48 protein-coding genes (1 of these 48 running past the window's edge) are annotated in these 57671 nt (G+C 65.2%); 29 read left to right on the top strand and 19 right to left on the bottom strand.

The features are described from left to right. The first annotated feature begins 383 nt into the window (after positions 1–383). The 18 genes from AC07XB_RS29900 (at position 384) to AC07XB_RS29985 (ending at position 20364) form a co-directional block, all read left to right on the top strand. Entirely contained in the window at positions 384–1280 is an 897-nt protein-coding gene (locus AC07XB_RS29900) for a VOC family protein (protein WP_492831093.1), read from the top strand. Between the two features lie 4 nt (positions 1281–1284). Next, positions 1285–2175, top strand: coding sequence for a CoA transferase subunit A (locus AC07XB_RS29905; protein WP_492831094.1), 891 nt, complete (start codon positions 1285–1287; stop codon positions 2173–2175). Positions 2176–2201: 26 nt separating this feature from the next. Further along, complete coding sequence (locus AC07XB_RS29910; protein ID WP_492831095.1) at positions 2202–3005, top strand: CoA-transferase subunit beta; 804 nt, start codon at positions 2202–2204, stop codon at positions 3003–3005. Between the two features lie 8 nt (positions 3006–3013). Continuing rightward, positions 3014–3904, top strand: a complete 891-nt coding sequence (locus AC07XB_RS29915) for an enoyl-CoA hydratase (RefSeq protein WP_492376423.1) — start codon at positions 3014–3016, stop codon at positions 3902–3904. Next, a complete protein-coding gene (locus tag AC07XB_RS29920) occupies positions 3901–5010 on the top strand; it encodes an NAD(P)H-dependent flavin oxidoreductase (protein ID WP_492831096.1) in 1110 nt (369 codons plus the stop codon). The genes AC07XB_RS29915 and AC07XB_RS29920 overlap by 4 nt, the downstream gene beginning before the upstream one ends. Before the next feature lie 19 nt (positions 5011–5029). Further along, a complete protein-coding gene (locus AC07XB_RS29925) occupies positions 5030–5848 on the top strand; it encodes an enoyl-CoA hydratase family protein (protein WP_492831097.1) in 819 nt (272 codons plus the stop codon). A gap of 9 nt (positions 5849–5857) precedes the next feature. After that, positions 5858–7027: an acyl-CoA dehydrogenase family protein gene (locus tag AC07XB_RS29930; protein ID WP_492831098.1), complete on the top strand. Its 1170-nt coding sequence runs from the start codon at positions 5858–5860 to the stop codon at positions 7025–7027. A 52-nt stretch (positions 7028–7079) separates the two neighbouring features. Then, complete coding sequence (locus AC07XB_RS29935) at positions 7080–8180, top strand: acyl-CoA dehydrogenase family protein (protein WP_492831099.1); 1101 nt, start codon at positions 7080–7082, stop codon at positions 8178–8180. Between the two features lie 14 nt (positions 8181–8194). Beyond that, positions 8195–9346, top strand: a complete 1152-nt coding sequence (locus AC07XB_RS29940) for an acetyl-CoA C-acetyltransferase (RefSeq protein ID WP_492831100.1) — start codon at positions 8195–8197, stop codon at positions 9344–9346. A gap of 50 nt (positions 9347–9396) precedes the next feature. After that, on the top strand, positions 9397–10272 hold the full coding sequence (locus AC07XB_RS29945; RefSeq protein WP_492831101.1) for an SDR family oxidoreductase: 876 nt from the start codon (positions 9397–9399) through the stop codon (positions 10270–10272). A 14-nt stretch (positions 10273–10286) separates the two neighbouring features. Beyond that, positions 10287–11495: an acyl-CoA dehydrogenase family protein gene (locus AC07XB_RS29950; protein ID WP_493688129.1), complete on the top strand. Its 1209-nt coding sequence runs from the start codon at positions 10287–10289 to the stop codon at positions 11493–11495. 35 nt (positions 11496–11530) lie between these two features. Beyond that, positions 11531–12745: an acyl-CoA dehydrogenase family protein gene (locus tag AC07XB_RS29955; RefSeq protein ID WP_492831102.1), complete on the top strand. Its 1215-nt coding sequence runs from the start codon at positions 11531–11533 to the stop codon at positions 12743–12745. 5 nt (positions 12746–12750) lie between these two features. Beyond that, a complete protein-coding gene (locus AC07XB_RS29960; RefSeq protein ID WP_492376435.1) occupies positions 12751–13569 on the top strand; it encodes an SDR family oxidoreductase in 819 nt (272 codons plus the stop codon). A gap of 34 nt (positions 13570–13603) precedes the next feature. After that, a complete protein-coding gene (locus AC07XB_RS29965) occupies positions 13604–14059 on the top strand; it encodes a MaoC family dehydratase (protein ID WP_492831103.1) in 456 nt (151 codons plus the stop codon). Positions 14060–14078: 19 nt separating this feature from the next. After that, complete coding sequence (locus tag AC07XB_RS29970) at positions 14079–15281, top strand: acetyl-CoA C-acyltransferase (protein WP_492376433.1); 1203 nt, start codon at positions 14079–14081, stop codon at positions 15279–15281. Positions 15282–15352: 71 nt separating this feature from the next. Continuing rightward, entirely contained in the window at positions 15353–16333 is a 981-nt protein-coding gene (locus AC07XB_RS29975) for a WD40/YVTN/BNR-like repeat-containing protein (protein WP_492813910.1), read from the top strand. A 63-nt stretch (positions 16334–16396) separates the two neighbouring features. After that, positions 16397–18859, top strand: a complete 2463-nt coding sequence (locus tag AC07XB_RS29980) for an efflux RND transporter permease subunit (RefSeq protein ID WP_492831104.1) — start codon at positions 16397–16399, stop codon at positions 18857–18859. A gap of 254 nt (positions 18860–19113) precedes the next feature. Beyond that, on the top strand, positions 19114–20364 hold the full coding sequence (locus AC07XB_RS29985; protein WP_492831105.1) for an NADH:flavin oxidoreductase: 1251 nt from the start codon (positions 19114–19116) through the stop codon (positions 20362–20364). A gap of 78 nt (positions 20365–20442) precedes the next feature. Here the strand turns inward: AC07XB_RS29985 and AC07XB_RS29990 are convergent, their stop codons facing one another. Beyond that, positions 20443–21576, bottom strand: a complete 1134-nt coding sequence (locus tag AC07XB_RS29990; protein ID WP_492831106.1) for a formylglycine-generating enzyme family protein — start codon at positions 21574–21576, stop codon at positions 20443–20445. Positions 21577–21901: 325 nt separating this feature from the next. On the opposite strand from AC07XB_RS29990, the gene AC07XB_RS29995 reads away from it, so the two are divergent. Next, positions 21902–22978, top strand: a complete 1077-nt coding sequence (locus tag AC07XB_RS29995) for a 3-ketosteroid-9-alpha-monooxygenase, oxygenase component (RefSeq protein WP_492831107.1) — start codon at positions 21902–21904, stop codon at positions 22976–22978. A 62-nt stretch (positions 22979–23040) separates the two neighbouring features. On the opposite strand, the gene AC07XB_RS30000 is transcribed toward AC07XB_RS29995, so the two are convergent. The 3 genes from AC07XB_RS30000 to AC07XB_RS30010 form a co-directional block, all read right to left on the bottom strand. Further along, positions 23041–24147: a porin gene (locus AC07XB_RS30000; RefSeq protein ID WP_492374312.1), complete on the bottom strand. Its 1107-nt coding sequence runs from the start codon at positions 24145–24147 to the stop codon at positions 23041–23043. Positions 24148–24313: 166 nt separating this feature from the next. Next, positions 24314–26017 (bottom strand): hypothetical protein, encoded by a 1704-nt coding sequence (locus AC07XB_RS30005; RefSeq protein WP_492831108.1) that lies wholly within the window; start codon positions 26015–26017, stop codon positions 24314–24316. 729 nt (positions 26018–26746) lie between these two features. After that, positions 26747–28492 carry an FAD-binding protein gene (locus AC07XB_RS30010; RefSeq protein ID WP_492831109.1) on the bottom strand — a complete coding sequence of 582 codons (1746 nt, stop codon included), beginning with the start codon at positions 28490–28492 and terminating at the stop codon, positions 26747–26749. A gap of 274 nt (positions 28493–28766) precedes the next feature. Between AC07XB_RS30010 and AC07XB_RS30015 the strand changes: the two genes are divergently transcribed. The 3 genes from AC07XB_RS30015 to AC07XB_RS30025 all read left to right on the top strand — a co-directional run bounded on the left by AC07XB_RS30015 (position 28767) and on the right by AC07XB_RS30025 (position 32662). Beyond that, complete coding sequence (locus tag AC07XB_RS30015) at positions 28767–29369, top strand: TetR/AcrR family transcriptional regulator (protein WP_492374315.1); 603 nt, start codon at positions 28767–28769, stop codon at positions 29367–29369. A gap of 189 nt (positions 29370–29558) precedes the next feature. After that, positions 29559–31688, top strand: a complete 2130-nt coding sequence (locus AC07XB_RS30020; protein WP_492813900.1) for an oxidoreductase — start codon at positions 29559–29561, stop codon at positions 31686–31688. A gap of 179 nt (positions 31689–31867) precedes the next feature. Next, on the top strand, positions 31868–32662 hold the full coding sequence (locus AC07XB_RS30025; protein ID WP_492374317.1) for an SDR family oxidoreductase: 795 nt from the start codon (positions 31868–31870) through the stop codon (positions 32660–32662). A gap of 431 nt (positions 32663–33093) precedes the next feature. On the opposite strand, the gene AC07XB_RS30030 is transcribed toward AC07XB_RS30025, so the two are convergent. Together AC07XB_RS30030 and AC07XB_RS30035 are read right to left on the bottom strand one after the other, a co-directional pair. After that, positions 33094–33912, bottom strand: coding sequence for a hypothetical protein (locus tag AC07XB_RS30030; protein ID WP_492831110.1), 819 nt, complete (start codon positions 33910–33912; stop codon positions 33094–33096). Positions 33913–34405: 493 nt separating this feature from the next. Further along, on the bottom strand, positions 34406–36697 hold the full coding sequence (locus AC07XB_RS30035; RefSeq protein ID WP_492831111.1) for an arylsulfatase: 2292 nt from the start codon (positions 36695–36697) through the stop codon (positions 34406–34408). A gap of 256 nt (positions 36698–36953) precedes the next feature. Here AC07XB_RS30035 and AC07XB_RS30040 point away from each other — a divergent pair, with 256 nt between their 5' ends. Together AC07XB_RS30040 and AC07XB_RS30045 are read left to right on the top strand one after the other, a co-directional pair. Then, complete coding sequence (locus AC07XB_RS30040; RefSeq protein ID WP_492374320.1) at positions 36954–37724, top strand: SDR family NAD(P)-dependent oxidoreductase; 771 nt, start codon at positions 36954–36956, stop codon at positions 37722–37724. A gap of 139 nt (positions 37725–37863) precedes the next feature. Then, on the top strand, positions 37864–38520 hold the full coding sequence (locus tag AC07XB_RS30045) for a TetR/AcrR family transcriptional regulator (RefSeq protein WP_492374321.1): 657 nt from the start codon (positions 37864–37866) through the stop codon (positions 38518–38520). A gap of 235 nt (positions 38521–38755) precedes the next feature. On the opposite strand, the gene AC07XB_RS30050 is transcribed toward AC07XB_RS30045, so the two are convergent. From AC07XB_RS30050 to AC07XB_RS30080, 7 genes are all read right to left on the bottom strand, one after another. Continuing rightward, positions 38756–39151 carry a type II toxin-antitoxin system VapC family toxin gene (locus AC07XB_RS30050; RefSeq protein ID WP_150992284.1) on the bottom strand — a complete coding sequence of 132 codons (396 nt, stop codon included), beginning with the start codon at positions 39149–39151 and terminating at the stop codon, positions 38756–38758. Then, a complete protein-coding gene (locus AC07XB_RS30055) occupies positions 39148–39381 on the bottom strand; it encodes a type II toxin-antitoxin system Phd/YefM family antitoxin (RefSeq protein ID WP_150992282.1) in 234 nt (77 codons plus the stop codon). Before AC07XB_RS30055 ends, AC07XB_RS30050 begins: the two co-directional genes overlap by 4 nt. A 149-nt stretch (positions 39382–39530) precedes the next feature. Continuing rightward, complete coding sequence (gene dmpG, locus AC07XB_RS30060; protein WP_416052985.1) at positions 39531–40553, bottom strand: 4-hydroxy-2-oxovalerate aldolase; 1023 nt, start codon at positions 40551–40553, stop codon at positions 39531–39533. A gap of 10 nt (positions 40554–40563) precedes the next feature. Then, positions 40564–41475: an acetaldehyde dehydrogenase (acetylating) gene (locus AC07XB_RS30065; RefSeq protein ID WP_492831112.1), complete on the bottom strand. Its 912-nt coding sequence runs from the start codon at positions 41473–41475 to the stop codon at positions 40564–40566. Positions 41476–41510: 35 nt separating this feature from the next. Next, a complete protein-coding gene (gene dmpE / locus AC07XB_RS30070; protein WP_492374323.1) occupies positions 41511–42293 on the bottom strand; it encodes a 2-oxopent-4-enoate hydratase in 783 nt (260 codons plus the stop codon). Positions 42294–42375: 82 nt separating this feature from the next. Then, positions 42376–43746 carry a DUF1329 domain-containing protein gene (locus tag AC07XB_RS30075; RefSeq protein WP_492374350.1) on the bottom strand — a complete coding sequence of 457 codons (1371 nt, stop codon included), beginning with the start codon at positions 43744–43746 and terminating at the stop codon, positions 42376–42378. 55 nt (positions 43747–43801) lie between these two features. Next, the gene (locus AC07XB_RS30080; protein WP_492374324.1) at positions 43802–45364 is read right to left on the bottom strand and encodes a DUF1302 domain-containing protein; all 1563 of its coding nucleotides are present in this window, start codon (positions 45362–45364) and stop codon (positions 43802–43804) included. 264 nt (positions 45365–45628) lie between these two features. Between AC07XB_RS30080 and AC07XB_RS30085 the strand changes: the two genes are divergently transcribed. Further along, on the top strand, positions 45629–46495 hold the full coding sequence (locus AC07XB_RS30085; RefSeq protein WP_492813886.1) for an SDR family NAD(P)-dependent oxidoreductase: 867 nt from the start codon (positions 45629–45631) through the stop codon (positions 46493–46495). Between the two features lie 16 nt (positions 46496–46511). Here AC07XB_RS30085 and AC07XB_RS30090 read toward each other — a convergent pair whose 3' ends face one another. Continuing rightward, entirely contained in the window at positions 46512–47288 is a 777-nt protein-coding gene (locus AC07XB_RS30090) for an SDR family oxidoreductase (RefSeq protein WP_492813884.1), read from the bottom strand. 150 nt (positions 47289–47438) lie between these two features. Between AC07XB_RS30090 and AC07XB_RS30095 the strand changes: the two genes are divergently transcribed. The 4 genes from AC07XB_RS30095 (at position 47439) to AC07XB_RS30110 (ending at position 49803) form a co-directional block, all read left to right on the top strand. After that, the gene (locus tag AC07XB_RS30095) at positions 47439–48287 is read left to right on the top strand and encodes an alpha/beta fold hydrolase (protein WP_492831113.1); all 849 of its coding nucleotides are present in this window, start codon (positions 47439–47441) and stop codon (positions 48285–48287) included. Between the two features lie 102 nt (positions 48288–48389). Then, positions 48390–48791: a nuclear transport factor 2 family protein gene (locus tag AC07XB_RS30100; RefSeq protein ID WP_492374328.1), complete on the top strand. Its 402-nt coding sequence runs from the start codon at positions 48390–48392 to the stop codon at positions 48789–48791. Between the two features lie 18 nt (positions 48792–48809). After that, the gene (locus AC07XB_RS30105; RefSeq protein ID WP_492374329.1) at positions 48810–49373 is read left to right on the top strand and encodes a TetR/AcrR family transcriptional regulator; all 564 of its coding nucleotides are present in this window, start codon (positions 48810–48812) and stop codon (positions 49371–49373) included. A gap of 184 nt (positions 49374–49557) precedes the next feature. Next, a complete protein-coding gene (locus AC07XB_RS30110) occupies positions 49558–49803 on the top strand; it encodes a hypothetical protein (protein ID WP_492374330.1) in 246 nt (81 codons plus the stop codon). Between the two features lie 20 nt (positions 49804–49823). Here the strand turns inward: AC07XB_RS30110 and AC07XB_RS30115 are convergent, their stop codons facing one another. The 5 genes from AC07XB_RS30115 to AC07XB_RS30135 all read right to left on the bottom strand — a co-directional run. After that, a complete protein-coding gene (locus tag AC07XB_RS30115) occupies positions 49824–52616 on the bottom strand; it encodes a molybdopterin-dependent oxidoreductase (RefSeq protein ID WP_492831114.1) in 2793 nt (930 codons plus the stop codon). A 73-nt stretch (positions 52617–52689) separates the two neighbouring features. Further along, a complete protein-coding gene (locus AC07XB_RS30120; protein ID WP_492831115.1) occupies positions 52690–53919 on the bottom strand; it encodes an NAD(P)/FAD-dependent oxidoreductase in 1230 nt (409 codons plus the stop codon). Next, entirely contained in the window at positions 53916–54287 is a 372-nt protein-coding gene (gene nirD, locus AC07XB_RS30125) for a nitrite reductase small subunit NirD (protein ID WP_492374333.1), read from the bottom strand. Before nirD ends, AC07XB_RS30120 begins: the two co-directional genes overlap by 4 nt. A gap of 45 nt (positions 54288–54332) precedes the next feature. Beyond that, a complete protein-coding gene (nirB, locus tag AC07XB_RS30130; RefSeq protein WP_492831116.1) occupies positions 54333–56882 on the bottom strand; it encodes a nitrite reductase large subunit NirB in 2550 nt (849 codons plus the stop codon). Positions 56883–56949: 67 nt separating this feature from the next. Further along, positions 56950–57671: the 3' portion of an MFS transporter gene (locus AC07XB_RS30135; RefSeq protein WP_492374351.1), read on the bottom strand. The gene runs 595 nt beyond the window's last position; 722 of the gene's 1317 nt are visible here — the last part of the coding sequence; the start codon falls outside the window, past its right edge; its stop codon occupies positions 56950–56952.

Raw genomic sequence — 57671 nt, forward strand, 5'->3', positions numbered from 1 at the left:
AACCGCCTGGGTCTGGCTATCTCAGGCACGTTTGCTCGTACGCCGATTGTCCAATGCCTGAATTTGTCCTCACCCTCTTTACGAGTAAAGAAAAGTGACATCTCACACGTTCTAAAACGGTCAGCCCCGTACAGCCGCGACAGCAGCTAGAAGCCCCAAAACACCGCCCACTCACGCTAATCTGCATCAGCAGCTAGAAGCAGGAAAACCCCACCCCAAAAACGCCAAAACCCGCGCCAGTGGAGCTAGAAACAGCAAACCAATCCCACAAGGCTAGTCCCAACAGACGATGTACACATCCCACTTCCGCTGAACAATGGCTTCACCAACCTGCCGCACCCAACCCGGCAGCAAATGAATTCCAAGAACAGCGAGGAGGCAGCATGATGGACATCCGAGCACTCGGCTATATCGTCGTCGAGTCCACCGACACCGAACGCTGGCGCCACTACGGCGAGCAAGTGCTCGGCATGGCGTGCACCAACGCCCCCCACGGCGCGCTCTACCTCAAGATGGACGAGCGCGACTACCGCTACCTGATCGTACCCGGCAAGCGGGACCGCTACCTGGCATCGGGCTGGGAGCTGGCCGGCGAGGCGGCTTTCGACCACGCGCTCGCAACGTTGCGCGCGGCCAACGTGGAAGTCACCCATGCCAGCGAGACCGAGCGCATCCAGCGGCGCACCCAGGCCATGGCCTGGTTCACCGATCCTTCCGGCAACCGGCACGAGATTTTCTGGGGCATGCGTTCGGACTTCCTGCGCTTTGTCTCGCCCATCGGCGTGTCGTGCTTCGTCACCGATCCGCTGGGCGCGGGGCACTCCGTGCTGCCGGCTCCGGCCTTCGACGAAACCTATGCCTTCCTGCGCGATGTGATGGGTTTCGGCCTGTCGGATATCTTCCGCGCGCGCTTCACCACGGATCCGGCCGAGCCGGAGAAGCGCATCCACTTCCTGCATTGCGGCAACGGGCGGCACCACAGCCTGGCCATCTTCGAGGCGAGCGCGCCCAGCGGCTGCATCCATGTGATGGCCGAGGTGCAGGACATGACGGAGGTGGGCCGCGCGCTCGACCGCGCGCAGCAGCATGGCGTGGCGCTCTCGGCCACGCTGGGCCAGCACTGCAACGATCGCGTTGTTTCCTTCTACATGAAGACGCCCGGCGGCTTCGACCTCGAGTACGGCTACGGCGGGCTGGTGGTCGACTGGAGCCAGCACGCCGCCTACGAGGCCACCCGGGTCAGCCTGTGGGGCCACGATTTCAGCATCGGATATCGCTAGAACTATGCTCAAGACACTGGACAAGACCATGACCGCGGCCGAAGTGGCCGCCCGCCTCGCCGATGGCATGACCATCGGCATCGGTGGATGGGGGCCCCGCCGCAAGCCGATGGCGCTGGTGCGGGAAATCCTGCGCTCGCCGCTGAAGGATCTCACCGTGGTGGCCTACGGCGGCCCGGAAGTCGGCATGCTGTGCGCAGCGGGCAAGGTGCGCAAGGTGGTGTTCGGCTTCGTCTCGCTTGACGTGATCCCGCTGGAGCCGCATTTTCGCGGGGCGCGCGAGCGCGGGGAAATCGACGTCTGGGAACTCGACGAGGGTATGTTGCAGCTCGGCCTGCGCGCCGCCGCCGCGCGCCTGCCGTTCCTGCCGACGCGCGCCGGGCTCGGGACCGACGTGCTGGCTTGCAACCCCGAACTCAAGACCGTCCGCTCGCCCTACGCCGATGGCGAAGTCCTGCTGGCGATGCCGGCCATCGCGCTGGACGCCGCGCTGCTGCACGTCAACGAAAGCGATGTGCTGGGCAATACCCGCATCGACGGCCCGGATCCCTTCTTCGACGAATGGTTCGCGCGGGCGGCCGGCCAGTGCTATGTGAGCTGCGAGGTCCTGCACGGCCGCCTGGAGGACGAAGACCTGGCGCGGGCGCGCAACAACCCGTTCGAGCGCGCGCTCGTCAGCGGCGTGGTGCACGCGCCGGGCGGTGCGCATCCCACTTCCTGCGGGCCTGTCTATGGTTTTGACCTGCCGCAGTTGAAGGCTTACTGCGCCAGCGCCGAGCAAGCGGCGGGCTTCGCCACCTACCGCAAGGACGTGATCGGCGACACCGAAGCCGGCTACCTGGACAAGATCGGTGGCATGGGCCACGTGCTGGACCTGCCGTTGCCGGTCCTTTGAACCCGTCACAAGGAGAAGGAGCCATCGTGAGCGCCACTCAACAATTCACTCTCGCCGAACTGATGATCGCCGCCGCGGCCCGCGCCTGGCGCGACGACGGCGAGGTCATGGCCACCGGCATCGGCACCGGCCCGCGCATCGCGGCCGGGCTGGCGCGGTGGCTGCACAACCCCGGCCTGATGCTGACCGACGGCGAAGCCTACCTGGTGGAAGAGCCGGTGCCGCTGGGGCGCCGCGAGGCGGGCTTCAAGGTGCGCGCCAGCGGCTGGATGGGCTATGCGCGCGTGTTCGACTGCCTGTGGGGCGGGCGCCGGCATGCGCTGGTGATGCCCACCCAGATCGACCGCTTCGGCCAGGCCAATATCTCCATGCTCGGCGGCACGCATGCGCGGCCAAAGAAGCAGCTGCTCGGCGCACGCGGCTTTCCCGGCAACAGCATCCACCACGCCAACTCCTTCTTTGTGCCGGCGCATAGCCCGCGCGCCTTTGTCGCCGGCGAGGTCGATATGGTGTGCAGCGTGGGCTATAACCCGGCGCGCCGGATCGAAGGCATGCGCAGCTTTGTCGACCTGCGGGTCATCGTGACCGACCTGTGCGTGATGGATTTCACCGGTCCCGATCACGCCATCCGCGTGTGTTCGCTGCATCCCGGCGTCAGCCTGGAGCAGGTGCGGGCAGCCACAGGCTTCGCACTGGCCAACGCATCCGGAGAAATACTGCCGGAAACGGCCGCGCCCACTGCGGAGGAGCTGGCCGTCATAGTCCGGCTCGATCCGCACAACCTGCGTGCCACCATCGTGCGCGACAACCCGGCCGTTCGCGGCGCGTGAGGAACACCATGTCATCGCAAGCCACCGAATCCCTCGGGCTGGGCCCCAACGCCGAGGTGCTCTATGCAGCGGCCGACGGCGTGGCCACCGTCACCATGAACCGGCCGCAGTACCACAACGCGCAGAACTCCAAGATGACCTACGCGCTGGACGAGGCCTTCCGGCGCGCGGCTGCGGACGACGCGGTCAAGGTCGTGATCCTGCGCGGCGCCGGCAAGCACTTCTCGGCCGGTCACGATATCGGCACGCCGGGGCGCGACATTGGCGAGTCGTTCGAGCGCGTCTCGCTCTGGCCCGACCATGTGGGCAAGCCCGGCGGCGAGATGCTTTACACCCGCGAGCAGGAGGTCTACCTCGGCATGTGCCGGCGCTGGCGCGACCTGCCCAAGCCGACCATCGCGATGGTGCACGGTGCCTGCATTGCCGGGGGCCTGATGCTGGCCTGGGTGTGCGACCTGATCGTCGCGTCGGACGATGCCTTCTTCGCCGATCCGGTGGTGCGCATGGGCATTCCGGGCGTCGAGTATTTCGCGCACGCCTACGAGCTCAACCCGCGCATCGCCAAGGAATTCCTCTTCATGGGCGAGCGCATGGATGCCCAGCGCGCCTACCAGATGGGCATGGTCAACCGCGTGGTGCCGCGCGAGGCGCTGGATGCCGCTGCGCAGGGCATGGCGGCCAAGATCGCGCAGATGCCACGGCTGGGCTTGAGCCTCACCAAGCAGGCCATCAATCACGTGGAAGAACTGCAGGGCAAGCGCGCCGCCATGGATGCCGCCTTTGCCTGGCACCACTTCGCCCACGCCCACAATGAGCTGGTCAGTGGCGACAAGCTGGGCGGCTTTGATGCACGCGCCATGGCGGCATCGCAACGCACCGGCGAGGAGAAGGCGGCATGAGCGGCGCGCCCCTGCATACCGTGCTGTGCGACTTGCTGGGTTGCCGCTATCCGATCGTGCAGACCGCGATGGGCTGGGTGGCCGATGCCCGCCTGGTGGCCGCCACCAGCAATGCCGGGGCCTTCGGCTTCCTGGCCGGCGCCACCATCGAGCCGGGCGAAGTCGAGCAAGAGATCCTGCGGGTGAAGGCGCTCACGGGCCAGCCCTTCGGCATCAACTTCCATATGTTCCAGCCCAACGCGGATGAGGTAGTCGAGATGGCCATCCGCCACCGGCTGCGCGCGGTCAGCTACGGGCGCGGGCCGGACGCCGCCATGATCGGCCGGCTCAAGGCCGCGGGCGTGGTGTGCATGCCCACCGTGGGCGCAGCCAAGCACGCCGCCAAGGCCGTGGAACTGGGCGCTGACGTGGTGACCGTGCAGGGCGGCGAGGGCGGCGGGCATACGGGTGGCACGCCCACCACGCTGCTGCTGCCGCAAGTGCTGGACAAGGTGGCGGTGCCGGTGGTGGCCGCGGGCGGCTTCTTCGACGGCCGCGGGCTGGCGGCGGCGCTGGCCTACGGCGCGGCGGGGATCGCCATGGGCACGCGCTTCCTGATGTCGAGTGAGTCGCCGGTGCCGGCGCAAACGCTGGCGCGCTACGTGGCGGTCCGGGACGCGGCGCAGATCCGCGTCTCGCTTGCCATCGACGGCTTGCCGCAGCGGATGATCGACAACCGCCTGCTGCTGGCGCTGGAGCAGGCCGGACCGCTGCGCCGCACGCTGATGGCGCTGGCCACCGCCCGCCAGTGGCGCCGGCACAGCGGCATGGGGCTTGTGCAGATGCTGGCGGTTGGCTGGCGCGCGCTGCGCCAGCACGATTACACCGCGGCGCAGACGCTGATGGCGGCCAACGCGCCCGTGCTGATCCAGCGCGCCATGGTAGAGGGCCACCCCGACGAAGGCGTGCTGCCGAGCGGACAGGCCGCGGCGGCCATTGGCGCCATTGAATCCTGCGAGCAGATCGTTGCCCGCATCGCTGCGCAGGCCCAGGCACGCCTGGCTGCCCTGGCGGGACCAGCCAGCGCCAGGCCGGAACGCAGCAACCCCATCCAAGCCATCTATTGAATATTGAAGGCAGACGTTCATGACAACGACGAGATCAAGCGAGCCTGTAGCACAGGACGGTACCCAGCCCTTCCACATCGAGGTGCGGGACGGCGTGGCGGAACTGGCGATCGCCCATCCCCCGGTCAACGCGCTGGACAGCGCGGGCTGGCATGCGCTGGCGGCGGCCATCGAGCGGCTCGGCGGGGATGACGCCGTGCGCGTGATCGTGCTGCGCGGCGAGGGGCGCGGCTTCTGCGCCGGGGTCGACATCAAGGAGCTGGCGGCGCACCCGCAGCGCATCGTGGCGGTCAACGCCGGCAACTACGCCACTTTCCGCGCGGTCCACCGCAATCCAAAGCCTGTTATCGCGGCGGTGCACGGCTTCGTGCTCGGCGGCGGCATCGGCATCTGCGGCGCGGCTGACATCCTGATCGCCGCCGAGTGCGCGCGCTTCGGCGTGCCGGAGATCGACCGTGGCGCCATGGGCGGCGGTGCCCACCTGCAGCGCATGTTTGGCGTGCAGAAGGTGCGGGCGATGTATTTCACCGGCGACATGATCGACGCCGCCGAGGCCTACCGCCTGGGGGCGGTGGAACGGGTGGTGCCGCGCACGGCACTACGCGATACCGCGCTGGAGATGGCGCGGCGGATCGCCCGGAAGAGCCCGGCCATGGTGCGCCTGGCCAAGGAGGCGCTCAACGGCGTGGAGGACGGCAATCTCGAGGACAAGTACCGCTGGGAGCAGGGCTTCACGCTGCAAGCCTATATGAGCGCGGATTCCGACGAGGCGCGCGCCGCCTTCGTGGAAGGGCGCGAGGCGCGCTTCGCGGCGCAGGCTCCCACCGTCAACGCGTGAGGCGGCCAGATGCATCTTGAATACACCGAACGCCAGCAGGCCTTCCGGGCCGAGATCCGCGCCTGGCTGGCCGAACGCGTGCCGCGCGCGCCGCTGGCCAGCTTCGACACCGCCGAAGGCTTCACGCAGCATCGCGCCTGGGAGCGCACCCTGTACGAGGGACGCTGGAGCATGGTCACCTGGCCCAAAGAGCTGGGCGGACGCGGCTGCGACCTGATCGAATGGCTGATTTTCGAGGAAGAGTACTGGCGGGCCGGCGCGCCGATGCGCGTCAACCAGAACGGCATCTTCCTGCTCGGGCCGACCTTGATGGAGTTCGGCACGCCGGAGCAGAAGGCGCGTTTCCTGCCGCGCATGGCCGCCGGCGAGCACGTATGGGCGCAGGGCTGGTCGGAGCCGAACGCGGGCTCCGACATGGCCGCGATCCGCTGCACCGCCATCCGGCAGGGCGACGAGTACGTGCTCAACGGGCAGAAGATCTGGTCGACCCGCGCGGTCTGGGCCGACTGGCTGTTCGGCCTGTTCCGCACCGATCCCGGCTCGTCGCGCCACCACGGCCTGACCTTCCTGCTGATGCCGCTGGATACGCCGGGCATCACGGTGCGGCCCATCCGCCAGCTCAACGGCCTGACCGGCTTTGCCGAGATTTTTTTCGACGATGTGCGGGTGCCGGCGGAGAACCGCCTGGCGGCGGAGGGCGCGGGCTGGCACGTGGCGATGGCCACCGCCGGTTTCGAGCGCGGGCTGATGCTGCGCTCGCCGGCGCGCTTCCAGGAGACCGCGCGGGCGCTGGTGCAACTCTATCTCGAGCATCGGGAGCAGGCCGACCGCGATCCCTCGCTGCGTGAAGCGGTCACGCGCGCCTGGATGGATGCCGAGGCCTATGCGCTGTCCACCTACGCCACCGCCAGCAGGCTGGTCAAGGGCGGACAGATCGGCGCGGAGTCCAGCACCAACAAGGTGTTCTGGTCCGAGCTGGATATCCGCATGCACGAAACCGCGCTGGCGATCCTTGGCCAGCGGGGCGAGCTGGTGCCCGCGCAAGACGCGACGCAAGGCACGCTCGGTGCCTGGCTCGACGGCTTCCTGTTCGCGCAGGCCGGGCCGATCTACGCAGGCACCAATGAGATCCAGCGCAACATCGTCGCCGAACGCATGCTGGGGATGCCGCGCGCCTGAGCGCGCGGCGGCAGACAGTCCGGCTTCGTCCTCGACTCAACCGTGAACCACCATGGAATTCGCATTTAACGAAGAGCAGCAACAGTTCGTCGATTCGATCAGGCGCTTCCTGATGATCGAAATGACGCCGGAACTGGCGCGGGAACAATGGAGCAGCGCAAGCGGCCGCTCCGACGCGCTTTGGCAGCGGCTGGCCGGGCAGGGCCTGACGGCCGTGCTGGTGCCGGAGGCTTGCGGCGGCCTGGGCCTGTCGGAAATAGAATGGGCGCCGCTGGCGCAGGAGTGCGGCTACTTCGCCCTGGCCGAGCCGCTGTTGGACACCGCGCTGGTGGCGGCCGGCATGCTGTCGGACTGCCACGCCGCCACGCGGGACACAGGCATCCGCGAACGCTGCGAAAGCTGGCTGCGCCGCATCGCGGACGGCAGCGCGCGCCTGGCGGTGGCGCATCCGGGGCAAGCCATGGTGGCCGACGCCCATGTCGCCGACGCCATCCTCTGCGAGCACGGCGGCGCGCTGCACCTGGTGCTGCCGGCGCAGGCCACGCTTGCCGCGCACGCGAGCCTTGATCCATCACGCCGGCTCTTCGCGCTTAGCTGGGCGCCGGACGACGGCAGCCTGCTGCTGCCCGCGACGGCCGCGAAGCCCATGTGGGAAGCCGCGCTCAACCGCGGGGCGCTCGGCGTCGCCGCGCAGATGCTCGGCCTGACGCAACGCATGCTGGATATCGCCATCGACTACAGCATCCAGCGCAAGCAGTTCGGCAAGGCCATCGGCGCCAACCAGGCGCTCAAGCACCTGCTGGCGGATGTCGCCATCCAGCACGAATTCGCCAAGCCGGTGGTGTACCGCGCGGCCTGCACGCTGGCGCAAGGCCATGGCACCGCCGGGCTGCATGTGTCGCACGCGCTGCTGGCCGCCACGCGCGCCGCGCTGCTCGCGGCACGCAACACCATGCAGGTGCACGGCGCCATGGGCTACACGTGGGAGCTGGACTTGCAGATCTTCATGAAGCGCGCGTGGGCCCTGGCCGACAGCTGGGGCGACCGGGCCTTGCACAAGGCGCGCGTGGACGCGCACATCCTCGGGGCGGCCGTGCCGATCGGCGCCGGCGCCACCTTTGCCACCACAGCCAACTCGGCATCAACACTTTGACAGGCGGAATGACCATGAGAGATGCATATATCGTCGACGCGCTGCGCACCCCGACCGGACGCCGCAAGGGCGGCCTGGCACACATGCACGGGGCCGACCTGGGCGGCTTCGTGCTGGCCGAGCTGGTGGGGCGCAACGCCATCCCGGCCGCGGAGTACGACGACGTGGTGTTCGGCTGCGTCGACACCATCGGGCCGCTGGCCGGCAATATCGCCCGCAGCGCCTGGCTGGCTGCCGGGCTGCCGCTTGCCGTGCCCGGCGTGACAGTGGACCGCCAGTGCGGTTCGTCGCAGCAGGCTGTGCACTTCGCCGCGCAGGCGGTGATGAGCGGCAACCAGGACGTGGTCGTCGCCGGCGGCGTGCAGACCATGACGCAGATCCCGATCTCGTCGGCCATGCTGGCCGGGCAGGCGCTTGGCTTCTCCGATCCGTTCTCCGGCAGCAAGGGCTGGCAGGCGCGCTTCGGTGACCAGCCGGTGTCGCAGTTCGACGCCGCGCAGCGCATCGCCGGGCACTGGAATCTGTCGCGCGAGGCAATGGAAGCCTACGCGCTGCAAAGCCACCAGCGCGCGGCCATGGCCATCGAGGGCGGCCGCTTCCAGCGCGAGATCGTGCCTTGCGCAGGCGTAGTCCATGACGAAACGCCGCGGCCCGATACCACGCTCGCCAAGATGGCATCGCTCGAACCACTGATGCCCGGCAGTGCACTGACCGCCGCCGTTTCCAGCCAGACCGCGGACGCGGCGGCGGCATTGCTGGTGGTCTCCGAAGACGCGCTCAAGCGCTACGGGCTGACGCCGCGCGCGCGTATCGCCCATATGAGCGTGATGGGTGACGACCCGCTGTGGATGCTGACCGCGCCCATTCCCGCCACGAAACGCGCGCTGGTGCGCAGCGGCCTGCGCTGGGAGGACATCGACGTGGTGGAGATCAACGAGGCGTTCGCTTCGGTGGCGATGGCCTGGCTGGCCGAGACCGGCTACCCGGCCGAGCGCACCAACCCGAACGGCGGCGCCATCGCGCTGGGGCATCCGCTCGGCGCCACCGGCGCGCGGCTGATGACCACGCTGTTGCACGAGCTGGAGCGCACGGGCGGCCGCTACGGCCTGCAGACCATGTGCGAGGGCGGCGGCCTGGCCAACGTCACCATCATCGAGCGCCTGTGAGCCGGGTTCCCGGGGCACTGGCGCAAGCAACGGACAAGGGGAGTAGCGACATGGGAATCTGCGACGGACGGACCGTCATCATCACCGGCGCCGGCGGCGGCCTGGGGCGCGCCTATGCGCTGGCCTTCGCAGCGGAAGGCGCCAGCGTGGTGGTCAACGATATTCGCCGCGAGGCGGCCGAGGCGGTATGCGCGCAGATCCGCGCGCAAGGCGGGCGGGCGCTCGCCAGCGATGACGACATCACGCAACTGGCCACGGCCCAGCGCATCGTCGATGCCGCGCTGGCGGCGTTCGGCGAGGTGCACGTGCTGGTCAACAACGCCGGCATCTGCCGCGACCGCATGTTCGTCAGCCTGAGCGAAGCCGACTGGGACGATGTGATGCGCGTGCACCTGCGCGGCCACTTCTGCCTGGCCAACCTGCTGGCCCGGCGCTGGCGCGACGCAGCCAAGGCCGGGCGGCCGGTCGATGCGCGCATCGTCAACACCAGCTCCGGCGCGGGGCTGCAAGGCTCGGTGGGCCAGTCCAACTATGCCGCCGCCAAGGCCGGTATTGCCGCGCTGACGCTCGTGCAGGCGGCGGAACTGGCGCGCTACGGCATCACCGCCAATGCGCTCGCGCCGGCGGCCCGCACCGGCATGACCGAAGGCGTGTTTGCGGAGATGATGAAGGCGCCGGCCGAAGGCTTCGACTACTACGACCCGGCCAATATCGCGCCGCTGGTGGTCTGGCTTGGCAGCGCGGCTTCGCGCCATGTCACCGGCCGCGTGTTCGAGGCGGCGGGCGGCATGGTGGCGGTGGCGCACGGCTGGCGCACCGGCGCGAGCACCGACAAGGGCACGCGCTGGCAAGCGGCCGAGCTGGGCGGCGCGATCGACGCGCTGCTCGCCCGCGCCGAGCCGGCGCAACGCGTCTACGGCACTTGAGGCGGGGACGGACGATGCGCTTCACGCTCTCCCTGGAACAACAAATGATCCGCGACACCGCGCGCGATTTCCTGGCCGTGCGCAGCGATTCGGCGGCGGTCCGGCGGGTGGTGGATGCGGTTGCGGGCACGGCGCAGGACGGCCATGACACCGCCCTGTGGCGGGAAATGGCCGGCGAGCTGGGCTGGTGCGGCATTGCCTTGCCGGAGGCGGCCGGCGGCGCCGGGCTGGGCGCCGTCGAGCTGGCGCTGCTAATGGAGCAGATGGGCCAGCGGCTGGCCTGCGTGCCGTACTGGTCGGCCATCTGCCTGGCGGCGCCGGCGCTGGCGGGCAGCCTCGCGCCCGAGGCCGCCGCGCCGTGGCTGGCGCGGCTGGCGCAGGGCGAGGCGCGTGCCGCGCTGGTCTTGCCCGGCTGGATGGCGCCCGGCGCGGATGGCTCGCTCGATGCCGATGCGCTGACCGTCACTGCCGCCGCGGCCGGGCATGGCTTCGTGCTGGACGGGCAGGTGGCGCAGGTGTTCGACGCCGCCGGCGCGGACTGGCTGCTGGTGCCCGCGCGCCTGTCCGGCGACGCGGCAGGGCAGCCGGCGCTGTTCCTGTTGCAAGCGGCGGCGCTGGCAGGCCAGCCAGGCTTCGGGCTGCGCCGGCTGGCGGTGCTGGACCGTACCCGAGCGCTGGCGGACCTCGTCTTCGACGGGCTGCGCGTGGAGGCTAACGCTTGCCTGGCGCAAGGCGCCGGAGTGGCGGCGGGCGTAGGCGCCGCCGTGTGGCACGGCAGCCTGATGCTCGCCGCCGAGCAGCTTGGCGGCGCCCAGCAATGCCTTGACCTCACCGTGGCCTATGCCGCCGAGCGCATCCAGTTTGGCCGGCCGATCGCCGCCTTCCAGGCGGTCAAGCACCGCTGCGCGCAGATGATGGTGGCGGTGGAAGCCGCGCGCTCCGCGGTGCACGGCGCCGCGCGGGCCTGGCAGGCGGGCGCGGCAGGCGGCGCGGCAAGTGACAGGATCGACGCAGCCAGGCTCGATGTTGCCGCCGCGCGCCTTGCCGCCGGCGACGCCTTCGGCTTCTGCGCCCAGGAAGCCATCCAGTTGCACGGCGGCGTGGGCTTTACCTGGGAGTACGACCCGCAGCTCTATTTCAAGCGCGCGCAGGCCGCCGGCGGCTGGCTGGGAGGTGCCGCCGCCGCGCTCGCCCGGATCGCCGACGGCCTGTTGGCCGCATGAGCCATATCAGCAGCGCAAGGACAAGCATGGATTCGATGGAAAACCAAAATGCCTCCGCTGGCCAAGCGCAACTGCGCGCGGAGGTGGCGGACTGGATGTCCGCCAACCTGAGCGGCGAATTCGACTGCCTGAAGCATCGCGGCGGCCCCGGCGACGAAGAGGCGCATCCGGGGCTGCGCAAGGCCTGGGAGCGCCGCCTGGCCGAAGGTGGCTGGACCTGCGTGGGCTGGCCGCAGGCGCACGGCGGGCGCGGCCTGCCGGTGATGTCGCAGGTGATCTTCCAGGAGGAGTACGCGCGTGCCGGCGGCCCCGGCCGCATGGGCCATATCGGCGAAGGGCTGATCGGCCCGACCCTGATCGCCTTTGGCAGCGAGGCGCAGCAGGCCCGCTTCCTGCCGGGCATCCGCAACGGCACGGAGTTCTGGTGCCAGGGCTACTCGGAGCCGGGCGCCGGCTCGGATCTCGCCAATGTGCGCACCCGCGCCGAGCGCGATCCCGTCACCGGGGACTGGCGCGTGAGCGGGCAGAAGGTGTGGACCTCGCTGGCCCACGAGTCGGACTGGATCTTCGTGCTGGCGCGCTGCGATGCGGCGTCGCGCGGCAACAAGGGCCTGGTTTTCCTGCTGATGCCGCTGGCGCAGCCGGGCGTGGAGATCCGCCCGATCCGCCAGATGGGTGGCGGTGTGGAGTTCAACGAGGTGTTCTTCGATGGCGCGCGCGCCGCCGCCGGCGATGTGCTGGGCGCGCCGGGCGACGGCTGGCGCATCGCCATGGCGCTGCTGGGCTTCGAGCGCGGCATCTCCACCCTGGGCCAGCAGATGCAGTTCACCCACGAGCTTGGCTGGATCGCCGAGGCCGCGCGCGCCAACGGTGCCTGGCAGGACGCTGCGCTGCGCCAGCGCATGGCGCGCGCCTGGGCCGGCTTGCGGGTGATGCGCTACAACGCGCTGCGCATGCTGGAAGGCGCCGAGGGCAGTGCCGGCGATGCCAGCGCGGCGCTGCAGCGCGAAACCCTGATCTACAAGTACTACTGGTCGAACTGGCACCGCGACCTGGGCCAGCTCGCGCTCGACGTGCTTGGCCCCAACGCCAACCGGATCGACGAAGCGGACGTGCGCCGCACGCGCCTGCAGCAGATGGCGCTGTTCTCGCGCGCCGACACCATTTACGCCGGTACCAACGAAATCCAGCTCAACATCATCGCCGAGCGCGGGCTGGGCATGCCCCGCGAGGCCAGAGGACAGTCATGACTGAAATGGCAGACAAGCAACCGGCCATGGCCGGCACCCCGATCCCTCCGCCGGCCTATGTGGCCGGCCACCAGTTGCTGGCCGGCAAGAGCGTGCTGATCACCGCCGCCGCCGGCGCGGGCATCGGTTTTGCCGCCGCCCGCCGCTGCGCGGAGGAGGGCTGCCGCGCGCTGATGATCTCCGATATCCACGAAAGGCGGCTCGACGAGGCTGTGGCGACCCTGCGCGCCGAGACCGGCCTGCAGGCGATCCACGGCCAGCTTTGTGACGTCTCCGACCAGGCCCAGGTGCGGTCCCTGGTCGCTGCCGCCGAGGAGGCCCTGGGCGGCACCGATGTGCTGATCAACAACGCCGGGCTGGGCGGCTCGCGCCGCATAGTCGAGATGGACGATGCCGAATGGTCGCGGGTGCTCGACATTACGCTTACCGGCACCTTCCGCATGACACGGGCGATGTTGCCGCATATGCAGGCGCGCCGGCGCGGGGCCATCGTCAACAACGCCTCGGTGCTGGGCTGGCGGGCGCAGAAGGAGCAGGCCCACTACGCCGCCGCCAAGGCCGGTGTCATGGCGCTGACACGCTGCAGCGCGGTGGAGGCCGCGGAGTTTGGCGTGCGCATCAATGCGGTGGCGCCGAGTATCGCCTTGCACGATTTCCTGCGGAAGTCGGCGCCAGCGGAACTGCTGCGGGAACTGGCCTCGCGCGAGGCGTTCGGGCGGGCGGCCGAGGTGTGGGAGGTGGCGAATGTGATGGTGTTTCTGGCTAGCGATTATGCGTCGTATATGACGGGCGAAGTGTTGCCAGTCAGCAGTCAGCGGGCTTAGCGGTTGTAGGGCAAGAAGCGAAGGAAGGAGAGCCATGACACGAGTATTCAATTCCGCCGAGGCGCTGATGAGCGCCGTGGGCGAGCCACTGGGCCACAGCGCCTGGACCGTCATCACGCAGGCGCGTATCGACGGCTTTGCCGAGGCCACGGGCGACCACCAATGGCTGCACGTGGATCCCGATCGCGCGGCGCAAGGCCCCTTTGGCGCCTGCATTGCGCACGGCTATCTCACCCTGTCGCTGGTCAACCAGTTCCTGCCGGAGATCCTGACGGTCGAAAACCTGCGCTGGGGCGTCAACTACGGCTGCGACAAGGTGCGCTTCCCAGCGCCGGTGCGGGTCGGGAAGCGCCTGCGTGGCGTGGGCGAACTGGTGCGCGCCGAGGCGCTGCCCGGCGGCGTGCAGTCGGTGGTGCGCGTCAGCGTGGAAATCGAGGGCGAGGATAAGCCGGCCTGCGTGGCCGACACCATCAGCCGCTATTACTTTTGATCCTTCCAAGGAAAGCAGCATGAGAGAAGCAGTCATTGTCGCCGTGGCGCGTACGCCCATCGGCAAGGCATTCCGCGGCGCCTTCAACGATACCGAGGCGCCGGCGCTGGGCGGGCACGTGGTGCGCGCCGTGGTCGAGCGGGCGGGGATCGACCCGGCCGAGGTCGACGATGTACTGATCGGCGCCGCCGCGCAGCAGGGCACGCAGGGCTACAACCTGGGCCGGTTGTGCGCGGTGGCGGCGGGCCTGCCCGATAGCGTGCCGGGCATGACCATGGACCGGATGTGTTCGTCGGGGCTGATGACCATCGCCACGGCCGCGAAAAGCATCATCTGCGGCGAGGCCGACATCGTGGTGGCCGGCGGCGCCGAGTCGATCTCGCTGACGCAGAACAAGCACAAGAACGCCTACCGCGCGCAATCCGAGGCGGTGCTGGCCCGGCAGCCGGACGCCTATATGGCAATGATCGAGACCGCCGAAGTGGTGGCGCAACGCTATGGCATAGCCCGGGAGGCGCAGGACGAGTACGCGCTGCGCAGCCAGCAGCGCACCGCCGAGGCGCAGCGCCAGGGCCTGTTCGACGACGAGATCGTGCCGCTGGAGACGCGCCGCGCGCTGTTCGACAAGGCGGGCGCACTTACCGGACATGAGACCGTGCGCCTCGCGCAGGACGAATGCAACCGGCCCGATACCAGCGCCGACAGCCTGGCCGCGCTCAAGCCGGTATGGAGTGGCGGGCGCGCGGTGCCGCAAGGGCTCCACATCACCGCGGGCAATGCCTCGCAACTGTCGGACGGTGCCGCCGCTGTGCTGCTGATGAGCCGCGAGCAGGCCGAGCGCCGCGGCTTGCGCCCGCTGGGCCGCTATCGCGGCATGGCCGTGGCCGGTTGCGCGGCGGACGAGATGGGCATCGGCCCGGTGTTCGCCGTGCCCAGGCTGCTGGCGCGCCACGGCCTGACGGTCAAGGATGTTGGGCTTTGGGAGCTGAATGAAGCCTTTGCGTGCCAGGTGCTGTACTGCCGGGACACGCTCGGCATTCCCGACGCGCGGCTGAACGTCAATGGCGGCGCCATCGCGATCGGCCATCCCTTCGGCATGTCGGGCGCGCGCATGACCGCGCACGCCTTGCTCGAAGCGCGCCGGCGCGGGGCTGCGCACGCGGTGGTGACAATGTGCGTCGGCGGCGGCATGGGCGCTGCCGCGCTGTTCGACGTGCTGTAGCGGCCATTGCCGGTGGCAGTGCGAACGGCCAGCACAAGGCCGGCCATGCCCCCGGCACGGAGGAGACGACAATGAAACAAGTGATTGGCATCACCATGTCGCTGACGGTATTGGCTGCCGCGGCATGGTCCTTCTCGCCGCGGCCCCTGCCTGCCTTCGCCGCCACCGCGCTGCGGGCGGATCGGCTGCAGCTCAATGGCATCGGCCGGTCCGGCGACCGCCTGGTGGCGGTCGGCGAGCGCGGCACGATCTTGCTCAGCGATGACGAAGGCGCGCACTGGCGGCTCGCCAGCGTGACGCCGGAGCACGGCGCCGCGCTCACGCAGCTTGTCTTTGCCGGCGGCAAGGACGATAAGGTCGGTGTGGCGGTCGGCCACAGCGGCTGGATCCTGCGCACCACCGACGGCGGCGAGCATTGGCAGCAGGTGGCCTTCGATGCGGCACAGTCGGACCCCCTGTTGGGGGTCTGGGGCCAGGCGACTAGCCCGTGGTTCGCCATCGGCAGCTTCGGGCGCTTCCTGGTGTCGCACGACCAGGGCGGGCACTGGCAGTCCGCAGCCACGCCGCTGATGCAGGACAAGCACCTGAACGGCATTGCCGGGGATCATCAGGGCCGCCTGATGCTGGTAGGCGAGAGCGGCCTGGTGCTGCGCTCCGCCGATGGCGGCGGCACCTGGGAAGCGGTCAAGATGCCCTACGCGGGCTCGCTCTACGGCGTGCTGCCGCTGCGTGACGGCGCCTGGCTGGTCTATGGCATGCGCGGCAACGTGCTGCGCAGCGCCGACTTCGGCGCGAGCTGGGAGGCCGCCGAGGTGGGGCTCAAGACCTCGTTCTTCGGTGGCGTGCAACTGGCCGACGGCCGCATCGCGGTGGCCGGCCAGGGCGGCATGCTGGCCGTCTCGGCGGACGGCGGGCGCCATTTCAAGCCGGTGGCGGGCGGCAGCGCGCAGACGCTGGCTGCGCTCATTCCGGCCGCAAGGGGGAATGCCCTGACGCTGGCCGGCAACGCGGGGATTGCCCGCTTCACCCTGGCCCCGGATGCCGCGCCCTGATCCTCTCCCCGCCACAGCAGCAGCGCTTAGCACCTCACCGCATTGCATAGAAGCGAGAACGCCATGACCCGCCCCGAAATCCCCGGCCCCCGGGCCCCCACCACCCGCCTGAGCCGCTTCGTCGCGCATTGCGCGGACCTGTTGATCCGGCGCCGCCGCCTGTTGCTGGTGCTGTGCCTGGCGATGACCATGGCGATGGGCTTGTCCGCCACGCGCCTGCGGCTCGATCCGGGCTTCAACAAGATGATCCCGCTGCAGCATCCCTATATGCAGGTGTTCACCAAGTACGCCGGCACGTTCTCCGGGGCCAATACCGTGCTGATCAGCCTGCGCTGGAAGGGCGAAGGCGATATCTACAACCCGGCCTTCATGGACAAGCTGCGTCGTGCTACCGACGATGTGTTCTTTATTCCAGGCGTGCGCCGCTCACATGTGTTCTCGCTGTTTACGCCGAATGTGCGCTACACCGAGGTGACCGAGGTGGGATTCCGGGGGGATGTGGTGGTACCGGGCCGATACTCGGGTACCCCGGAGCAGCTCGACCAGGTACGCCGCAACGCGGCGCGCTCAGGCCAGATCGGCCGGCTGGTAAGCAATGACCTGAAGTCCGCGCTGATCCGCGCCGATCTGAGCGATGTGGATCCCGCTACGGGCAAGGCGCTCGACTACGGGAAGGTGGCACGCCAGTTGGAGCAAATCCGCACCGGCCTGGGCGGCACGGATGTGGAGGTGAGCATTATCGGCTTTGCCAAGCTTGTCGGCGATGTGGAAGACGGCATTGCCGGGGTGATGGTGTTCTTCGCGCTGGCCTTTGCGGTGACGGCGCTGATGCTGTTCTTCTACACGCGTTCGCTGCGCATTACCCTGCTGGCGCTGGTGGTGGCGCTGCTGCCGGTGGGGTGGCTGCTAGGCTTGCTGCCGCTGCTGGGCTACGGCATCGACCCAATGTCCATCCTGGTGCCGTTCCTGATCTTTTCCATCGGCGTCTCGCACGCGGTGCAGATGACCAATGCCTGGAAACAGGAAGTGGTGCAGGGCAATGAACCGGTCGAGAGCGCGCGCGCGGCCTTCTGCAAGCTGTTTCTCCCCGGCACGGTGGCCTTGCTGACCAACGCACTGGGTTTCATGGTCATCATGCGTATCGAGATCGAGATCGTGCGTGAGCTGGGCATTACCGCATGCCTCGGCGTATTGCTGATGATTGTCACCAACAAGGTGTTCCTGCCGCTGCTGCTGTCGTACACGCGACTGGAGCCCCGCGTGGTGGCGGCCGCCAGGGCGCGTGCCGGGCGGCATGGCACCTTCTGGAACCGGTTCGGCCACTTTGCCCGCCCGGGGCCGGCACTGGTGGTGTTCGGCGTGTCGCTGGCGCTGTTGGCGTTCGGTGCGGTGCAGTCACGGGGACTAAGGGTCGGCGATATCGGCAACGGTGCCCCGGAACTGCGCGCCGACTCGCGCTATAACCGCGATAACGTGCAGATCGTCGGCCAGTACAACATCGGCGTGGACGTACTCACGGTGGTGGTGGAACCCAAAGGCTTTGACGACGCCTGCCTGCACTATCCGGTGATGAGCGCGGTGGAGCGCTTCGAGATGAACCTGCGCGGTGTGGCGGGTGTGCAATCGGTGGTGAGCGTGCCGTCGCTCGCCAAGGTGATGATCGGCGCCTTCAACGAAGGCAATCCACGCTGGGAGGCGCTGCCGCGCAATAGCGATGGCCTGACCCAGGGCGCCAAGGCCTTCGATCCGGAGAACGGCATGAACACCGCGAACTGCCAGGCCATCCAGGTGTTGATCTACACAGCCAATCACGAAGGCGCCACCATTGCCCATATCGTCAAGGAGATCCAGCACCTGATTGCCGCGGACAAGACGCCGAACGTGGCGTTCCGCCTCGCCGGCGGCAATATCGGCGTGATGGCAGCCACCAACGAAGCGGTGGACGAAGCCGAGGTAACCATGCTGCTGGCGATCTTCGGCGCCATCACGCTGCTGTGCCTGCTGACCTTCCGCTCCTGGCGGGCCGTGCTGTGCATCATCGTGCCGCTGACGCTGGTGTCCGTCCTTTGCAGTGCGCTGATGGCGTGGCTGGGGATCGGCCTGAAGGTCTCGACGCTGCCGGTGATCACGCTGGGCGTAGGGGTTGGCGTGGACTATGGCATCTATCTTTATGAGCGCATGCAGCACCAGTTGCGCCATGAAGGGCAGAGCCTGCCGCAGGCGTTTGCCGAGGCCATGCGCCAGCGTGGCAATGCCGCCTTGTTCACCGCCATGACAATGTGCATCGGGGTGGGTACGTGGGCCTTCGCGGCGCTCAAGTTCCAGGCAGACATGGGCATCCTGCTGGCCTTCATGTTCATGGTCAACCTGTTCGGCGCCGTCTTCCTGTTGCCGGCGCTGGCGAGCTGGCTGGGCGTGGAAGAGGAGGAACGCCGGCCGGCCGGCAACAAAGCCCGCGGCGCGCAGGCACGCGTGGGCAAGATGGCCGGTAGCGAAGGGCGCCCGTTCAAGTCCGACGCGGCCTGAACCGCCGGGCCTTCGCGCGGCCGGCCCGTCATCATTTGAAGAATCTGCTGCAATTCGGAGGGGGCGGACGCTTACAATTCACATCTCGATCTGGACATCGCGAGTGCACTCCTCGCGATTCGACATAGCGTCCCGCGGATGGCCGGGCCGGGCCGTGGGGCAGTCATCAAACGATAGTAGCCGGCGGCCCTGCTGCATGAGGCAGGGCGTGGCGTGCCAGGCGCGACATAGCATCGCGCAGGAAGGAGAATAAGATGTCGCAGCAGGCCCCCACTGATGGATCGCCGTTCTCAACGATCCGGATCGGCCCCCTTGCGTTGCGCAACCGCCTGATCAAGGCAGGTGCGAACGAGGGCATGACACCGCAAGGATTGCCGACACAGGCGCTGGTCAAGCATCACCGGGATATCGCTGCCGGTGGCATCGGCATGACGGTGGTCGCGTATGCTGCCGTCGCGCAGGAGGGGCTGACCTTCTCGCATCAGCTCGTCCTGACCCGCGAGGCCATACCGCATCTGCGGGTGCTGACCGACGCGGTGCATCGTGAGGGCGCTGCGGCTTGCCTGCAGATTACGCATGCCGGCTCGTTTACGATGATGCGGCATGGCGGGAGCCGCGCGCCGCTGACCGCATCGGCCGGCTTGAATGCCTTCGGCATGATGTATGGCGTGTATTTCCAGCGCGCCATGGGCGAGAGCGATATGTCCCGGGTCGCCATGCAGTTCGCCGATGCTGCGCGCCTCGCGCGGGAGGCGGGCTTTGACGCGGTCGAGATCCATATGGGGCACGGCTACCTGCTCAATCAGTTCCTGTCTCCGCTCAGCAACCGGCGGCGCGACCGTTTTGGCGGTGAAGTGGAAAACCGCACGCGCTTCCCGGCGATGGTGCTGCGCCACGTCAAGGACGCCGTCGGGGCGGAACTGGCGGTGTGCTGCAAACTGAGTGTGGTTGACGGTGTGCCCGGCGGCAACGAGGCAGCGGATTCCGCCATCACGGCGCGCATCCTGGAAAGGGAGGGGGCTGACCTGCTGACGCTGAGTGGCGGACGTAATGTCGAAAGCCCGTGGGTGTTGTTTGGCAGTGCGATGCCGACGGCCCAGATGAAAGCCACGGCGCCGCACGCGCTGGCCAGGCTCGGCATCTCGATTCTGGAGAAGCGTACCCCGCGCGAGCTGAAGTTCCGTGAACTGTATTTCCTTGAGGCTTCCCGGGTGATCCGCCAGGCGGTGCGGATGCCGCTGGCCTATATTGGCGGCGTGAAGTCGCTGGACAATGTGCGGCAGCTGTTGGGCGAGGGCTTCGACTGCGTTGCCCTGGCGCGGGCGCTGATCCATGATCCCGCCCTGGCCGATCACTGGCGAACCGGCGCGGTGACAAGTTCGGCATGCGACAGCTGTAATGCTTGCGTGGCAAAAATCTATGATCCCGCCGGCGTTTCCTGCATTTACGGGCCACCGGCGGATCCCAGGCTGACCACGATACTGGCTGCCGCGCAGGCTGATTGAGACTTGCGTGACTTCCGACCACCGATGCCGGGCCGATTTCGCCCGGCTTCCCGACGCCACGCCCGGACCGACGCGCTGTCAGCCGGTACTTGATTTCCTGGCAAGCCAGTCCTGTTGCGTCATGATCGTGCGAAAGCCCAGGTGCGACATGGCGCTGAACGGGTCCGACCCTCTCCTTGCGCTGACCCGGTAGCTGGTGCAATAAGTCTCGCTGCACAAAAAAGAGCCACCCCGTATGACTCGCTTGGGGGCGTCGACGGGTACCCCTGCATCGTCGGGGTCATAGGAGTCGACGGGGCCTTGGGGGTCCAAGGCTTGTCCCCCTTTGCGGGCCGCGATGGCGAACGCGTCGGAGCGATACCAGTCAGCCGTCCATTGCCAGACATTGCCGGCCATATCGTAGATGCCATAGCCGTTCGGCGCGAAATTGCCAACGGGCAATGTGCCGACCTGGACCTTTTCATTGCGGCTGACAACCGGAAACTGACGCCCCCGGTCGTCCCACGTATTGGCCATCTTCTTGCCATCGGGAGTGAGCTCGTCTCCCCAGGCGTAGTCCGCTTGTTCGAGGCCGCCACGCGCGGCGAATTCCCACTGCACTTCGGTCGGCAGGCGCCTTCCAGCCCAACGGGCGTAGTTCAGCGCGTCAACGTACGACACCTGCACCACAGGATGATTCTCCCTATCGGCCAGATTGCTATGGGGGCCGAGCGGATGCTGCCAATTTGCCCCAGGCACATACCTCCACCAGCGCGACCAATCGCCCAGGTCGACGGGTTCGCTCGTGCCGACAAATACCATGCTGCCGGGGACAAGCGTCCCGGGATCGGGCTCTGGCGTGCCGGGCGGCAGTTGCGGGCGTATGTCTTCCCACTTTGGTTTCTGCTCAGCTGTCGTGACGTACCAAGTGGCTTCGGTGAAGCGTCTGAAATCGGCGTTTGTCACATCGAAACTGTCCATCCAGAACCCGCTGACTTGCACGCGGTGGGCCGGTCCTTCGCTGGGAAGGGCCCGCTTGGATGAACTGCCCATCAAGAATGTCCCCCCAGGGACCCAGACCATGCCTTTGGGGCCTGTCACCCCATCGCCGATCACGGGCCCCTTGAACTGGCCTGTCTTGGAAGAACCCCTGAAGTATTTCGCGCTCAGCAGTCCAGCCGCGCCGGCAACTCCGGTTGCCAGTAATCCCGAGATAAGCGCTCGGCGTTTCATGGTATTTCCTAATCCTTTTTTGTCGCAGCGTCCCGCGGTCTGTCTGGGCGTGCGATGAATTTAGTGGGTTGATTCCTGGCCTGGCTCATCGATGTCGTCCACGTTGGGCGATAGAGGAGGAGCCGCCGACTATCCGATGATCGCGATGATACAACTGCCTGGCATCGTCTTCCCGGACTACCGAAGCATTTATGTGTGCCATCTCCGGGCTCGCTTTGATCGGCTACGCCCACCGCGTGCATCTTTCGCTGTCTAGTCTGAAGAGACGATGAGGCATGGCCCTGGGCTATGTACTGTGGAACGTGCTAAATCAAAAGGAGGAGACATGCCTGCACCTGGCTACAAAATTGAATCCCGGCCGCTGGAATCGCGGTATGCGCGCGGCTGGCATTGCCTTGGGCCGGTCGCGGATTACCGCGACGGGAAGCCGCACACACTGAACATCTTCGGCCGCCGCCTTGCCGCCTTTGCCGATTCCGCCGGCACCATTCGCATCATTGATAGCTATTGCCCGCATATGGGCGCGGACCTTAGTACCGGTACCGTGCAAGGCGACCAGCTGGTGTGCCCCTTCCATGGTTGGCAGTGGGGCGGCGATGGCGCTTGCAAGTCGATCCCTTACTGCAAGCGAGTGCCGCCGAAGGCGCGCATCGGCAGCTGGGATACATGCGAGCAGAACAATCTGCTCTTCATCTGGCACGATCCCCAGGGCAACGCACCTCCACCCGAGGTGGCGATCCCGCGCATCGAGGCATGCTACTCGGAGCAATGGTCCGCGTGGGCAATCGACAAGATGGTGATTCAAACGAACTGCCGGGAATTGGTCGACAATATCTCCGATATGGCTCACTTCGACACCGTGCACGGTGCGCCGATCGACTACTTCGCCAATCTGTTCGAGGGCCACAAGGCCACGCAAGTGCTGGTCGGCCGCAGCGCCCGACTCTCCGCCGGAGATTGCCTGACCGCGTTATCCACCTATTTCGGCCCGGCGTACCACATTACGGAAATGCGTGGCCAGATGGACGGTCAGCCGATCCATTCGATTCTGCTCAACTGCCATGTGCCCATCGACATGAACAGCTTCGAGCTGCGCTATGGTGTCCTGGTAAAGAAGGTCCCCGGCCTTTCCGACGAGCAGAATGAGGCGATTGCGCAAGCCTACGTGGAACAGGCGCGCAATGCCTTCTACGAGGATGTGGCCATCTGGGATTCCAAGATCCGCACCGACAATCCGCTTTTGTGCGAGGGAGATGGGCCCATCTACCAGATGCGGGACTGGTATAGCCAGTTCTATGTAGACGCCGAGGAGGTACGGCCAGCCAGTGTCGGGCGCAAGGTGATCGAGATGAATATAGCGGGAATTGATGCGCCAAAACTGCATCATGTATTTGAAGCGTAGGAGGAAGAGGGCGCTGCCGTCTCCGATCCGGAGGTGGCAGCGGATTTCTAGGGGACAGCCTGCTAGAACTTGTGACGGATGCCAAGCACCGCACCGAACTGGTTTTCCGAGCCGGCAACCGTGCCGAAGCCGCTGCCCTGGACGGAGCCGGTGCCACCTGCGGTCAGACCCAGATTCGAACCATCCTTGTTCTTGGTGTAACCGAGGTTCAAGTAAGCATCGGTACGCTTGGACAGAGCGTAGTCAGCCGATGCCACGAAGCTCCACGGATCCGCATTGGTGCCCCGGAAGTCCTGGAAGTAGGCAACGCCTGTCAGGGACAATGCCGGGGTCAGCAGATAGCGCAGACCCAGCCAGTACAAATTCGAGACGTTGTTAGGGCCGAGGTTGCCCGGCAGCGTGGCGCCACCGAGCGCCTTGGCCCAACGATAGCCAGCGTAGGCCTTGACGGGGCCGATGGCGTACGAACCGGCCAGGCCGGCGCGGCGGATTTCGGCATCCGTCAGGGCACCGGTCGCAGCCGCGCCGGGATTGGTCGAGTCGTAGATGGCGCCGACAGCGAACGGACCCGCAGCGTAGGTCAGGCTGGCACTGTACTCGCGCCCGATCTTCGGGCTGCCAGGGACCTCACCAGAGGCGCCGGCGCCGGTGTTCGCGCCAAAGCTGTACAGGGCCCTGGCGGACAGGCCACTGAAGGTGCCGACGTACTTGACCGAGTTATCGGCACGGCTGCCGAAAGCGGCGTCCTGCCCCAGGATCGAGTAGTTGGTGCTGACGGCCATCGGGTCGAAGTCAACGTTGAAATCATGGAACGGGGTCTGATGCCGGCCCAGGGTCAGGGCGTTCCATTTGTTCTGCAGGCCGACATAGGCCTGGCGACCAAACAGACGGCCTGAGAAGGATGACTTGCCGTCGTCCACCGTGAAGCCGTTTTCCAGCACGAAGACTCCCTTCAGGCCACCTCCCAGGTCTTCCACGCCGCGCAGGCCCCAACGGCTGCCGGCCAGGTTGCCGGAGGTCAGGCGCGTCACGTCATGGTTGCCGCCGGGCTGGTGGTTTTGGTATTCGATGCCCACGTCAATCAGGCCATACAGTGTCACGCTTGACTGGGCATAGGCACTACCCGCGGCCAGGACGGCGACGGTGGCTGCAAAGTGTCTCATTTCCATGTCGCCGCTCTCCTTGTCAGCTTATCGGGGAACCTCTCTACAGTACTTGCCTCGGCAAAAACAGTGCGTGCATTGCCGTTGGAATAATAGCCCTTTCCCGGCCGAAGGTGTCGCCAGGCGACGCTCCCGCAATGTCTGCGCCCTGCGTGCCATCAGGCGTGCGCCGCTACTTCCCGTCGCCAACGTTCACCCGCTTCGTGGAGAAGATGCCGCCGATCAGCAGATCCCCATCCTCGAGCAATGCGGTAATGCCGCCCCAGGCGTTCCATTTGCGGCTGTCGTCCGGGAACGGCCAGCGGGCCTTGATGGCGCCGGTATCCCAGTCAAGGCCTACGTACTCGTAGTTGCCGTTTTCCTTGTTGGCGAGGTAGATCATGTTGCTCTTGGCGGAAATGACAGGGACCATCACATCCGTGTTGTCGATCTCCTTGTTCACCCAGGCCTTCTCGAATGACTTCGTCCGAGTGTTCCAGTTGAACTTGACCACCCCACGCGGGGCGGGCCGGGTCAGGCCGGGCGTTATCGCGTTGCCCCATATATCGGGCGCGGGCTTCGGGTAGGAGTTATTCAGCAGGGCGACGCCATAGCCCAGCACCTCCGGTGACGGCTCGACCGTGGCCTTGGATATCTCCAGCGGAATCTGATCAGCGATGCGTGCGGACTTGGTGCCCGGCTTCTGCTTGAATCCGGGCGGAATCCGGTCGCGCCAGAAGGCCACGAGGTTGGCTCCCTTTTCATCACCGTCGGCAATCACAACCAGCTTGTCTGGGTCGTTGCCGAAGCCCATCAGCGTCGGCGTGGTGCCGGATCCGCCAGAAGTCGTCAGAGCGCCGGCAGCGATGGCCTGCGCCCTGCTCATGGTGTTGTAGTCGGACTGCCAGCCACCATCGGCTTCATCATAGGACAACTTGTTGCCGGTCCAGACGATCTTGAGCATGCGCTTGGAGGTGACCACATAGATGCCGCTATTCTCGTCAATGCAGATGCTGTTTTCGATCGCCTCGCCCGGCAGCAGCAGCGTGCTCTTGAGATTGAGGTCGCGGTCCAGCAGGAGCACTGCGCCATGCGCCGCGGCAACGACATCGCCGGCGTAGGTCATGCCCATGCCGATGATGGCAGATTTGCGCATGTCCTCAGGCAATGCCTCCGAGAAGTCCCGGAATTTGACGACGCGCAGTGGCTTCTTCGGATCATTGTCGTCGGTGGACTTGAGGATCTTCAGGCCACCAAAGGCCGCATAGTGAACGCCATCCTTGTCAATCATGTTGTAGGCGCCGTTGGCCAGCGACTGGCGCTTGAAGCCCAGTTCCTCCATCTTCCCCGACAGTGCCAGCAGCTTGGCGTCATCATTCGCGCGCCGAGCGGCATCGACTTCCTCCAGTGCCGCCCGGATCTTCTCGCGATTGGCATTCGTGGCCAGTTTCTCCATTCCAGGGTAGGGCAGGAGTGAGACCAGGTCATAGGCCTCACCAGTCGCGTCGATCTTGCTGATGCCCTCGACGCCGGCAGCGAAGATGATCGTCTTGTCGCCGATCTTCTTCACTGTGGGATTCGAGGTAAAGACGGTTGGAACGGACTTCACATCGTCTGTCGACAGCCTGCGGCCCTTGGTTGGGCCGGCATGCGGGACGGAATCGGTCGCGGCCGGATTGTCGTGCGAAATGGGATAGACGCTGTCGGTCAGCCACGGGTTGCGGCCCGGGAAGGTGGCGTTCTCTTGCTGGGCGGCTTGCGCGCACGTCAGGCTTGCTGTGGCAAGCGCAACCGCGGTCGACGCGAAGAGCAATGCTCTCATTGGGTAACTCCGTGGATAAGTATGGCTGTGATTGTGAGGTGAGGCTGACGAATTGAGGTTGTTCGGCGGAGCCATTCAATCGGCGGAATGCACGATGCGCTCACGCGGGCGTGCCGCCCGGCGGCTTGCTGTGGCCAACAACGCCAATGTGAAGGTGGCGGGGACATCTGGGCGCAGCATCTTGCCGGCATTGCGGCACGGATCTGACCAGGCCCGTCGGCATGGAACGTACACTATGGGACGCTGCGGTGATTCAGGAGGGCAACCGCGGCAACCCCAATGCTCTGCCGGCAGGTGTCGTCGCAAGACGCCTGCATGATAGCCGCGCCATTGGTTTCTTCGCCGGCCAGGTGTGCGTCGCGTCTGATCGCGCTCTCCGGATCAAAACCGAACCGGGCAGACGGCAGGCCCTCAGCAAACGCAAGACCCAGGGCCACGGCCGCACCGGCCCCAAACAGACTACCCGCCCGCAACCATGCTCTCATCGCTGTCTCCTCTTGCTACCGCCCACCATGGGCAGGTGCCGACTCCTGTTGTACCGTTAGGGCCGGTCTCTTGATCGAAGCATATTTGCGGGATCTGGAGTCAACATCGTCCAATCGGACTATGCACATATGTGCGTCATGGGTAGCTTTAAGGGGGATCTGCAAAGCCGTTCAGCCAACCGCGGCTCGGAAGTGTTTTTGTGGCAGCAAGAGGAGGGTTAGCCCGGATTGCGTATAGATCCCGCGGGGGTAAACGTTCCAGCTTCCCTCTGGTCGTTAAGCTCTGGGCAACGTCGGACTTCACGGTTTCCAGCCCGTCTCAATCTACTGATGGGCGGGGATTGCCTCCGCCGATTTTCTCTGCCGCGATCTGATTCGCGGCGATGTAGCCAAAGGTCATCGCCGGCCCGATAGTCGAACCTGGTCCGGGATAGGTTTTTCCCATGACCGCGGCCGAGGTATTGCCGATCGCATAGCATCCTTCGATTACGCTGCCATCGGGACGGAGGACGCGGGCGCAGGCGTCAGTGCTCAATCCGCCCTTGGTGCCGATCTCGCCGGGATCGATCCGCAGCGCGTAGAAAGGGGCGCGGTCGATCGGGCCCAGGCACGGGTTCGGCTTGGAGGAGATGTCGCCATAGTAGCGGTCGAAGATATTGCTTCCCTTGCCGAATTCGAGGTCGGTACCATCCGACGCATAGGCGTTCATTTGCGCGACAGTCGTGGCAAGGCCGCGTGGATCGACGCCGATTTTTGTGGCCAGTTCGGCCAGCGTTCCGGCGCGATAGATGACATGGTCCAGCCAGCCATGCGGAATCCGGGAGTCAGGCTGTATGCTGCCGGGAAGCAGCACGCCGCAGGGATAGCGTTTTCTATACTCCGCGTCGAACACGAGCCATGCCGGCACATTCGCATTTGTTTGCGCATGGTCGGCATACATGGCGTGGATGATGTCCGGGTACGGCGCGGCTTCGTTGACGAAGCGTCGACCGAGCCGATTGACCAGCACGCATCGCGGCAATGCACGCTCCACGAAAAGCCCGCGTTGTTTTTCCTCCCCGGGGACCCGTACTGTCGGCACACCCCATGTGTATCCCATCAGCGAAACGTTCGCGCCGAGCTTGAGACCGGCCCGAATTCCATCTCCGGTATTGATGGGCGGGGCGGCTGTCCATTCGGCTTGCGTGGGCTTGGGCAGGTATTGGTCGCGCATTTCCTGGCTGGATTCAAAGCCTCCACAGGCGAGCACCACCGCGCATCGCGCGCGAACGTTGTACTCGCGTCCCTGCCGCTCCACCGCTACGCCGCTCACGCGGGCATCGTGCGCATGGAGCGTGCGCATCGGGGTGTTGAGCCACAGTGGTATGGACCGATGTGCGAGTGCCGCACGCAGGCTTGCGACCAAGGCGTTGCCAAGCGTCAGCCGGCGGTCCCTGGGCGTTCGGCAGCGCCAGCGCAAATCCGTTGCGTACCGGAACGCGAGGCGTGCCAACAGGCCGAGCCAGCCGGACTCCTTCGCTACGATGGTGTGGGCTTCGATCTGCGTCAGCGCTATGCGCCCGCCGACCAGGGTGGCGGGCGATGGGGCGCGGAGTTCGTCAAATGCGTCGCCGAGCCGGCGCGCGTCGAATGCCGCTGGCTCCATGGTGCGGTAGCCCGGCTTTCCTCCCGTGCGGTCCGGATAGTAGTCGGGATAACGGGGCACCGCGTGGAAATGCGTCTGCGCCTGCGTGGCGAGATAGTGGACCATCTCCGGCCCGTTTTTGAGATAGGCATTGATTCTGCTCAGATCGAAATCTTCCCCTATGACATCCCGGAGATACGCCACCGCTTCCTCATAGGAGTCGTTGCCGCCGAGAGATTGGATCTGATCATTGCAAGGGATCCAGATTCCGCCGCCGGAAATAGCCGTCGTGCCCCCATAGTGCGGGCTTTTCTCGATGAGGAGCACGGTCAGACCGAGATCGTGTGCGCGCAGCGCGGCCGTCATCGCGCCTGCCCCGGAACCGGCGACCACCACGTCGTACGTTGTATCCCAATTCACGGCCGGATTGCTGTTGTTCATTGGCTTGCCTTCAACGTTAAGTGTTTTCCAGGTGACCTGTACCAGTCAGTGGTTAGGCGGGCCGAAGTACGCCGGTTCAGAGGTCAACAAGTTGCCCGTTTCCGAGCGCGGCAAAGCGCATCGGGTGCGGCCACTATGGCACATAAATACAGAAATGAGTCAAAACAATGGCACAAAAAATATTCTTTGTGCAATACTGGGTGAAGGCGCTACGGCAATGCCGGGATCACACTGCGATCAAGAGCGCATCACTCCGCAAGAGGCAAGGTTCCGAATGAATAGACAACTTCGCTGGGGAGACGCCAGCCGAATAGACAGTCCCGAGCAAGGGCGCGTCCTGATTCTGAGGTCCACGCTCGACTGCATGGCCGAGATGGGTATCGAGGGTTTCACCGTGGATGATGTGGCCAAGCGCGCCAACATTTCACGCAGAACCCTTTACCGCTACTACAGCACCCGGAATGATCTGATCCAAGCCGCGATTGACGCGGAAAACGGCGTCTTTTTCGAGGAGATGCAGCGTAGCTTGTCGGGCTACGAGGGGGATTTCGAGGGGTATCTCGAAGAGTGCGTGTGTTTTGCCGTGAAGTACCGGCAACGCCTCGCCGGGCTTCGTCAGGACTACCTGGCCAGAAGCGTTACGGCGGAGGTGTTTCCCTACATCCTCGAGAACATCAAGCCCATGTGGCACAAGGTGCTGGCTGACCGCTACCGCGATTACGTAGAGAAGTCAGGCGCGACGCCAGCCTCGCTGGACGACATCATTGCGCTGGCTAGCCGCATCGGGCTTGCCTATAGCCTGGTTCCTGCGGACGAGGGTGCGATTCGCCGGCAGATGCGGATTCTCCGCGGCGTCCGGCCTGGTAGGACTGCGTGACTTTGTGCGGCATTCCGCCCGCATGACAGATTCACATGTGAACGAAAGACGCTTCCCCCCTCTGCCCGCTTGTCGGTGCGCAACTGGCGCCGATCGGATGACCGATGCGGAGCGATAAACGGCACGCCTTGCGCTCCCGTGGCGCTGGTGCTGGTATGTCTATCAAGACGCAATTACAGGAGCCAGTCAATGAGTCGCACATCGTATCGCCACCTGTTGGCGCCTGGCCGAATCGGCACGATGACACTACGCAACCGCATCGTCGTCACCGCGATGGGTGCGAGCCTTGCGGAGCCAGATGGCCAATGCGGTGAGCGCATCGTGCGCTATCACGAATCGCAGGCCAAAGGGGGGGCGGGGCTGATCATCACCGGCGTCGCCGGCGTGGCTTGGCCGACCGGTGCCAATCAGGTGAACCAGATCGCCATTTCGGACGATCGCTTTCTTCCCGGCCTGACCGCTCTGACCGAAGCCGTCCACGCGCACGGCGCAAAGATCGCCGCGCAGTTGCACCATGGCGGGTTGATCGGCGTGGAGGATATGCTTGCGGGGCGGCCGGTGTGGGCGCCCTCCCTGCCTGAACCTCCCACTGGCGATTTCACCGAGGCGTTCTTGCTCGAAGAGTTGGCCGAGGCGCCGTTCGGCCGCATCACCAGTGTGACGATTCAGGTCATGACGAAGGCCGACATCGACACGCTGATCGCGCAATTTGCCGCGGCCGCGATCCGGGCGCGGCGGGCCGGCTTTGACGGCGTCGAGATCCATGGCGGGCATGGCTATCTCCTGTCGTCGTTCATCTCGCCCACGACGAACCGGCGTACCGATGAATATGGAGGCCCGCTGGAAAATCGCGTCCGTCTCCTGGTCGAGGTGATTCGGGCCGTGCGTACGGCGGTTGGTCCCGATTTTCCTGTGTGGTGCAAACTCGACTCGCGCGAGGAAGGCATTCCAGGCGGCATCACGATTGACGAGGCGGTGCGCACCGCGCGGATCGTCGAGGAGGAGGGGGCCAACGCGATCACCGTGAGCGCCTATCATGACGCGGGCAAGCCAAAGCTGCATTCGGCGTCGCATACCCCGCATGAGCCCGGGCTCAATCTTCCGTTTGCGGCGCGGATCAAGGCCGCGGTCAGCATTCCGGTCATCGCATCGGGCCGGATCGAGCCCGCGCTGGGCGACGAAAGGATTGCCGATGGCTCGATCGATTTCGTCTCCATGGGGAGAAAGTTGCTAGCAGACCCGCATCTGCCGCAAAAGCTTGCCGAAGGGCGGCCCGATGACGTACTCCCCTGCATTTACTGCTACACGTGCATTAGCGCGATCTACGTTGGCAAGCCGCTGCGCTGCGCGGTCAACCCCGAAATCGGTTTCGAGTATTTGCATCGTCAATCGCCGAAGGGTGGCAAGCGGGTCGTGGTTATCGGCGCAGGCCCTGGTGGCATGGAATCGGCGCGGCGGCTACGGTTGGACGGGCATCAAGTGACGCTGCTGGAGCAGGCCAACCAGCTGGGCGGCACGTTGCGCATTGCCGCGCTCGCCTATGAGGCCAACGAGCCACTGCTCGACTGGCTCCGGCACCAGGTTGAATCGTCACGAATCGACGTGCGCCTGCGCACACAAGCGACGCCTGAGCTGCTGCGCACGCTATCCCCGGACGTCGTTGTCGTTGCAACCGGTGCGGTGCGCGGATTGCCGCCGATACCAGGAAACGACCTGCCGCACGTCATGAGCGGGGACGACATGCGCCGCCTGATGCTTGGTGAAGGCTCACAGGAACTGGCGCGCAAGGTCGGGTGGGCGACACGCATGGCATCAAGGATCGGTGCGGCGAGCGGCCTGACCTCGAATCTCGATTTCGTTCGCCAGGCGACCCGGCAATGGATGCCGTTGGGCAAGCACGTCGTGATCATCGGTGGCGAACTGGTCGGTCTCGAACTGGCCGAGTTCCTGTCCGAGCGCGGACGATTGGTGACAGTCGTCGATGAGGCGCCGCGGTTCGGCGCGGGACTGACGATAGTCCGCCGGATGCGGCTGCTTGCGGAGCTTAAGGAGCACGGCCTTGGTCTCTTTCCGGGTGCCTCGGACATCCGGATCGAACCTGACAGGGTTTGCTTCACCGATCAGGCAGGCAATGCGCAGGCGGTCGATGCGAATACTGTCATCGTGGCTAAAGGTGCGGCAGGTGACTTGACGCTTGCCAGGCAGTTGGAGAGCGAAGGCTTCAAGGTCCATGAAGTCGGCGATTGCACCGGCATCGGCTATATCGAAGGTGCTATGCGCGGTGCGGCGAGAGCGGCGAAGGAAATCTCGCAAATATGACTCCCGGCTTTAGAGCGGTGCCCCGGCTGGGTGTTGCGGGATTCCCCTTAGTCTGCCCAGACGAAGCGGCTCGCCGGGCCGGTGACTAGTATCAAGCAAGAGGCCAAAAAGCGCTCGGGAGACAGCGTTGATTTCGCCTTTTTCTTTTTTCCTCTTTTTCACTCACGAAACCGAATACCATGACAACTACCATCATCACTGGCTCGGCCTCCGGCATGGGCGCGGCCGTACGCCGGCGCCTGCTGGCGGACGGAGACAGGGTCATCGGCATCGACCTGCGCGATGCCGAGATCCAAGCCGACCTCTCCACCCGGCACGGACGCGAGGCCGCTATCGATGGCGCGCTGTCGCAGTCCGGCGGCAGGATCGACAGGCTGATCTGTTGCGCTGGTCTGGGCCCGCATGTCGATCCTGCGACGCTGGTCGCCTCGGTCAACTACTTCGGCGTGGTAGCCATGCTGGACGGCTTGTTCGCGGCATTGCGGCAGGGCAAGGCGCCGTGCGCCGTGGTGGTGTCGTCCAATTCGGCCACGCTGCAGTCCTGGGCAGGCAGCCCGCTGCGCGACGCCTACCTGGCGGGCGATGAGGACGGCGTGCACGCCCTGGTGCGCGCGGCGCAGGAGGCGGGTGGTGAGCAGGCCGCCCAGGCGGGCTATCTGGCGTATGCGAGCGCGAAGAACGCCGTCGCGGCAGCGGCACGGCAACGCGCCGCCAGCTGGGGGCGGGCCGGGGTGCGCCTGAATGTGATTGCGCCTGGCGCGGTGGAAACACCTATGCTGCAGGCTGGCCTGCGGGATCCGCGCTATGGCGATGCCATCCGCGACTTTCTGCCTCCCCTTGGGCGGCGCGCGCAGCCCGATGAGGTGGCCGCGCTGATCGCGTTCCTGTGCCGACCCGAGGCGGCATATCTACACGGCAATGTCGTGTTCATCGACGGTGGCGTCGACGCAGTGCAAAGGCCGCTGGAGTTCTGATCCGCACGGTCCCGCCGGGCCGGCATCCAAATTGGGGGGGGCGGCCCGGCCGGTTGTCGGAAAAGTCAGTCGAGGTCGAGTTAGCGGGTGGCACAGCTTATCCCCGCCTTGCTTTTCGCTGTAGCGCTGGATGATAGCGTGCAAGTAGGGCCCGCTGCGCCCGCATTCGCAAGGGGCATCCCAGCCGCTCAAGGTAACTTCGTCGCCGGTGATCAAGTCACCCCAGTAAGAATCCGGCGACAGATCAATGTGGCTATCTCTAGCGCTCCATCTCGACAAAAAGCGGAGCGCCTTCCTTTGGTGCCGGGCGTATTTAGGCAAACCGGCCTCCGTCCGTGATCACATCGACAGCATTAGCCGTGCCTCGTCGTTCAGGTCCGCGACGCGACGAACGCCTGGTCACTATGGCGATGCCAATCTGCCTACGAACACTATCCGTTGGGATAGTTCGCGGCAATCAGACTCGTGCGAAGAATCGTAAATTGCGCATACATGTCGTGCACCAGGTAGAGATCGCGGCGCCGAGTCCAGGCCTGCCCTGACTGTGGGTCATAATTCAACGGCAGGGCGACTTCCTGCGCCGCGTAAGCGTCCATGCCGCGCGCTTTGGACGTCTGTATGCATCGCTTCGCATGATCCCGGTGACCAACGACGGCCACTTTACCCATTGCTGTCGCTGTACCCTCAAGCGCGACAATCGCGGCTGCCACGCCATCGGTACTCAGGTAGGTAATAGAGCCATCCGCCGCGATAACGGGCTCGACCGAATGGAGGTCAGGCAGTTGGTATTTTGATGTCAGAAACCGTGCAATTTCCCATTGCGCGTATACCTTAACCGGCTTCATCTGGTAGATCTTGTACACCGCATCTGCGAGTGACTCATTGATAGGGCCAGGATCAGGCAGTGCGGCTTGGTTGGCGCCATTACTGGAGGTGTTTCCACTGGCAGCGTTGGGCCTGTTTCCAAAGCTGTAGGCAACAATTCGATCGACCTGTGCCGCCGGAATTGTTGGTAGATCCCAGGTGAAGCCGATGTCCATCAGGTAAGGCTGAATGACATTGGCGATCGACGCATCGGTCAGTTCCGTCGTCAGCTTTCCAATCATCTGCCTCTTGAGTTCAGTGTCGGACATTGTCGGAACATCTGTGACAGCGGCGTCACTGCCACCACAAGCACTCAGAGCTGTTGTCAGCAGCGGGAGCGTTACTGCGGTCGAAGTGGAAAGAAGAAATTTGCGGCGTGTAGACAAGAGAACCTCTAATTGGGGAGCGGGAGACTAGTTTTTTACCGCACCACCATTACAGGTTGATGTACCAATAGGTTGTGTGGGGAAAGAGCAGGTGTACCACATCATTCAACCGTTCGATCTTCTCTATGCCTTGCTCGTCCGCCAGCCACAATCCACTTACACATCCGACGTACCGGCTCGATGCCGTCCTGTGGCATTGCCGTATCCTCGAAGAGTGCCGCAGCGCCGAGCGAGGGCTGCTCGACCGGGTGAGAACATCTGCGGTATTGCCTCACGGAAATACCGCAGAATGGATTCGGAAATCCCCGATGTTTGGCAGGAGAAATGATAATCGGCCTGTAGGTGAGGTTTTTCCGAAAGGATCAATTACTTTCCCAATAGTGCCAGGAAGCCCACGATATCGTCGAAGGTCAAGGCATAGAGGTCTGCCATCTATTGCTGGCGGGCCTCGCCTTACCCATGACGGGGTCGGCGAGACCCGGGTGGAGGGGGCTCAGCGCAGGAGGATATCCACTCGTTCGATGGCGCCGTTAAACGGATAACCGACGGTGTAACGTCCGGCTGGCGAGCCGGTATCCATGCCAACGTCAAAGGTCTCGTCAGGAGAGAAGAAGCCTGGCGTGGTGACCGGCAGATGGCCACTGCCTACCGCCGTGCCGTTCACCAGAAGCGTGCCGGTGCCGCCCTTGGCATAACCTGTTCCCTCGTAAGCGAAGTCGAACTGCACCACGTTCCTCCCCGGTTGCAGCGGCTTGCTACCCGTAATCTCCATGCGCGCCACATCGAACACTTTCTGCACGTAGACGGGCTTGCCCTCATCGTTAAGGTAAAGGGACCAGCCCGCGGTAGTGCCACCCATGGTGGCAATGACACCATGGGCGCCGCCCTTGGGAACATCCACCGTGGCCACGATGCTGTACGAGCGGTTCTTGATCGCTGGCGCTTCAGCTTCAGGGATGCCCACCGCTCCCGCGAAGTAGCTGAACTCCGTGCGCTTACCAGTCAAGTTGGGCAGAGGCGTGCGGGAGCAGGCCGTGTCCTGCAACGGTAGTACTTGATTCTTTGCTGCCTCTGCCAGAAACAACGCCTGCATCTCCTTGAGTTTCTCCGGCAATCTGGCCGCCAGATCGGTGGACTGGCTGAAGTCCTCGTTCAGGTTGAAGAGACTCCAGGTGTCGTCGGCGAGCCGTTTGCCCTGGCATGTGCTCGCCCACGGGTCTCGGTCCTTGTGCCGGGCCGAAGCCAACCAGCCATCGTGATAGATCGAGCGGTTGCCGAATACTTCGAAGTACTGCGTAGTGTGCTTCTCCGGCGCATTTTTATCGGCGAAGCTATAGAGCAGGCTCGTGCCGTCCATTGGACGTTGCTTGACGCCATTGACATCTGCCGGGGCCTTCAGTCCCGCCGCCTCAAGAATGGTTGGCGCCAGATCGTTCACATGAGAGAACTGGCTGCGCAGACCACCATGATCCCGGATTCGTGCAGGCCAGGAAACCACCATACCGTTACGAATTCCGCCCAGGTGCGAAGCAACCGTCTTGGCCCATGGCAGGGGAGAACTCATGGCCCAAGCCCAACCGGCTGGATACTGCACATAGCTGTCCGGGCCGCCCAGGCTGTCGAGGCGCTTCACCAGATCGGCAGCCGGTGTCTCAGGCATGCCTTGCAATCTACCCATGTAGCTATCCCCGCCGTGGATGCCGCCTTCAAGGCTTCCCCCGTTGTCCCCCATCACGTAGATAAACAGCGTGTTGTCAAACTGGCCGCTCTCCTTCAATGATTGCACCAGGCGGCCAATCTGTGCATCGGTATGTGCGAGGTACCCTGCGTAGACTTCCATTAACCGTGCGGCGACCCGCTTCTGGTCTGTGCTGAGGCTTTCCCAGGCGGGGAGTTCATCCGGCCGCGGAGTCAGCTTTGTATCCTGCGGTACGACGCCAAGGGACTTTTGCCGGGCCAGAATCTCCAGCCGCATATCGTCCCAGCCCTTGTCAAACTTGCCACGGTATTTCTCGATCCATGCCCTGGGTGCCTGGAGCGGAGCATGGGTGCCACCTGGGGCGAAGTAGACGAAGAACGGCTTGTCGGGTGCGATCGAGTGTTGCGCATGCATCCAGTTGATGGCGCGTGTCGACAAGTCTTCGTTCAGGGTGTAGTCCTTCGAGGCTGTCCTTAGGACTGGCGTGGTGCCATCGTATAGCGAAGGATTGAACTGATCGGTTTCGGCGCCGATAAATCCATAGAATTTTTCGAATCCCTGGCCGGTCGGCCAACGGTCAAAGGGACCGACCTGTGATGCTTCCCAATCGGGTGTCAAATGCCATTTGCCAAAGGCCGCAGTGCTGTAGCCCTGTTGACGCAACAGTTCGGCGATGGTTGCGGAGTCCTTTTGCAGAACCCCACGATAACCCGGATAACTGCTTGGCGAGTTCAGCACTGCGCCGACACCGGCTGCGTGGGGATTGCGGCCTGTGAGTAGCGAGGCGCGTGTCGGCGAGCACACCGCAGTGGTATGAAATCGGTTATAGCTCAAGCCCTCACGGGCCAGGCCATCCATCGCCGGCGTCTTGGCCGGTCCGCCAAAGGTGGAGGCCGCACCGAAGCCTACGTCGTCAAGCAAGACCACTACCACATTTGGCGCACCGGCCGGCGCGTGCAGCAACGGCACGACTGGCGGGGTATCGCCAGGCTGCACCTCGTTGCTGGCAGCCCAGCCAAAACCGGTCGCGGCACAACTTAGGGCCAGGCACAACGCCGTGGCCAAACGCTTGCGTAGTCTGTTCATGATGATTTCCCGCGTCTCCTGTTTTTTTCGTTCTCGTCGATGCCTATTGCGCTTTCGCATGGGCGTGTGCCAAAATTTCTGAGCATTCGATTGAATCAAATGTTCGAATGGAATTTAGCAAGCGCCGTGGACCGTCGTCAAGACAAAATTTCGCCGGCTACGGTCGCCGATTGCACGCTGCTTGGCGCCTTTGACTCAAAAGTCTCTGTTGCCAGACTCATTCGATCACTCAAACCATCTTGACAGGAGACCCCCAATGGAATCGTTACTCGCGTCACCCAACACAGCCGTGATCGTCACCGGTGGAGCGTCAGGGCTTGGGCTTGCCTCGGCCCGCGCATTAGCCGCCGTAGGCCGCGACGTCGCGCTGTGGGACATTCAGGCAGAAAAGGCACAGAACCGAGCGTCGGAGATTGCCAAGGAATTTGGCGTTGCGGCGGTTGGTGTTGGCGTCGACCTGTGCGATCCCAGCGCGCTGCGGGTTGCGCTGAACGCAACCCGCGCGGTATTGCCCCGGATCGGTGGCTTGCTGCACGCGGCGGGCACGGTCGATACCGGGTCGCTCGAAGGCATCACTCCGGAAAAATGGGATGCTGGCATCCATGTTCACCTCCGCGCATTTGCACTGCTGGTGCAGGCGTTGTTGCCGGATCTGCGTGCCAATCCGGGGTCTGCGGTGGTCGGCATCGCGTCAATCAATGCCACCTTGGGCAATCACATCAACCCCATCTACAGTGCGGCGAAAGGCGGCATGTTGTCACTGATCCGGTCGCTGGCGGACGGCCTTGGGCGCGATAACATCCGCATCAACGCGATTTCCCCGGGCCAGATCTTGACGCCAATGCTCCAACCCGCCGTGGACAGTTTGCCGGCAGGAACCTTCGAGCGCCGCATTCTCCTCAGCCGACTGGGACAGCCGGAGGAGATCGGCCGCGTTGCGCGCTTCCTATTGTCGGACGAGGCGAGCTACATCACTGCGGCGGAGATCGTGGTGGATGGCGGCAACATCTCATCGCAGCGTATGTGAGTCGGCAGTAGTGCTGAACGTATAATCGGGCGCCACATTCATTGAGTCGTGCCCTGCCGCGCTGTTTCGCTGGGGGTATTGGCGTCATTGGCCAATCGCCCCCAGCGGGGCAGGCGGCATCCCGTACTACTTGTAATCGATGACATCTCCTACTGTAAAAGGCGAGGCCCGGGAACGCATTCTGCTGGCGGCCGAAGAGCTGATGGCCAGGTATGGCGTGGACGGCGTGTCGGCCCGCAGCATCAACGCAGCGGCTGGCGTTAGCGCCGGTATTCTCCACTATCACTTCGGCGGGCTGGATAAGGTGGTGGACGCGCTGCTGGAACGCCATATGATGCCGTTGATGGCACAACGCCGTGAAATGTACGCTTCACTTCAGGCGCAACCGCAGGTCACGCTGCGCGGCGTTGTGGAAATACTTGTTATCCCGCTTGCCAGGAAAATCATTGAAGAGGGCAGTGCGGGTGCACGCTATGTTCAGTTTTTGGCGCGCCTCCATACGGACCGCAACCCGAAGATCGCCGAGATATTCGAGCAGTCGTTTGGGGGCAACGCCGCCGCCTTGGTTGCAATGCTCCAGCGCATCCTGCCCGAAATCCCTATGGAAGTGCTCAGGTCGCGCCTGATTGTCTGTTCCCATGCGATGCTCCATAGTCTCGCCGAAATATCCGCTCGTCCCCAAGCGCCGATATCTCCAGGCAAGCCGCCGCGGGATCAGCTTCTGTGGAACCACGTGGAGATTCTGATCGAGTTTCTTTGTGGCGGGCTTGCGGCGCCAACCAGCTTGCACAGTTAAGGCGGCACATCGGGTTTTGTCCGACATGGCAGGCAACGGTGGCGGCGATCGAATACGGTAGTACCGTACGCGCGTGTGCCGCCACCAGGGGTGAGCGCTTCAGGCTAGTCAGCCTAATCGCAGGCCACGTGTTTGAGGGCCAGGATTGACGGTTGCGGCGGGCTGGCCAGTCGCAGCCTGCTGCATTTGGCCGGCGCTGTTCTACGGCACAGCGTCCGGCCGGTTACGGGAGCCGTTACCAGATTGTCTTGACGTGCGGGTAGGCGCGGATCTTCTCGTCCTTCGTCACCAGCGGCACGGAGAACTTGCGCGCGGTGGCCACGATCATGCGGTCGGCGGGATCCTTGTGGAATACGCCCGGAAGTTCTACCGATTTGATGGCGATCTCGGTATCCACAGGTACTACGCGTACGGCTTCAATTTGCCCCACGGTGGCGAACCAGCTGGTCGCATCCATTGATAGAACAAGGCGCTCGCGTGCCACCAGTGCTGCGATTTCCCATGCGGAAATCGATGAGACGAGTATCTGGCCGCCGTCCAGTTCCTTCTCGATGCTCGCCTTCGCCTTCCTGCTCAGCAGCGGATCGCGACTCACCCACCAGACTAGCGTGTGCGTGTCCAGGACGATCACTGCGCCGCTTCCCAATCATCGGCGTCCACCGGCTCGGTCGGTGCGTTGTAGCGCACCACGGAATCGCGCAGGATTGCCAACGGGCTACGCGAAGTACTCCGATATGGCCGGACCTCGAGAACCGGCTTGCCGTGATTGGTCACCACCAGCGGTTCGCCCGAGTCCTCAACCTGGCGGAAGTACTCCAGCGCATGTGCCTTGAAGTCCGATTTCGAGACTTGCTTCTCCATCTCTGCTCCTGGTCATATGTCTATAGTCACATATTCTAAGCCAAGATGACCGGCAGACTTGAGCCTTCTTTCGACGGCGGGTGATGAAACAGGCATCTGCCCTGGCCACGGTAGGTGGCGAGGGCAAGTGCGGGTGCCGCCGCGTCCCGTCAAGCCAGCAACCCACGCTCCCGCGCCAGCGTCATGGCGGTGTCCTCGATCATGTCTTCCTGCCCGCCCACCAGGCGCTGGCGCCCCAGTTCGACCAGGATTTCGCGCGCGGGAATGCCGTACTTGGCCTGGGCGCGCTTGGCGAACAGCAGGAAGGACGAGTACACGCCGGCGTAGCCCAGCGTGAGCGCATCGCGGTCGATGCGGATCGGCTGGTCCATGATGGGCACCACCAGGTCTTCGGCCACGTCGGCGATGCGGAACACGTCCACGCCGGTCTCGATGCCCATGCGCTCGCAGACCGCCACGAAGACTTCCATCGGCGTATTGCCGGCGCCCGCGCCCAGCCCGGCGGCTGCCGCGTCGATGCGGGTGGCGCCACAGGCCACGGCTGCCAGCGAGTTGGCAATTCCCATGGCCAGGTTGTGGTGGCCGTGGAAGCCCAGCTCGGTTTCCGGCTTGAGCGCCTGGCGCACGGCAGTCAGCTTGGCGGTGACGTCGTGCGGCAGCATATGCCCCGCCGAATCGGTGATGTAGAGGCAGTTCGCGCCATAGGACTCCATCAGCAGCGCCTGTTCCACCAGCGTCGCTGCCGGCGCCATGTGCGCCATCATCAGGAAGCCCACGGTGTCCATGCCAAGCTTGCGCGCCATGCCGATATGCTGCTCGGAGACATCGGCCTCGGTGCAGTGGGTGGCTACGCGGATGGTGTGCACGCCCAGTTCATGCGCCATGCGCAGGTGGTCGATGGTGCCGATGCCGGGCAGCAGCAGGGCGGAGACCTTGGCTTGCTTCAGTTCGCCCAGCACGGCTTGCAGGTATTCCTCGTCGCTATGCGCGGGAAAGCCGTAGTTGACCGAGGCACCGCCCAGGCCGTCGCCATGGGTCACCTCGATCAGCGGCACGCCCGCGTCGTCCAGCCCGCGGGCGATCGTTTTCATCTGATCGAGCGAGATCTGGTGGCGCTTCGGGTGCATGCCGTCGCGCAGGGTCATGTCATGCACGGTAATGCGTTGGTTCATATCGGGCTCCTTATGCGGTAGTGGCCATGGCGGGCAACGCGCCGCGCAGCATGGCGGCGCCGATGCGCTCGGCGGTGCGCGCGGCGGCGGCGGTCATGATGTCGAGATTGCCGGCGTACTTGGGCAGGTAGTCGCCCAGGCCCTCGACTTCCATGAAGATGGAGACGCGCTTGCCGTCGAAGACAGGGCCGTTCTTGAGCGTGTAGCCGGGCACGTATTGCCGCACCTCGGCAATCATGTCGTGGACCGAGGCCGTGATGGCGTCCACGTCCGGCTCGTCCTCGGTCAGGCAGTGGATGGTGTCGCGCATGATGAGCGGAGGCTCGGCCGGGTTGATGACGATGATGGCCTTGCCCTGCCGCGCGCCGCCCACCTGCTCGATGGCGCCGGCGGTGGTGCGGGTGAACTCGTCGATGTTCCGGCGCGTGCCGGGCCCGACCGAGCGCGAGGAAACGGTGGCGACGATCTCGCCATAGGCCACCGCCTGCACGCGCGACACCGCATACACCATGGGAATGGTCGCCTGGCCGCCGCAGGTGACCATATTGACGTTCATCGCATTGCTGCCAAGATGTTCGTCGAGGTTGACCGGCGGCACGCAGAATGGGCCGATGGCCGCCGGGGTCAGGTCGATCACGCGCACGCCGCGCGCGGTGAGCTGGTCAGAGTGCTCGCGGTGCACGTAGGCCGAGGTCGCATCGAAAGCGATGCGGATGTCGTCGGCGGCCAGGTGCGGCAGCAGGCCATCGAGGCCCTGGTCGGTCGTCTTCAGGCCCAGTTCGCGGGCCCGGGCGAGGCCATCCGAATTCGGGTCGACGCCAACCATCCAGACGGGTTCCAGGATGGTGCTGCGGCGCAGCTTGTAAAGCAGATCAGTGCCAATATTGCCGGGGCCGATCAGGGCGCACTTGATTTTTGCCATGGGGCTCTTTGCTTGGTTTGAGGGTGTGAGGGAGTTCAGGCGAATTCGGTGCTGCACGTGCCGATCCCGTCGATGCGCAGTCGCAGACGGTCGCCGGCAGCGACCGGAATCAGCGCCGCAAGGGAGCCGGAAAGAATGGTCTCGCCGGCAAGCAGTGGAATGCCGAGTTCGCCGAGCGTGTTGGCCAGCCAGGCCACCGCTTCGGCGGGATGGCCGAGGGCGGCGCTGCCCTGGCCTGTAGCGACAACAACGCCGTTCTTTTCAAGCGCCATGGTGCAGGCGGCAAGGTCGAGGCCGGCCGGGCTCACGCGCTCCTCGCCAAGCACGTAGACGCCACAAGAGGCGTTGTCCGCCACGGTGTCCTGAATACGGATGCGCCAGTCGGTGATGCGTGAATCTACGATCTCGAAGCAGGCTGAGACCGCCTCGGTGGCGGCCAGCACATCTGCGCGGGTCACACCGGGGCCGCGCAGGTCTCGTTTGAGGAAGAAGGCAATCTCGCCTTCGGCGCGTGGCTGGATCAGCGTGCTTGCGGGAATGGCCTTGCCGTCTGGATATTCCATGCTGGCCAGCAGCATGCCGAAGTCGGGCTGGTGCACGTCCAGCATCTGCTGCACGGGCAAACTGGTAACGCCGATTTTCTTGCCGCTGACGCGGTCGCCTTGTGCCAGCCGCTGCGCAACGAAATGCTGCTGGATGTGATAGGCATCGCGCACCGTGAGCGGGTGGCCACGTCCGCTCAAGGGGACGACTGGCACGCGGGCTGTCAGGGCTCGATGAAGTTCATCGCCGAATTCGGCGATCAGTTCGGGATCCATGGTCAGGCTCGATGTTAAGGGGGCAATGCGATGAAATTCGCCCCCTGGCCATGGCGGGAAGGGGGCGAATGAAGGCGTGCGGTCAGTGTCCAGCACCTCGCGCCGCGTCGGGCGAAAAGTAGGTCTCGTTGAACTCGGGGCTGTTGTTGAGCACCGGCATAGGCCCCTCGTTGGTCAGGCGGTCGGCGAGATACGCACCCGAGATCAGGTCATGATATGTGGTTGTGGTCGGGTAGAGGTTTCGTGCGTCATAGGCATAGACGGTTGCCGCCAGGTTGGTTCGCCACAACTGGCCGCGCGCATCATAATTGTCTGCAGCGAGGGCGGTCCAGCTGTCCTCGTCCAGGTAAAGCACCCGCTTGGCGTACTGATGCCGGAAGCCCTCCTTGAGGGTGGCTTCCAGGACCCATACGCGATGCATTTCATAGCGCATATAGTCCGGGTTGAGGTGGCCTTTGCCTAAGATGTCCTGGTACTTGGCCGGGCTCATCAGCTTGTAGTTGTTGTACGGCACGTAGATTTCCTTCTTGCCGACAATCTTCCAGTTGTAGCGTTCACCCGAGCCGTTAAACAGGCGGTCGTCGTCGAGCGTGCGGATTCCGCCTGCGCCGGAGGGCTGATCGAAGCCAAATTCCGGGGCCTGCCGTACGCGCCGCGTACCGGGGTTGTATTGCCACGCGCGGCGGGTATCGGAGCCTTCCTTGTCATAGAATTCGTGTCCGACAGACAGCATGCCTCGGTCGCGCAGGGGCAGGTCGGTCGCCGTACGGAAAAAGCCCCTGGTGTCGCTCTTGAGGTCGAAGTTGGCGCCATTTCGCGGCGAAAGGATCGAATAACGGACACGGCCCCAGGCGATGTTGCCGTCGCCGTATACGGCTGCCTGGTCGTAGGTGGCGGATTCGGTATTCATCGACGGGGAGTAGCGCAGGTTCCACATCAGTTCGAGGCCGCTCTTCGGGATCGGGAAGGGGACGATAGGGGGTGCATCCTTCAGTCCGTTACCGTCGGCCGTCATGCGGGTGCCGGGCGCGTAGGTGCGGATGTTCTTGTAGATCGTATCGTCGTAGCGGAAGTCGCGATGGGTCGGATATACCGGCATCCTGAAGGTATCCGGATACTTCTTGAACAGAGCCTTTTCGCCGTCGCTCAAGTGATCGGCGTACTTTGCCATGTTCTGCGCGGTGATCACCACGACCGGCTTTTCGCTGGCGTAAGGATCAGGGTAGCGCTCTCCCCGCTTCCACTGCACTCCGGGCGGTGCGCCCAGCCATTTCCCGCCCCAGGCGGGGATCTGCCCGTCCTTGCTGGCGGCGCGCTCGGCGCCCATCGGGGTCAGGTTTCCATCGAGTTGCTTGAGTTCGTCCGGCGTTACCGCGGCGTACGAGGCTGCCGCCAGCAGCACGCTGCTGGCCAGCAGCGTGCTACGGATCAAAAGATTTCTATGCTGTCGCATCACGGTCTCACTCCTTTAGAGAAATCTGGCGCTTGCGCGTGGTATCGCTGCCAGGTCAAAACGAATATTTCGCATTGAATGCCGCATAGCTGCGGTCGGCCAACGGTCGATTAACAATGTTCGCCGTGCCCAGGAACATCGCGTATGTCAGATTCAGTTCGAGGTTGTTCAAATACTTGAAGGTCACGCCGACGCTCGCGCGGCGGTCACCATACCCGGTCAGCGAACCGAAGGCGCCGGCCACGGCCGCCTTTCCGCTGAATTCATGCGCATACGTAAGCGGCACCGTCATGTCCCAGCCGTTAAAGATATTGAGATAGGCGAGCGACCAGCCAAGCTGCAGGGCCGCCGAGTTCCTGGTGTTGGTGAGCGTGCTGAAGCCATTGACCGGCGTGACGCTAAGCACATGCAGGTAGGCGATTTCGCCCACCAGGCTCTGGGAGCTGGCGAGGAATGTCGGTCCGATGGAGTAAATGGCCGACATCTGGCCCTGGACTGCCTGGCCGCGCGTTGCGGTGGCAGCGCCGTTGACATTCACCAGGATTGGCACGCCGTCTTTGTAGCTGACTTCACCCGCCACGTTGGCGCCGAGAAATTGCGTCGAGAAGCTTGCGCCAGTCAGATTGATGCCGCTGAAAAACTTCTGCTGATACTGCAGCGTCGGGAACAGGGTTGTCACGACATTCGGATTCTTGTCGTGGTAGCGCAATTGGTACAAACCAAACTCGGCGTCGAACGCGCGAAAGCGAGTACCTATGCCCCATTGGCCGGAGTCTGGAGGGTTGATATCCGAACCGCGCGGGATCTGTCTGCCACCCGGGCCGATGATGAATTGGGCACCCGGTCCAACCACGTCAGTGGTGCTGAAGTACGCGCCAGCGGGGTTGAGTTGGTTGGACTTGTAGGTGAACTGGTAATAACCAAGCAGGCTGAAGTTCGGATTCACCTCCCACTGTAATGAAGCTTGCGGCACCGGCAACAGGATATCCTTGACCTCTGCCCCCGGTACAAACGACTTGGTGGCGTCTGCTGGCCCCTGCGCGCCAGCGATGTTGGGGAAGAACAGGCTCTCGCCCCATGCCACGACTTGGTTGCCCAGCTTGACGTTCAAACGAGTGGTGTCGATGTTGAAGGCGCCATAGGCGTAGGCATCCAGCAACTGAGCCCGCTGGCCGTTGTAGTAGCGCGCGGAATCCGTAAACTCGTTGAAAGGGCCGGAGTGGTTGACGGTGGCGGGTGCATTGTTGGAATTGGAGGTGCGATATGCCTGGTCGTAGAACACACTGCCGCGAAAGAACGCACCAAAATCGCCGCGCTGGAGATTGGCCTCGCCAAGCACGGTGGCGCGGTTAGCGATCATGTCGCCGCGCTTGAAGTTGCGGTCGCCATCGTCGCCGTTGATGTTGGACGGCGACAGCAGCGCGCCGCTCTGCCCGCCAGTGCGGACCGCTGCGCCGTAGGTGGCGGTAAAAGAGTAATTCAGCGACGTATCGTTGCCGAGATCGATGGTGTTGCCGGCCCAGGCCGACGGCGTGATCGCCGCGGCGATGGCCGAAACGATGGCGGCTGGCCGTAGCCTGCGTGTGCGATGCGGTGAACTGGTTCTTGAAGTCTGCACTTGTCTCCTCCTATGGTTTTGGTGATGCGCGGTGATGCATTGACTGGCATGTCCCATGGCTTCTTCTTTGATGGGAAGCGTAATGAGCGAGGGAGGGCGCGGAATCGTCAGAACGGACTAGACGGTTTCCCCTAGGACCGCGCGTTCCTGCGCGTGCACGCCGCTAGTCCGAACGGAGGATGAGGCGCGGCGGCACGCGCGATAGCGTCGGGCATCGCCCCGCGCGGTGAGATCGCGGCGCGGGAATCACTGAGGAGGAATGCGATGCACAGTGCAAAGGAATCCATCGTTGCGGTAGTCACGGGCGGCTCGCGTGGCGCGGGAAAGGGCATCGCGCTGGCGCTGGCGCAAGCCGGCGCGACGGTGTATGTCACCGGGCGCACCGAGCGCAACGGCGAGGCGCCGTTGCCCGGCACCATCCACGAGACCGCGCGCGGGATCGATGCGCGCGGCGGCAAGGGCATCGCGGTGGCCTGCGACCATCGCGACGATGCTCAGGTGCGCAGGCTGTTCGAGCAGGTGGGCGACGAATCAGGGCGGCTGGACATCCTGGTGAACAACGCTACCTTCCTGCACGACGAACTGATCGAGCCGGGCGGCTTCTGGGAAAAGCCGCTGGCCCTGGTGGACATCCTCGACGTGGGCCTGCGCTCGGCCTATGTGGCGAGCTGGCATGCAGCGCCCTTGATGGTCGCTGGCGGGCGCGGATTGATGGCGTTCACGTCGTCCTTCGGCGCGAGCTGCTATATGCACGGCCCGGCCTATGGCGCGCAGAAGACCGGTGTGGACAAGTTCGCCAAGGACATGGCGGTCGACCTGCGCCCGTACGGCGTGGCCGCGGTATCAGTCTGGATGGGCCCGCTGCGTACCGAGCGCACCATGCGGGTCTGGGAGCGCGAGCCCGGCAAATATGCCACTTTTGCGCCGAGCGCGGAGAGCCCCGAGTTCACCGGCAAAGTCATACTCGCCTTGCATGGCGACGCCGCCGTCATGGAGAGATCCGGCCAGGTGCTGATCAGCGCCGAGGTCGCGCAGGAGTACGGCATATGCGATATCGACGGCAAGCAGCCCGTTTCCTATCGCTCGGTGCTGGGTGGGCCGGTGCAGGCGCATCCGGCCAAGGTCGAGTAGGCGCGCGCCGGGCGGCTCAGCCTGCCTGGTGGACTGCCGCGTCGAGGAAGGCCGGGCGCTCGCCGCCACCGTCGATGACCAGGTTGGCGCCCGAGACGTACGCTGCATGCGGCGAGGCCAGGAACAGGCAGGCGTCGGCGATGTCGCGCGGGGCGGCAAGGCGGCCAAGCGGCACGGTATCGGCCACCCGCTGGAGCGTGGCCGCATCGCCGTAGTGTTGCTGCTGCGCGGTTTCGGTCAGCACCAGGCCCGGACTCACGGCCGTGACCCGCACGCGCGGGGCCCATTCCACCGCTAGCGAGCGGACTGCGTTCAGGATGCCCGCCTTGGCCGCGCCGTAGGCGGCGGTGCCGGGGGAGGGCCGCAGCGCGCTGACGCTGCCGATGAAGATCTGCGTGCCACCGCTGGCCTGGGTTTGCATGCGTGCGTTGGCGCGCTGCGCCAGTTGCAGCGGCGCCACCAGGTTCAGGCGGATGATCGATTCCAGCAGGCGCACAGAGGCGTCGGCAGCGAGCGCGAAGGGAGCGCCGCCGGCATTGTGGATCACGATATCGAGCGAGCCGGTGCTGTCCACGATCCGGCTCAGCAGGGCCTCCACCTGCTCGGCGTCGCGGATGTCGGCTGTGATGAACTCCGCCTGACGGGACTGCCCCTCGGCAGTCTCGGGTGGAGTGCGCCCGCAGATGAACACGCGGGCACCTGCTGCCAGGAAACCCTCGGCGATGCCACGGCCAATGCCGCGCGCGCCACCTGTCACCAACACCGTCTTCCCGCTGAAGTCGATTCCCGTCATCTCTGTTTTCCCTTGATCTCGTTGCCTTGCTGGTCAGTGCGATCTTAGGGAAATCCACGGTCCGCTTCGTAGTCTGAAAGGACGATGCCTGCCCCGTTGCGCATGCGCATGATGGGCCGGGTTCGTCATGACAACAGCGGAGACACCGATATGTCCAGTACGTCGCCTGCGGCATTACCAGCCGGCCAAACCATCACTACGCCAGACGGCCTGCGCCTGCACTACCTCGATGCCGGCGCCGGCGAACCCGTGGTGTTCATCCACGGCAGTGGCCCAGGCGCCAGCGGTCACAGCAACTTCAAGCACAACGCACCGGCTTTTGCCGCGGCGGGTTTTCGTACCGTGGTGGTCGACCTGCCGGGATACGGCCAGTCATCGAAGCCGGCGGATGTGGAGTACACGCTGGACTTCTTCGTCGCCGCGCTGCGCGCGCAGTTGCTGGCACTGGAGCTGCCGCGCTGCGTGCTGGTGGGCAACTCGCTGGGCGGCGCCATTGCGCTGAAATACGCGCTGGACTACCCGGAGCATGTCAGCCGCCTGGTGATGATGGCGCCCGGCGGCGTCGAGGACCGCGAGACCTATTTCCGCATGGAAGGCATCGAAAAGATGGTGTCACTGTTTACCGGCGGGCAAATGAACCATGACACCATGCGCGAGCTGCTGAAGTTGCTGGTGCATGACGCCACGCTGGTCACCGATGCGCTGGTGGACGAGCGCATGGCCGTGTGCAAGGAGCAGCCGCGCGAGGTGCTGGCCACCATGAAGGTGCCCAACCTGACCGAACGCCTGGGCGAGATCGCGTGCCCGGTGCTCGGTTTCTGGGGCACGGAAGACCGCTTCAACCCGGCCGGCGGTGCCCTCAAGTTCCTGCAGGGTTGCCGCGATGCACGCTTCGTGCTGATCAATCGCTGTGGCCACTGGGTGATGGTCGAGCACAGCGACTACTTCAACCGGGAATGCCTGGGCTTCCTCGCGGATACGGCCGAGGCCGCCGTTTAGCCTGGCTGTCCGGCCGGCGTAGCGGCAGCGCAAGGTAAAAGACGCAGGAGACAACATGGAAGATCCGTTCAACCTGTTCTGCCTGTTCCAGCGAGGAATGGAATGACCATCGACATGACCATGGCCGCGAACAAGAGCGCCGACATGAAGGCCACTTTGCTCGATTACGTGGCCGCTTTCAATGCCGCGGACGCCGAGCGCGTGGCGGCGCTGTTTGCCGACGACGCGACCATCGAGGACCCCGTTGGCGGCCCGGTGATAACCGGACGGGAGAGCATCCTCGCCTTCTATCGTCACGCGACGTCGCTCGGCGCGCGCCTGGAAGTGGTGGCGGCGCCCCGGGGTTCGCACGGCAACGCCGCAGCCTTGTGTTTCGCCGTGTATGTGCGGATGCAGGGCCAGCCGGTTCGCATCGACGTGACCGATGTGATGACCTTCGGTGCCGACGGGCGCATTACCGGCATGCGCGCCTTCTGGGGGCCGGATGACGTGCATCCGCAGTAAGGCACGTGCCACGCGGCCATGGTGAGACGTCGCGCGTGTGATGCGGCGGTCACGCGAGAGCGCATCCTGGCCAGCGCTGAGTTGCTGTTCGAGCGCCAGGGCGTGCAATGCGTCACGCTGGAGCAGGTAGCCGGTGCCATCGCCATGACACGCGGCGCGGTCTACGGACACTTCCGTAGCCGCGCCGAGCTGCTGGCCGCCGTCATGGCGAGGGCGGAGGCGCATCTGGCCGCATGGCTTGCCGCCTTCGCCGGCAACGGCGGGGGGCTGGCCCGCCCGGATCTGGAGCGCGTGCTTGCGACGATGCTGCAGGACGAGGCGGTGCCGCGCTATGCAGGCATCGTCCTCGGCTTGCTGCACCACGCTTGCACGCCTGCGTGCGAGCTATGCCACCTGAGCGTCCGCATCCGTGCTCGTGCCAAGGTGCTGTGCGACGAGCTTGGCAGGTTGCTGGGCGAGCAAGACAAGGCCGTGCTGCTGGCGGCGCATCTCTGGGGCCTGCTTTGCGCCCGTTCGCTGCGACTGGCGCCGGTAGATCTGGCGGGGTGCGTTGGGCCGCTGCTGCGACTCTATGGGGACTAGCTGGCGCCTGCCTTGGCGCTTTGCCGGCTTGCCGGCGCGTGCACGGGCATACGGGATCGCCCCTAGTCTGCTTGGACGAGGACGTTTTTCGCTCCATTGCCTACCTTTGAAGCATGAGACCGTGCCGACGCAGCGATGCAAGAGCATGGCAGTGGGAAAAAATACAAGCCGGGAGGAGACCGTCGTGAAATCTGGAAATCGCATCGCATGTTTGTTGGGCGCCGGCGCAGTGCTGGCGGTAGGTTTCGCCGCTGGCCTGATCACGGCGTCGCCACCAGCCTGGGAGGACAGCGCGAACGAACGCGCATCGGCCGCCACGACGGATATCCGGGTAGCGGTGGATGCCGCGCCGACTGACTGCGATGATGCCTGCTGGCAGCGCCGGGGCGCCGAGGCCGTGATGCTGCTGAGTAATCGCCCACCGCAGTAGCCACCCGGTCCTGCCAGGGATCAAGCCACTTCCGCCACCCGTATCTCCGCCAGCAGCTTCTTCAACTCCGGCACGCAGGACCCGCAGTTGCCGCCCGCCTTCACGCAGGCGGTGACTTCGGCCGCTGTCTTCAGATCATGCTTGCGAACCGCATCGCAGATGGTGTTGCGCCCCACGCCAAAGCAGGAGCACACGGTGGGGCCGGCGTCCGCTCCCTTTTCCATCGGCTGGCCCAGCAGCAGGCCGATGCGATCGGCGTCTTCCAGGCGGTCCTTGGCGAACAGCGTGGACAGCCACGCGCGCGAGGGCAGCTCGGGGCGCGTGCACACGTAGATGCAGGCCTGGAGGCGGTCATTGATCACATGGCCGGCGTGATAGATGCCGGCGGTGCGGTCTTCATACTCGATCCAGTCCGCATTGGGGTCGTCGATGCCGAGCAACTGGCGGGCCCACGCGGCGCGGTCGGCGATATTCTCGCGGCCGGCGAACTCGTAGCGCTGGAACTGGCGGCCCTGGACGCGCGTCCAGTAGGTCAGCTCGTCCGCCTTGAGGTCCTCGCGGCTCAACACGAAGCCATGCCACGACACGCGGAACTCTTCCACGCGCACCGGCGTGTGCTTGAACTCGGGCTCGCCGGAGACCGGGTCCACCACCGGGTTGACCAGCGCGCCCACGCGCGCGTCGGAGCTGAACTGGCTGTTCCAGTGGATCGGCACGAATACGCTGCCGCGCGGGATGCCGCCGCTGTGCTGCACCCGCGCCACCATGGCGCCCCAGCGCGTGGTCACGCGGGCCAGCTTGCCTTCGCTGACGCCGGATAGCAGGGCGTCCTGCGGATGCATGTCGACGAAGGGCTCGGCGATGTGGTCGGCCAGCTTGGGCGATTTGCCGGTGCGGGTCATCGTGTGCCATTGGTCGCGCACGCGGCCGGTGTTGAGCACAAGAGGGAATTCGTCGTCGGTGGCGTGGAACGGCGCGCGCGGCGCGGTGGCGATAAAGCGGGCGCGGCCATCGGGGTGGGCGAAACGGCCATCGGCGAACAGCCGGGCCGTGCCGCCGGACGCGTTGGTGAGGCGCCCCGGGGGCGTGGCCATCACCGGCCATTGCACCGGTGAGAGCGCGTCGAATTGCTTCTGGCTCATGCCAGCCAGCCCGGCGAGGTCGAACATGCGCGGCGCGTGGGCCCGATCGCTGCTGCCCGCGTTCCGGTACGTGCTCAGCCGCGCGTGCTCGTCGAAGATCTCGTGCGGTCCAGCAAAGCGGAATCCATCAAAGCCCATGCGCGTGGCCACGTCGCACAGGATCCGCCAGTCAGCGCGGGCCTCGCCGGGCGTGGGCAGGAAGGCGCGCTGGCGCGAGATGCGGCGCTCGGAACTGGTGACGGTGCCGTCCTTCTCGCCCCAGCCCAGCGCGGGCAGCAGGACGTGCGCGGCGTCGTTGGTGTCGGTGCGCAGCATGATGTCGGAGCTGACCACCAGTTGGCACTTGGCCAGCGCGCGGCGGGCCTGGTCGGCATCCGGCAGGCTGACCACCGGGTTGGTGGCGATCACCCACACGGCCTTGACCCGGCCTTGCTCGATGGCCTCGAACAGCTCCACCGCCTTCAGGCCTGGCTTGTCCGCGATGGCGGGCGAGCCCCAGAACGATTGCACGATTTCCCGGTGCAGCGGATCGGCCAGCTCCATATGGGCCGCCAGCATATTGGCCAGGCCGCCGACCTCGCGCCCGCCCATGGCATTGGGCTGGCCGGTCAGCGAGAAGGGGCCCATGCCGGGCTGGCCCACGCGGCCGGTGGCCAGGTGGCAGTTGATGATGCTGTTGACCTTGTCGGTGCCTGCCGACGACTGGTTCACGCCTTGCGAGAAGCCGGTCACCACCTTGGGCGTGGCGGCGAACAATGCGTAGAAGCCGCGCAGGGCTTCAGGGTCCAGCTTGCAGGCCTTGGCTACCTTGGCGATGTCGGCGCAGTCCGGACCGGCAGCCGCCAGCGCGGCGTCCAGGCCGCTGGTGTGGGCGTCGACGAATGACTGGTCCACCGCGCCGTGCTGCGCCAGGTAGTGCAGCAGGCCGTTGAACAGCCAGACGTCGGTGCCGGGCTTGACCGGCAGGTGCAGGTCGGCCAGCTCGCAGGTGGCGGTGCGGCGCGGGTCGATCACCACCAGCTTCATTTCCGGCCGGGCTTCCTTGGCTTTCAACAGCCGCTGGAACAGGATCGGGTGGCACCACGCGGTGTTGGAGCCGACCAGCACCACCAGGTCGGCCAGCTCCAGGTCTTCGTAGCTGCCCGGCACCAGGTCCTCGCCAAAGGCGCGCTTGTGCCCGGCCACCGCCGACGACATGCACAGCCGCGAGTTGGTGTCGATATTGGCGCTGCCGATAAAGCCCTTCATCAGCTTGTTGGCAACGTAGTAATCCTCGGTCAGCAACTGGCCGGAGACGTAGAGCGCCACGGCATCGGGGCCGTGCTCGGCGATGATGTCCTTGAAGCCCTGGGCGACCTTGTCCAGTGCGTGATCCCAGGACACTGGCTGCAAGGCGCCGTCGGCACCGCGTACTTGCGGGTGCAGCAGGCGGCCTTCCAGGCCGACGGTTTCCGCCAGCGCCGAGCCCTTCACGCACAGGCGGCCCTGGTTGGAGCCGTGGCTGGCGTCGCCGGCCACCTCGACGCTGCCGTCGGCATGGCGGGTGGCGCGCACGCCGCAGCCCACGCCGCAATACGGGCAGGTGGTATCGGTGACGGTGACTGCGGCGTCGGCGGACAGCGGGGTGGGCGAACCGGTGGAGAGGATGACGGGGATATCGGACAGGTTCACGTTAGCGCTCGCTGCTGGCGGTCAATCGGGGACTAGGTCGTTCAAGCGTTCAAGCGTTCAGGCGATCGGGTGGTCAGGCTGCCATGGCCTCGCACTGTGCCTTGCCGAACAGCAATCTCTGGCGCATGGCGCCTACCGGGGCGCCGCTCTGGATCAGGTCGAAGTACCAGGGGCCGTCCTGCACGTCGCCGTACAGCACCGCCCCGACCAGCCGCCCGCCTTGCAGCACCAGCCGCTTGTACATGCCGCGGCGCGGATCGCGCATGACGAGATCCTCGCTGCCTTCGCCGCCGATGAAGTCGCCGGCGGAGTAAAGATCCACGCCAGTCACCTTGAGCTTGGTGGCCGTGGCCTGCTGCACATAGCGGCGATGCCCGGCGCCGGCCAGGTGCGCGGCGGCCACGCGCGCCTGTTCCCAGATCGGCGCGACCAGCCCGAAGGTGGCCTGCCGGTGCTGCACGCATTCGCCCACGGCATACACGCGCGGATCGTAGCTCTGCAAGGTGTCGTCCACCACGATGGCGCGCTCGCAGCGTAGCCCGGCCTGCTGGGCTAGTGCGATATTGGGGCGCACGCCGGCGGTCATTACCACCAGGTCGGCGGGGATCTGGGTACCGTCTTTAAAGCATACGCCGGTCACGCGGTCTTCCCCAAGGATGCCGCTGGTATGGGCATTGAGCAGGAAGCGCAGGCCCTTGCGCTCCAGCGCCTGCTTGAGCAACGCGGCGGCGGGCTTGTCGAGCTGGCGCTCCATCAGGCTGTCTGCCACGTGCACTACGCTGACCTCCATGCCCTGGCGCATCAGGCCGTTGGCGGCTTCCAGGCCGAGCAGGCCGCCGCCGATCACCACCGCGTGGCGATGGTTGCGGGCCGCCGCCAGCATGGATTCCACGTCCTGGATGTCGCGAAAGGCGATGACGCCGTCGAGCTGGTGGCCCGGCACGGGGATGATGAACGGCTTGGAGCCGGTCGCCAGCAGCAGGCGGTCATAGCCCACCTCGCGCCCGGATTGCGAGCGCACCAGCCGGCGGCGGCGGTCGATTGCCACCACCGGATCGCCGGCCAGCAGTTCGATGCCGTTCTGCTCGTACCAATCGCGGGTGTTGAGCATGATGTCCGCGACCGTCTTCTCGCCCGCCAGCACCGGCGAGAGCAGGATGCGGTTGTAGTTGCCGTGCGGCTCGGCGCCGAGCACGGTGATGTCGTAGAGGTCGGGCGCGAGCTTCAGCAGTTCCTCGACCGTGCGCATGCCGGCCATGCCGTTGCCGACCACCACCAGGCGGGGTTTGGGGGGCGTGGTCATGCGGCCACCCAGACTTTGCCATCATAGACGCGGGCCGGATATGCCGCGATGGAGTGCTCGGGCGCTTCCAGGCATTCGCCGGTCTGCAGGTCGAAATGATGCTTGTAGATCGGCGACGCCACCACGATGCGTTCGCCCAGGCTCCCCACCAGGCCGCGCGACAGCACGGCGGCGTTGGAGTTGGGATCGTAGTTGGAGATGGCGAACACCTGGTCGCCATTGCCGCCCTGATCGTCACTGTAGCCGGCGCCGACCCGGAACACGGCGATCTGTGCCTTGTCCACCAGTGCGCACACACCGGTATTGGGCACGATGTCGCGCAGGCTGCAAACGGCGGTCCAGGCTTCGGTATGGTGGGTGGGGCTCATGATGTTCTCCTTGGGCGTTGGCGCGAGATGATGGGGCGGGACGGTTCAGGCTGCCTTGACGATCACGGGGATCTGCTCAAGCCGGGATTTACGCAAGTTCCGTTCCTCCGGCGTGGCCGGGCGGATCTGGCCGCGCTCCTCCATGAAGACCAGGTTGTCGTCGCGCAGGTCGCTGTTGACGAAGTGGCGAAAGCGCTTGCGGGTTTCCGGGTTGGTCACGGCGGCCTTCCATTCGTCTTCGTAAGTGTCCACCACGTGCTGCATTTGCGCCTCCAGTTCGGCGCCAATGCCCAGGCTGTCTTCCTGCACCACGGCCTTGAGGTAGTCCAGCCCGCCTTCCATGTTGTCGCGCCACACGCTGGTGCGTTGCAGGCGGTCCGCGGTGCGCACGTAGAACATGAGGAAGCGGTCCACGTAGCGCAGCAGCGTTTCGCGGTCCAGGTCGCTGGCCAGCAGTTCGGCGTGGCGGGGCTTCATGCCGCCGTTGCCGCACACGTACAGGTTCCAGCCGCGTTCGGTGGCGATGATGCCCACGTCCTTGCCCTGGGCTTCGGCGCATTCGCGGGTGCAGCCGGAAACACCAAACTTGATCTTGTGCGGCGCGCGCAGGCCCTTGTAGCGGTTTTCGATCTCGATGGCCAGGCCGACCGAGTCGTCCACGCCGTAGCGGCACCACGTGGAACCCACGCAGGACTTCACGGTGCGCAGGGACTTGCCATAGGCATGGCCCGATTCGAAGCCGGCCGCGATCAGTTCTTCCCAGATCATCGGCAGCTCTTCCACGCGCGCGCCGAACATGTCGACCCGCGCCCCGCCGGTGATCTTGGTGTACAGGCCATACTTCTTGGCCACCTGGCCGACCGCGATCAGGCCGTCGGGGGTGACTTCGCCGCCCGGCATGCGGGGCACGACCGAGTAGGTGCCGTCCTTCTGGATATTGCCCAGGAAGTAGTCGTTCGAATCCTGCAGGCTGGCGTGCTCTTCCTTGAGCACGAACTCATTCCAGCAGGAGGCGAGGATGCTCGCCACGGTCGGCTTGCACACGTCGCAGCCCAGGCCCTTGCCATGGGCAGCCAGCAGTGCGTCGAAGGTCTTGAAGCCGCCTACGCGCACCAGGTGGTAAAGCTCCTGGCGGGAGTAAGCAAAGTGCTCGCACAGGTGGTTGTTCACCGCCAGGCCTTGCTTCTTCATCTCAGCCTTCATCACCTGCGTGACCAGCGGTACGCAGCCGCCGCAGGTGCTGCCAGCCTTGGTGCAGCGCTTCATCTCACCGATAGTGGTGGTGCCGCTGCAGACGGCGGCGCAGATATCGCCCTTGGTCACGTTGTTGCAGGAGCAGATCTGCGCGGAATCCGGCAAGGCATCGGCGCCCAATCCCGGCTTGGCCTGGCCGTCGGAGGACGGCAGGATCAGGAATTCCGGCGACTCGGGCAGCTCGATCTTGTTGAGCATCATCTGCAGCAGGGTGCCGTATTCCTCGGCATCGCCTACCAGCACGCCGCCCAGCAGGTACTTGCCGCATTCGGATACCACCAGCTTCTTGTAGACCTGCTTGCGCTCGTCGGTGAACTGGTAGGAACGGCTGCCGGGTGCGTTGCCGTGCGGGTCGCCCAGGCTGGCCACGTCCACGCCCATCAGCTTGAGCTTGGTGCTCATGTCGGCGCCGGCGAACTCGGCCTGGTGGCCGAGGAGGTGCTTGGCGGCCACGCGGGCCATTTCATAGCCGGGCGCGACCAGGCCGTAAATCTTGCCGTCCCACAGCGCGCATTCGCCGATGGCGTACACGTCGGGGTCGGAGGTCAGGCACTGGTTGTCCACCGTGATGCCGCCACGCTCGCCAATGGCCAGGCCGCTGGCGCGGGCCAGCTCGTCGCGCGGGCGGATGCCGGCGGAGAACACGATCATGTCGGTGTCCAGATGGCTGCCATCGGCAAAGTTCATGCGATGGGTGCCGTCTTCGCCGTCGACGATCTCCACGGTGTTCTTGCGGGTGTGTGCGGTGACGCCGAGTTCTTCGATCTTCCGGCGCAGCATGGCGCCGCCGCCGTCGTCCACTTGTACCGCCATCAGGCGCGGGGCGAATTCCACCACATGGGTTTGCAGGCCCATGTCGCGCAGCGCCTTGGCGCATTCCAGGCCCAGCAGGCCGCCGCCGATCACCACGCCGGTCTTGGAGCGGGTGCCACATTCCTGCATGGCTTCCAGGTCTTCGATGGTGCGGTAGACAAAGCAATCCTTGCGGTCCTTGCCGGGCAGCGGCGGCACGAAGGGGTAGGAGCCGGTGGCCATGATCAGCTTGTCGTAGGACAGCGTCTCGCCGGTGGAAACCGTCACCGTCCTGGCCGCGCGGTCGATGCCGGTGGCGCGCGCGTTCAGGCGCAGCAGCATGTTGCTGCGCTCGAAGAAGCCCGCTTCCACCAGCGACAGATCCTCGGCGGACTTGCCGGCGAAGAACTCGGACAGGTGCACGCGGTCGTAGGCGGGGCGCGCTTCCTCGCACAGCACCGTGACTTCGATATCTTGCGAGCCTGCCTCGGCCAGGCATTCCAGGAATTTGTGGCCGACCATGCCGTGGCCGATGATGATCAGTTTCATGATGGTTTCCTTGTTCTGTGGGGCCGCTGGTGCGTGTGCTTGCGTGGCGTTTTTGCGTCGGGCGGGCTCAGGAGCCGGCCAGCGCGTTGTCGAACAGCGCCTGCTCGCTGGCCTTGTGCTCCGCCGAAAAGCGCACGGCAATGGCGCACAGGGCGGAGACGATGGCCGCCGCGCCCAGCACGGTCAGCGTTTGCTGCAGGTTGCCGCCCAGGCCCTTCATCAGGAAGCCCGCCGCCACGGCGCCCACATTGCCGCCGGCACCAATGATCCCGGCCACGCCGCCCAGCGCCTTGCGGTCGATAAAGGGCACCAGCGCATAGGTGGCGCCGCAGGCCATATGGGTGAACAGGCCGAAGCCCAGCATGGCGGCCACGGCAGCCACGACGTGATGCGCCTGGGCAAACCACAACAGGCCCAGGCCTTCACCCAGGATCAGCACGAACAGCAGCATGGATCGCGCATCCAGGCCACGGCGCAGCGCAGCCTTGTCCGACAGCCAGCCGCCCAGGGCACGGGCGAACAGGGCGAGCAGGCCAAAGCTGGCCGCGGCCAGGCCGGCGCTGCCGAGCGACAGGCCAAAGTGATCCACGTAATAGGTAGCGGCCACGTTGTGGATGAAGATCTCCACGCCGAAGCAGGCACCGTAGGTGATGAACAGCATCCACACGCGGTAGTTGCCAGCAGCGGCGACAAAGCTGGCCCAGCCGCCTTTCTTGCCGCTGTCGATGGCGATGCCGCGCGCGCGCAGATCCTTGAAGTCGCCTTGCGGGCAGTCCTGCGTATAGCGCC

This window comes from Cupriavidus sp. GW821-FHT02F09 (assembly GCF_059421605.1).

What these genes read in the sequence shown, in the direction of transcription:
- AC07XB_RS29900 (WP_492831093.1), top strand. Translation starts at nt 384, where the DNA reads ATGATGGACATCCGAGCACTCGGCTATATCGTCGTCGAGTCCACCGAC.
- AC07XB_RS29905 (WP_492831094.1), top strand. Translation starts at nt 1,285, where the DNA reads ATGCTCAAGACACTGGACAAGACCATGACCGCGGCCGAAGTGGCCGCC.
- AC07XB_RS29915 (WP_492376423.1), top strand. Translation starts at nt 3,014, where the DNA reads ATGTCATCGCAAGCCACCGAATCCCTCGGGCTGGGCCCCAACGCCGAG.
- AC07XB_RS29920 (WP_492831096.1), top strand. Translation starts at nt 3,901, where the DNA reads ATGAGCGGCGCGCCCCTGCATACCGTGCTGTGCGACTTGCTGGGTTGC.
- AC07XB_RS29925 (WP_492831097.1), top strand. Translation starts at nt 5,030, where the DNA reads ATGACAACGACGAGATCAAGCGAGCCTGTAGCACAGGACGGTACCCAG.
- AC07XB_RS29930 (WP_492831098.1), top strand. Translation starts at nt 5,858, where the DNA reads ATGCATCTTGAATACACCGAACGCCAGCAGGCCTTCCGGGCCGAGATC.
- AC07XB_RS29935 (WP_492831099.1), top strand. Translation starts at nt 7,080, where the DNA reads ATGGAATTCGCATTTAACGAAGAGCAGCAACAGTTCGTCGATTCGATC.
- AC07XB_RS29940 (WP_492831100.1), top strand. Translation starts at nt 8,195, where the DNA reads ATGAGAGATGCATATATCGTCGACGCGCTGCGCACCCCGACCGGACGC.
- AC07XB_RS29945 (WP_492831101.1), top strand. Translation starts at nt 9,397, where the DNA reads ATGGGAATCTGCGACGGACGGACCGTCATCATCACCGGCGCCGGCGGC.
- AC07XB_RS29950 (WP_493688129.1), top strand. Translation starts at nt 10,287, where the DNA reads ATGCGCTTCACGCTCTCCCTGGAACAACAAATGATCCGCGACACCGCG.
- AC07XB_RS29955 (WP_492831102.1), top strand. Translation starts at nt 11,531, where the DNA reads ATGGAAAACCAAAATGCCTCCGCTGGCCAAGCGCAACTGCGCGCGGAG.
- AC07XB_RS29960 (WP_492376435.1), top strand. Translation starts at nt 12,751, where the DNA reads ATGGCAGACAAGCAACCGGCCATGGCCGGCACCCCGATCCCTCCGCCG.
- AC07XB_RS29965 (WP_492831103.1), top strand. Translation starts at nt 13,604, where the DNA reads ATGACACGAGTATTCAATTCCGCCGAGGCGCTGATGAGCGCCGTGGGC.
- AC07XB_RS29970 (WP_492376433.1), top strand. Translation starts at nt 14,079, where the DNA reads ATGAGAGAAGCAGTCATTGTCGCCGTGGCGCGTACGCCCATCGGCAAG.
- AC07XB_RS29975 (WP_492813910.1), top strand. Translation starts at nt 15,353, where the DNA reads ATGAAACAAGTGATTGGCATCACCATGTCGCTGACGGTATTGGCTGCC.
- AC07XB_RS29980 (WP_492831104.1), top strand. Translation starts at nt 16,397, where the DNA reads ATGACCCGCCCCGAAATCCCCGGCCCCCGGGCCCCCACCACCCGCCTG.
- AC07XB_RS29985 (WP_492831105.1), top strand. Translation starts at nt 19,114, where the DNA reads ATGTCGCAGCAGGCCCCCACTGATGGATCGCCGTTCTCAACGATCCGG.
- AC07XB_RS29990 (WP_492831106.1), bottom strand. Translation starts at nt 21,576, where the DNA reads ATGAAACGCCGAGCGCTTATCTCGGGATTACTGGCAACCGGAGTTGCC.
- AC07XB_RS29995 (WP_492831107.1), top strand. Translation starts at nt 21,902, where the DNA reads ATGCCTGCACCTGGCTACAAAATTGAATCCCGGCCGCTGGAATCGCGG.
- AC07XB_RS30000 (WP_492374312.1), bottom strand. Translation starts at nt 24,147, where the DNA reads ATGGAAATGAGACACTTTGCAGCCACCGTCGCCGTCCTGGCCGCGGGT.
- AC07XB_RS30005 (WP_492831108.1), bottom strand. Translation starts at nt 26,017, where the DNA reads ATGGCTCCGCCGAACAACCTCAATTCGTCAGCCTCACCTCACAATCAC.
- AC07XB_RS30010 (WP_492831109.1), bottom strand. Translation starts at nt 28,492, where the DNA reads ATGAACAACAGCAATCCGGCCGTGAATTGGGATACAACGTACGACGTG.
- AC07XB_RS30015 (WP_492374315.1), top strand. Translation starts at nt 28,767, where the DNA reads ATGAATAGACAACTTCGCTGGGGAGACGCCAGCCGAATAGACAGTCCC.
- AC07XB_RS30020 (WP_492813900.1), top strand. Translation starts at nt 29,559, where the DNA reads ATGAGTCGCACATCGTATCGCCACCTGTTGGCGCCTGGCCGAATCGGC.
- AC07XB_RS30025 (WP_492374317.1), top strand. Translation starts at nt 31,868, where the DNA reads ATGACAACTACCATCATCACTGGCTCGGCCTCCGGCATGGGCGCGGCC.
- AC07XB_RS30035 (WP_492831111.1), bottom strand. Translation starts at nt 36,697, where the DNA reads ATGAACAGACTACGCAAGCGTTTGGCCACGGCGTTGTGCCTGGCCCTA.
- AC07XB_RS30040 (WP_492374320.1), top strand. Translation starts at nt 36,954, where the DNA reads ATGGAATCGTTACTCGCGTCACCCAACACAGCCGTGATCGTCACCGGT.
- AC07XB_RS30045 (WP_492374321.1), top strand. Translation starts at nt 37,864, where the DNA reads ATGACATCTCCTACTGTAAAAGGCGAGGCCCGGGAACGCATTCTGCTG.
- AC07XB_RS30055 (WP_150992282.1), bottom strand. Translation starts at nt 39,381, where the DNA reads ATGGAGAAGCAAGTCTCGAAATCGGACTTCAAGGCACATGCGCTGGAG.
- dmpG (WP_416052985.1), bottom strand. Translation starts at nt 40,553, where the DNA reads ATGAACCAACGCATTACCGTGCATGACATGACCCTGCGCGACGGCATG.
- AC07XB_RS30065 (WP_492831112.1), bottom strand. Translation starts at nt 41,475, where the DNA reads ATGGCAAAAATCAAGTGCGCCCTGATCGGCCCCGGCAATATTGGCACT.
- dmpE (WP_492374323.1), bottom strand. Translation starts at nt 42,293, where the DNA reads ATGGATCCCGAACTGATCGCCGAATTCGGCGATGAACTTCATCGAGCC.
- AC07XB_RS30075 (WP_492374350.1), bottom strand. Translation starts at nt 43,746, where the DNA reads ATGCGACAGCATAGAAATCTTTTGATCCGTAGCACGCTGCTGGCCAGC.
- AC07XB_RS30085 (WP_492813886.1), top strand. Translation starts at nt 45,629, where the DNA reads ATGCACAGTGCAAAGGAATCCATCGTTGCGGTAGTCACGGGCGGCTCG.
- AC07XB_RS30090 (WP_492813884.1), bottom strand. Translation starts at nt 47,288, where the DNA reads ATGACGGGAATCGACTTCAGCGGGAAGACGGTGTTGGTGACAGGTGGC.
- AC07XB_RS30095 (WP_492831113.1), top strand. Translation starts at nt 47,439, where the DNA reads ATGTCCAGTACGTCGCCTGCGGCATTACCAGCCGGCCAAACCATCACT.
- AC07XB_RS30100 (WP_492374328.1), top strand. Translation starts at nt 48,390, where the DNA reads ATGACCATCGACATGACCATGGCCGCGAACAAGAGCGCCGACATGAAG.
- AC07XB_RS30105 (WP_492374329.1), top strand. Translation starts at nt 48,810, where the DNA reads ATGGTGAGACGTCGCGCGTGTGATGCGGCGGTCACGCGAGAGCGCATC.
- AC07XB_RS30120 (WP_492831115.1), bottom strand. Translation starts at nt 53,919, where the DNA reads ATGACCACGCCCCCCAAACCCCGCCTGGTGGTGGTCGGCAACGGCATG.
- nirD (WP_492374333.1), bottom strand. Translation starts at nt 54,287, where the DNA reads ATGAGCCCCACCCACCATACCGAAGCCTGGACCGCCGTTTGCAGCCTG.
- nirB (WP_492831116.1), bottom strand. Translation starts at nt 56,882, where the DNA reads ATGAAACTGATCATCATCGGCCACGGCATGGTCGGCCACAAATTCCTG.